Below are 49,054 nucleotides of genomic sequence, written 5' to 3' on the forward strand. Positions count from 1 at the left end.
AATGAAATTACCCCCCAGGATGTGGGTGTTTTGCCCGCGAAGCGGCCAAAACACCAACATCCTGGGTAAATTCTTATGCAGAAACCTCCTAAGAGCTTGTGCTAGTGGTTTGCAGCCACCAGTCAAGCAGCAACGCTCGGCATTGCAGGCATAGCAGGTCTGTCAACAAGTTTTGGACTCCCTGATGGTTGACCGTGTAGGTGCTACCAATTTGAGATTCAGGGATGGGGACATCTGGGGTCAAATGGGCCACGAAACCGAAAAGCTGTTGGTTGGAGAAGGAACTGTTGACGATCCAGCCGTTGGGATTAATGGGGGTGAGTTGGGCGATCGCCCCTTCCTTCACGCCCAACTCGCGTCCCAAAATCCGTACCGCCACTTCGTCGGCTGGGACTCCTTCCAGTAATCGACCTCCCGGAAAATCCAAAGTTGCGTGTTTGACGCCGGGGCGAAACTGCGCAGGTGGCAGGAGGAATTGCCCAGCCTGGATGGGGATGATAACGACAGAATGTGCCCGTTCGACTCGCCAGTATTCCAGCGGAGTGCCTTGATGGTCATGCCAGTGTTCGCCGATCAGAGTGAACCAGCGGCTCCGCATCTCAAGGAAGCGATCGTCGAATTGCCAATCGGGATGTGTTGAACCCATCACACACAAGGAGAATGAATATCTGCCTTTTACCTCTTGAAACCTTTATCCATCAAGCTTTCGAGAGGTAAAAGCTAAATCAGAGTATGGCATGTTTCGGGCAGGTGATGATAACTGCCATGCTACAGAGGGGATATTCCTACAGAAAGGTAGACGCCATCCCGCATTTGAGTCTTTACCGTGAGGGTATGACCTAGCCTCCAAAGTAGACTCCACCATGAATAACAAATTGCAAGACTTTTTGATGGATGTGACCCAGGAGGCGCTCATCGCCGCGATGAGTGTGCCTCGGGCGATCGCTACCAACATGCAGAAGACCACTCAATCGATGGCACCCAACACGGATGCGATTCACACCTGGGCTGAGCAGACAACCGAAACCATTGGCAAAGTTGTCACCCCCTTTGCCGAAAATCCCCTCATCAAAATGGGCACGAAGGTGCCTGGTATTAGCTGGTTGATGGCTGCCTTGGGCCAGGTGGATGTAGAAAAAGTCAATCAGGAAGTGGCAGAATTGCGTCGCCAGCATCCCACGGACTCCACCGATCAATTGGTTCGTCGCGTGATTGCCGATTCTTCCATGCGGGCTGCTCAGATTGGTTTGGTGACCAACTTTATTCCTCCTGCTGCCCTGCTACTGTCAGCATTAGACCTGGGTGCGGTAGCCGCATTGCAGGCGAACATGGTCTACCGCATTGCCACGCTCTATGGCTTTTCCCCCACAGACTCCGCACGTCGGGGTGAAGTAATTGCCATCTGGGGCTTGTTCTCTGGCGGTTCTGGCTTGTTGAAATCGGGCTTGAGTTTCGTGGAGCTCATCCCAGGCTTAGGTGCAGCCGTCGGGGTAACAAGCGATGCGGCTCTGTTGTATGGGATGGGGCAAATTGCGATGCAGTTCTACGAGCAGAAGCGGGCTAAGCAAAATCAGCAGGACACGATTTCTGTGTAAGGTCTACCTATATTCAAAAGAAAAAGGACGGTCCTTTGTGCCGCCCTTTTTCTTTTGAATATGAATGAGTACAACTCATCTCCAAAAACTGTTTAAAGAGGTTCTGAGAAGGTTGATTTTTCGTACGCGTAGCGCACGAAAAATCAACCTTTCAAACGGCTTCTAAGAGCGAGGTTTTGCTACCGCAGGATCTTCGGTTGCCTTAAAGCCGGTATAACCATCTCCACCTGACTTATAAGGATTATTGTTCCCGCCCATTTGCACGGGAGGATTGTCGGGGCGCGCACCTCGCACATCACCCGTGTTGCAAGCCGTGGTCGTGATGAGTAGCATCCCGATTAAGGCAACCAGCAAAACACGGGCCAGGGATAGCCGCTGAAATAACTCGCGCAAACGTTGCATAGCTAACTCCTTATAGAGCAGATGTCAAAAGCCTTTATAAAGCTCTGTCCAAAGCTTAGAGATTGCGGTTTCAGGCTTCATCTGTCAGCTGGAACATTAAATGCTATAGCTATAGGCGAATAGTGCTGAAACAAGTAGAATCTGAACGCTCCGATCCCAGCTTTTCCAATCTGGCGATCGCAGTCCTTCAGCCAGGTCTCCTCAAGATGCCAGTACAACAAGTTGCAGCCCTCCTTTCTGCTTTGAGTCCTTTCGCTGGAGGTTGCTGCCCGGCTTCACGCTTGCTTATGGCTAGTAGGCTGCGGCCTAAGTTCGCAACCTATGTTTTTGTGTAGGGTGCGAAGCACCCTACACAAAAACATAGGTGATGGATTTCCGCCTCAGCGTACTAGTATCGCGTTATCTAACCGCAGTTCGAGATAAGCTGAAGTGCCCATTTTGGTGGGCGCAAAACACCCTTACCCGACCTTGGGTTACTTAAAGGTGTGAAGCGCTTTGCACTCCATATCTCTAAACGAAGGCAGCCTGGCTATCAATTATCGAGAGCTATCGCATTGGTGCTTAAATGCCATCGAAAAGCCTTTGAAGGGCAAATATTAAATGTAGGGGTAGAGGCTAGTTTGAGCCTGTTTGTAGCGGCTTCCACTGTTATAGACATAAATTTTATCCATCAAATTGTAAGCGCCATAACAAATACTTATGAGTATATTAAAAATAGCTGATTATTCTATCTATATTGCTGAATGAAATCACTCTACTAGCATAACTGAGCAATAATTTTAGATTGCTATGATCAAATCTCTTAGAGACTAATGAAGGGTTCGCTCAAAGTTAATAAAGTAGCGATTGTAACCGTTAGAAAATTTAGCCGAAAAAGTGTTTTCAGCTAACATTTCAATCCCTTTCGAAAGACGAGTCAAACTTTTTCCCAACCCACTACTATTGATAGACCATAAATCGAAAGGGAATTCGTTACATTTGTTCATGTAAAGCACAAGCACAGGGCGCCGCTACCACATGAGCGGTTTAACCCGAACCAACATTAAGGAGATGAATCCATGACTTCCGGACCTCAGAATCCCCCCACCGGTTACGAAAATCAGTTTCAGCGCAAGTATGGCGAATTCGGCACCAAGTTTGAATTCGGTTCTAACCCCACTGCTGAACTGTGGAATGGCCGTCTAGCGATGCTCGGCTTCCTGGCCGCCATCCTGGTTGAATTGACCACTGGTCAAGGTTTCATGCACTGGCTGGGTCTGATCTAATAGATAGTTAATACCTTGATTTTCGTACGCTCAGCGTACGAAAATCAAACCCTTCTTGACCTTGCCAAAATTGCAAGCATCCTCAAGCCAAAAACTAAAAAGCTGAGCTGAACAATTAAAATTCAGCTCAGCTTTTCTATGGAGGTTATATAGCAGTAAACAGTTATTTGTTTTTCCGTGATGAGTTTCAAATAGGTGCTACTTCACGAATTGAATTTATCGATTGAGTTTCGGTATCAGAACCCGCAAAACTAACAAAAAACTATTGATAAAAACGATTGCTTAAACATCCTATCCGGTAGATTTCTTCGCATGCCTAAAAAGATAGGTTGATAGTGTTGATACTCGTATCGAATTATGCCTTGGAATTCTAAAGATTACCCCGCCTCCATGAAGAATTTGACCTCTGAAGTGCGGGGTAAAGCCATTGATATTGCCAATGCTCTATTAGATGAGGGCTACGAGGAAGGGCGGGCGATTGCCATTGCCACTGCCCAAGCTGAAAAATGGGCTGAACGCCGTCATAAACCCGTAAAGCAGGGCGAAGAGCAATAGTTCATGCTTGTCTATATGAGGCTGGGCAGCTCTCAGTCCGCAAACTGCACAAGTGAGAGAACTGCCCAACGTTGAGTAGAGACAGTTTGGCTGTGGCCTGCACTCCACAACCAAACTAAACATTATTGACCGTACCAATCCTTCTTCCACTGGTTCATCTGGTCAATTTCCTGCTGCTGGCTGGAAAGGATATTGCGAGCGAGCTCTTGCATCTCAGGGCGATCGCTCCGCTCTAAAGCTTGCTCGGCCATCTCCAATGCACCCTCATGGTGAGGAATCATGGCATTTAGGAAGCGTAGATCAAACTCCTCGTCTGCGGCTCCCAGATCCACGTTCATCATCATGGCAGCTTTCATCTCCTCAGACATTTCCATCATGTGCCCCATCTGAGCGTGGTACATCATGGGTTCTGGGCCAGCGTCGGGATACCAGGCCTGCCGCCACTGTTGCATTTGCTCAATTTCAGTTTGTTGGACTGCTGCGATCGCCTGGGCAAGCTGGCGAATTTCGTCACGGTTGGAATGTTCGAGCGCATCTTCGGCCATCGCAACTGCCCCTTGATGGTGCAAAATCATGCCGTCGATGAACCGTAGATCAAAGGTTTCATCTTTAGGTCCCAAGTCCATGTCGCCCATATCGTGACTCATAGCAGTCGAGGATTCTGCGCTGCCGGAGCTTCCGTGGTCCGTTGTCGTTGGGGATTCTGTCGTACCCATGCCGCTGCCATGATCCATCTGCTTTGCGCAAGCTGTCAGAGTGGGAGATATGGCAGACAAAGACATCAAGAGCGCGAAGGCGCCAAAGATTGATTTAGAGCGCATAGGAACCGTCAATCAAAGGGTTAGCTGAAAAACATACCTGCTTTACTATGCCGTAAAAAAATGAATTCGGGATGAAATCGAAATGCCTAGAGAATTTCTCCCAACCTCAAGTATTCGTACCTGAGATAGTTTTATTGAGAACCCCTTTCATACCAATCTTTCCGAGCTGATGAGGTACGAGAGATGGATGTGAGACGAAGTCTCACATCCATCTCTCGTACCTCATTGGCCTAGGGATGCTGCAAGCCCGGTGCACGCGTCACGTTCATACCAAAAGGGCTTTAGAGCATTCCAACCGAGCGGGTGTTGAATTTGTGTCTGAATCCGGGTCCCTATGCCGGAAGTAGGAGATTGTCTGGTAGAAACTCTTTTCATTTCCAGCCAATACTGGTCATGATGGAGCTATTCCCGTGTTGCCAAAGGGCTAACCCATGAGAGAACGTATTGAACCGCTGATTCAGAACCTCGGCCAAACTATTGTGGGAAAATCGGAGGCAATCCGCCTGGTTTTGGTGGCTCTGTTTTCAGGGGGGCACGCCCTACTAGAAGATGTGCCCGGTGTGGGAAAAACTTTGCTGGCGAAAACTCTAGCCCGTTCCATTGATGGCGAGTTTCACCGCATTCAATGTACCCCTGACCTGCTACCCACGGACATCACGGGGACGAATATCTGGAATCCCAGCAGCGGCAATTTCGAGTTTATGCCTGGGCCCGTGTTCACTAACGTGTTGCTGGCTGATGAGATTAACCGGGCGACGCCTCGCACCCAGTCGGCTTTGCTCGAGGTGATGGAGGAACAGCAGGTCACCGTAGACCGTAATTCTCGCCTCGTACCGACGCCCTTTTTCGTGATTGCAACCCAGAACCCGGTGGAATATCAGGGCACGTTCCCCCTGCCGGAAGCGCAGATGGATCGCTTTGCCCTCTCCCTCAGTTTGGGTTACCCCACGGAAGTTGAGGAACTCCAAATGCTCAATCGATTAGAAGATCAGAGCCCCACCATAAGAGAATTAAAACCGTGCATTAGTCTTGAGGAAGTACAAGCACTTCAGCGACTTTGTGCCACAGTTCGCGTTGAAACATCGCTACAGCACTATATTCTTGATCTAGTAAGGGCCACTCGCCAGGATGAGGATGTGGTGCTGGGCGCGAGCCCACGGGGTACGGTTGCGCTATATCGGGCGACCCAAGCACTGGCTTTCCTGGAAGGACGAGACTACGCCATCCCCGATGACGTGAAGTTTCTGGCTCCCTACGTTCTAGCGCACCGGATTATTCCTTCGGGAGGCAACCGGGCCAAGGCGGTGGTTGAACGCTTACTTCGGTCAGTCCCTATTCCCTAAATGCACACGTTTCTGTTTGTCACCCATTCTCAGAAAAAGCTGGCGGAAGCTGAACGGTATCTGGGACGAAAACTCCAGCATTACGGTCTGGATCTCCCTGAACTACAATCCGTTGATGTGGAAGAGGTTGCCGTCCACAAGGTGAAGTACGCCTATGGAGTACTCCGCCGCCCGGTGATGGTAGACGACACCGGGCTTTATATTGATGCCTGGAACGGTCTGCCAGGTGCCTTGGTGAAGTGGTTTATGCAACGGTCGGGCGATCGCGGCATCTGTGAAATGATGCACGGCTTTGAAGAACGCACCGCCCGCGCGAAAACCGTCCTTGCCACTTATAACGGCGAAATGAACATTTACGTCGGCACGGTCGAGGGCACGATCGCCACGGAACCGCGTGGTAACAATGGCTATAGTTGGGAAACGATTTTTATCCCGAATGGGAGCAATCGTACCCTGGCCGAAATGGAACTGGAAGAAAAAGACAATTACTCCGTGCGTCACCTGGCCTTTGAAGCTTTGGTACGCAAGGAATATTCGCTGGTTCCGGTGCTGGGGACGTGGGATGGGCGGTTTTAGACCTTATGCGTATCCTTCTCGTCGATGACGAAGCCGAGCTAACCGACCCCCTGAGCCGCATTTTGCAGCGGGAGGGGTATGTGGTGGATGTGGTGCATGAGGGAACGACAGGAAGCCAGTTAGCGGAAGAAAATGGTTATGCCCTGCTGATTCTCGACTGGATGTTGCCGGGGATGAGTGGCCTGGAAATTTGCCAGCAGTTGCGACAACGGGGCGATCGCACCCCTGTCCTCTTCCTCACCGCGAAGGACACTGTTGACGATCGGGTTCTGGGGCTGGATGCCGGAGCGGACGACTATATCGTGAAGCCGTTTGAGCTACGGGAATTGTTAGCGCGAGTGCGGGCACTGCTGCGGCGACCCCCTACTCTGGAACCTAGCGTTCCTGTTGATGCTCGCCTGCGAGTGGAAGACCTGGAATTAGACGTCGATAATCAACTGGCTTACCGCGCCGGCCGTTCTATCGAGCTATCCGATAAGGAGTCCAGTTTACTGGCGTATTTCATGCGCCATCCCAACCAGTTGTTGACCCATGACCAGATTTCAGAGTACCTCTGGCAGCCTGAAGAAAAACCCAGCAGTAATGCATTAGCGGCCCAGATTCGTCTCCTCCGGCGAAAAATCGAAGCAGCAGGAGAGCCACCGTTGATCCATACGGTGTATGGGAAGGGCTATCGATTGGGGAGCGATCGCTAAGGAGATTTCTGAGAAACAATATCCCCATTATTTGGAAAAAAGGCGCGGCGAAGCCGCGCCTTTTTTCCAAATAATGGGGAAGTTCTTATCTGGAAATCTCCTAAGGATCACAAATAAAACAACTTGCCATTCTTTTTGTGGTGTTGGCAAGGCGACCATCACAAAAAAAATGGCAGGTTATGAGATGCCCGATCGCTAAGGATCCGTCTGATGAACCGTGCCGATCAGAGAAAAGGGATGCTTTTAAACCAAAAGCATCCCGGCGCACGCTTAGCTATGGCGTCTAGCTTCAGGGATTGTTTGAAGGGGGCCAGTAGAAGCACGGTTCAAACAATCGGGGGGCGATCGCCATCAAATTTGAATTGGTTTTGAAATGTTGGTTTCTCGCGCCACGCGGGCACGAAAAACCAATACGACAGATACTCTCTAGACCGTATGGTCAGAGGAGTAAAGAGATGCGCTGCGTTTCATGTTGATGCTTTTAACGTGCTTCTTCACCGTATTTACGGTGATGTGAAGCTGCTGTGCAATGGACTCATAGGTGCATTGCACCTGACGAAGCAATTGCACTTCCATTTCACGTTCTGTTAGACCGTACTTGCGCTTCTCTGCGTTAACGAGGCTACGGGCATTTTGCAAGGTGTCCTCGAGGGTGACAATAATGCAGGGATTCGTAGCATCTGGAATGAACCATTGAGCGCGCACGCGCACATAACCGACGGGCAGAAGGTCAATCCGATCCTCGATAATAATAGGAAGATCGCCGAACTCGTCGCGGTTCTCAAACAGGGAGCGGCAAATACGCCAGATGGATGGGGGAACCTGGCTCTCGGGCAGTCCGTCAGAATCCAAATGCTTGCAAATCTGACGAGCACTTTGATTGACGGCAACCACTAAGCCATGATTGTTGACAATCAAAATTCCATCGGGGTAAGACTCGACAATGGCCTGTAAGAAGAAGTTCTCACTCATTTTTAGGGGGCCTCTAATGACCAAGATTGATGCGAGAACCACCGAGTGCTATTGACTCTTATGCAGTCGGCAGCCCAAGCTGAAAACCAATGGGGAATGTGTTCATGATTCGTAATCGCCTGGGATTCGATAACGCCTGGGATATATAGATAAAACCATCACCCGAATGGGTTCGTCCTAGTGAACTATGCCACTCCTACAATTGGATTACAAGATAGTAGTATACTGGCATATGTGACAGGAAGGTTGGTTTGCGATCGCTTCTCAGCTCCTATAGGCAATAGATCTGGCACTTAACTGCATCTTGCTGGGGGAAAGTTTTTATTCTTATCGGTGGTTTATGGGTGTCTAAAATTCGTGGTTCTAAAGGCACTCTTCGAGACAATCGACTGACTGGCATATAGAGTGTGTTAAATACCCTTCAATAGAAGTGTTTTTCTGTGCCATACGACACCAAAAAATAACATTCAAGCACCCTTTAGTCCTGGCTTCAGTAGAAATAGAGGTAAGTAATCTTTTTCTATCATTTGCTTACCTTGCATCTGGAAGCCAGGAAAAGATTTATTCAAAAGTTCATAGTTGTTTCAATCGAATAATTTTCGAGTCCGGAAAGTCTTGAGAACCTATTACGAAACTTAAAAATCGCTCTACTTCAGGTGCTAAATAACAGCATAAAGTGAGTTCTGATACCAATACAAGTTGAACAGCTTCAACAGATATCGATCCCCCTAAATCCCCTATGGAAAGAGGGCCTTTGAGCCAGAAAACCCTCTTTCCATAGGGGATTTAGGGGAGCTAAGGCATTTTGCTACGTAGTAGATAACCTCAATTCAAGATGAGCTGAAGTGCCCATTTTGACATGCACTGCATGCACTCAAAAACGATACTTCAACGTATCCCAAAGTGAGGTTGATTGAGTTATTTATTGAATCTTCTGAAATGCTTGCTCCAAATCAGCAATCAGATCGCTGGGATGTTCCAAGCCCACAGAGACGCGGAGCAGATCATCAGGGGTAGTGGTGTCGGGGCCTTCCGTTGTAGCACGATGTTCAATTAGACTTTCCACACCTCCCAAGCTGGTAGCTCGCTGGAAGATTTGTAGATGATCCAGTAGCTTTAAGGATTGCTCACGCCCTCCCCGAATTTGGACGGATAGCATGCCACCAAAGTCGGTCATTTGCTTGCGGGCGATCGCATACCCCGCATTCCCCTCCAACCCTGGATAGTGCACCGCAGACACCCCCGGATGCTGGCCCAACCACGTTGCCAACTTCATAGCATTCTCGCAATGACCCCGCATTCGGTAGGGCAAGGACTGGATACCCCGCAGTAGCAGCCAGCAATCAAACGGCGAGGGAACAGCTCCCGCTGTGACCTGAATTTGCCGAATTTGCTGAACGGTATCTGAATCTACCCTGGCAATAACTGCGCCTCCCAGTACATCACTGTGGCCGCCTAAATACTTAGTGGTGGAATGGACAACCAGATCGACCCCCAGCTCAAACGGACGTTGCAATAGTGGGGTAGCCCAGGTGTTATCGCAGACACAAAGAGCGTTAGCATGATGAGCGATCGCCGCTACCGCTGCAATATCCACCACCTTTAACATTGGGTTGGATGGTGTTTCAATCCAGATTAGTCGGGTATTGTCCTGTACCGCTGACTGCACCGCTTCCAGATCCGTCATATCCAGAAAACTAACGGCTAGCCCCCAGGGTTGCAGAAGCGATCGCAAGATTGCTGTTGTGCCCGTGTAGGCATCATTGGGAGCAATCACATGGTCACCGGGACGGAGAGCCTGGAACACACTGGCGGTGGCGGCACTGCCTGAGGAGAAGGCGATCGCCACTTCGCCACCTTCCAGAGCCCCCAGGCACTCCTCCAACATGGTGCGGTTGGGGTTGTTATTGCGGGTGTATAAGAGGCCCCGATTGGGTTCCTGCTCGAAGGTGGTGGAGAGGTAGAGAGGAGGGGCGATCGCTCCAGTTGTGGGGTCAGCTTGTCGTCCGGCATGGATAGCGAGCGTTTCAATGTGCATGGGAATCTCTGGAATAGACGCAGTTCTCGCTTTAGCTTAGGCGAAACAATGATGATGTTGTTGCAGGAGCATGCCCATGCAAAACCAACGTTATGTTTGAAACCCATGCTGCCATACCGACCATTAGCGAATCAGGTTGGCTAGCAGGGCGTAACTCTGAGCTCAGGCAAACGTTGGTTCTACGCCCAGGTGATGGAAGATGAAGGCGTAGATGTCTGAGGTTTCCTCCAGGGCTTTGGTGAGGTTGCTGGCCCCGTGGCCTGATTTAGTGCCAATGCGAATCAAGACGGGGGCATACCCAGACTGTTGCGCTTGAAGAGTAGCGGCGTACTTAAAAGAGTGGGCAGGCACGACGCGATCGTCATGATCAGCGGTCACGATCAGCGTAGCCGGGTAGGGCACATCCGAGCGGATGTTGTGCAGGGGCGAGTAGCTGTAGAGGTAGGGGAAATCCGCTTCGTTGTCGCTGGAGCCATACTCGGCAATCCAGTTCCAACCGATGGTGAATTTGTGGAAGCGCAACATATCCATCACGCCTACCCCCGGCAGCACCACCTTAAACAGGTCGGGCCGTTGGTTCATCACAGCACCCATTAGTAAGCCACCGTTAGAGCGACCTTCGATCGCCAACTTATCGGGATTCGTGTAATTTTCAGCTATCAAATACTCAGCGGCGGCGATGAAGTCTTGAAAAGCGATGGGGCGCTTCTCGCGAATGGCAGCTTCGTGCCAAGTGCGACCGTATTCGCCACCCCCTCGAATATTGGCGATCGCCACCATCACCCCCTGTTCCAACAAGGCAATCCGGTTCGCACTGAAGCTCGGCAAAATCTCCACATTAAATCCGCCATAGGCGTACAAATAGGTAGGAATTTTCCCGTTCCGCTCAATCCCCTTCCTAGAGATCAAAAATAGCGGGATTCGAGTTCCATCAGGGCTGGGGTAGAACACCTGTTGGGTTTCAAATTGGCTGGGGTCAAAGGTGAGTTCAGGGGCACGAAAAACAGTGGAGTGTTGGGTTGTAATGTCGTAACGATAGATGGTGCCGGGTGTTGTGAAGGAGGTGAAAGTGTAGAACACAAAGTCATCATCTTTCTGCCCACCAAAGCCACCCGCTGTTCCCAGTTCTGGAAGAAGAATTTCGTTTTCCAGTTCCCCAGTCAGGCTATGAACATAGACTCGGGTTGAGACATCTTGCAGATAGGAGGCAAATATTTTGCCGCCAGCAGTATCCACATCTCGCAGGGGTTCCGGTCGTTCTGGCAGAATAGTTTGCCAGTGCTCCTCCGTGGGCTTTTGGGGGTCTACTAGAATGAGTCGACCATTGGGTGCATCTTTATTCGTAGAGATGAGAAGAGAGTCGCCTACATTATCAACAACACCGTAGGTTTCATCGGTGATGCTATCTACAATAGGGGTAAATTCTGTATCTCCCGTCGCTAAGTTCTTGACGTAGATAGCGTTTCCTAACTTCGCTTGACCGCGATCGGAGATGTAAAGAATGACATATTGTTCATCCTCGGTGGTACGGGCCATGTGAAACCTTAGAGGATGCTCAGGGTCTTCGTAGATTAATTGATCTTCTGATTGTGGCGTCCCTAAACGGTGATAGAAAACCTTATGAAATTCATTGCGAGATGATAGCTCTGTACCTGCTTCGGGTGCATCGTAGCGACCATAATAAAAACCATCTCCGCACCAGGCAGGAGAAGAGACTTTGACCCATTCAATAACTTCGGGTAAGGTTTCCCGAGTATCAATGTTGAGGATGCGATAGGTTTGCCAATCGGAACTCCCTTCGGATAAACCATATACGGCGTATTTCCCATTCCGTGATGGTGAAAAGGCCGTTAGAACCAGGGTCTTGTCTTCTGAAAAGGTGTTGGGGTCGAGCAGAATCTCGGGCTCGCCATCTAAGCCTTGTTGAACGTAGACAACGCTTTGATCTTGCAGGCCGTCATTCTTGAAAAAGAAGACGCGATCGCCTCGTCGATAGGGTGCCGAGTAACGGGGATAGTTATAAAGCTCCTGCAATCGGGCTTTGAGTGAAGCACGATAGGAAATATTATCCAAATAGCCGAAGGTTAGCTCATTTTGGGCAGCAACCCAGGCGGCGGTTTCATCAGAGTGGTCATCTTCAAGCCAGCGATAGGGATCAGCAACAGACGTGCCAAAGTAGTCATCGATCTGATCAACAGTACGCGTTTGAGGATAAGTTAATTTGCCGGGACGTGTCATAACAGAAATCTGTGGGGGCTAATGGTTCTGGTTTATAGAGGGGAGGTGGATGCTCAGCACACACCTCTCCTTACCATAGCCAAACTTCTGCTCCACGGAAGCGTGGTGCTCACGTCTTGCTTGGTATGGTCTGACGCAATCGGGTTCGGTCATACGATTAAAAAGCCGCGCATCGCGCGGCTTTTTAATCGTGTTCCGGTTTGGAGTTTTTACAAGTACTGATTACGTCGTAGATATAGCGTGGATATGGACACTAATGCCAGAGATTCAATCGTTAACTGAATCCCAACGGGAGCCGCAGTCAGGCCGTAAAGCCCAACCATGCTTCCCACTCCCGCTCCTGTCAGACGGAGCACTTCTTCTCTAGAACGAAACCCGAATGCAAAGCATAGGAATGCGATCGCCCACCAGACTAAATAATGCATCAGGCACCTTCCTTACAGCATGAATGGTGCATTAACCGATTAAAGCGAATGCTATGGACTATAAACTTGAAGATGGAAGAGATAAGAACTCAGGGGTTTAGTTCAACGTCGCGGAACAGGAACGGAGAGGGTGGGATTCGAACCCACGGTACCTTTCGGTACACTCGATTTCAAGTCGAGCGCATTCGACCACTCTGCCACCTCTCCAGGTGTTCCTTCATCTTATACCAACTTCTAACCAAACCAAACCCTACTCCCGTTTTGAGACGTGTTTTCAGCGCCCTGTTTAGACATCCTAAAAAGTGGCAGAAACCTCTCAAAATCTTGAGTTTAATTTTTGGATGGGATCGAAGCCCGCACACAAAAATTGACATGGCTCAAGAGGGGCGTTTCAAAAGGTTACTGAAATTTCAGCCTTGAGGAAGTTGGTAATAGGTTTATCTACTTATACTAACCTGCAATGGCCGGGGCGTCAGCAAAGTACAATACCTGTTTTGACTTAATTCCTAGGTCTTGATTAATCCACACCATAGAAGCGTGGCTTACCACCCCGTCTTTCAGGGTGACCAGGGAGAAGTTACGGAAACAGTCGTCCTCGGCCTCAATGATGCGAGGGACGGCGGCAGCATTCAAATAAAAGGTGCCGTCTTGAAGATGGGTAGGACGGCGCAATCGATCGCGCCGATGCCGCAGGTTATGATGCATGTGCCCAAAGGTGACTAGGGGGATGTGCTTGCCCAGGCTGCGGGTGTGGGCGATCGCCTCTGCCAAATCGGGATCGCCAAAGTCGCCGCCCAGGGGGTTCCAGTCACGACCACAGGGGTCTTCGGGGGCATCACCCAAGCCAAAGGGGCCGCAATGGCCAATGAAAATAAGGTTTTCCTGGGTGGCTTGAGCGGCAGCGGCAATGATACGCTCCGTCGACTCAGCCATGCTGTGCACCTGGTAGCGCTGACGGTAAAACGCCTCATATTTCCACTCTGAACCGCCCCAGCTAAAGGGCCGACCACCCACCACCGAAATCCCTAACTCAGGAAAATCTAGAACGCCATAGCCGACGTGGGTTGGGCCTAACAAATCTAACTGGCGTTGAACGCGGTCTTCTTTAGTGCGATCGTAGGGGCACTTTTGTCGGCCCCATTCTGTAGCGGTGTACCAGGCGTCGTGATTGCCGAGGATGACGGCTTTGGGAATGGACATGTGGGCGATCGCCTCCACCACCTCCACTGACTCGTTGCCAAAGTCCCCCACCAGTAAAACCAGATCAACTCCCAGATGCTTCAAGGCCCGCTCATCCTGGGCCTCCCATTGATCATGGACATCTCCGACAACAGCAAGGGTGAGAGATTTGGATGGGGACGACAGCTCAGGAGTATTCATGCCGAAAAGCTTTTATAACACAGGTCTTTTAGAGGATGGTTGAAAGATGCAAAATTCTAGTTCTGATGAAAGCACTCAGAAAACCTGCTTCAAGCATCCTCATTACAGGATAAAGGGTTTCGGAATTGAGCAACTCTAGAATTTGTCGTAGGTTATCCGAGTTCGAGCCTCAAACCCCCCCTTAGCTCGAACTGATGGTATTGCGAGTGTCGCGTTAGTTAGAGCGCTTTTCAAGCATTCAAAATCGTGATTCTGGTTACCTTTTTGACAAACTGTTCGGTTCTGCCTGGAAAACAGCGTAATAACAATGTGTAGATTCTGGAATTTTAGGCGTCGGTTCTACCTCCGTTTTGCCCTGTCATAGCCCCTGGCAAGCAGCGGAGCCAAAAGACCCTCAGCCTGAGATCAGTCGTGAATGGGGCAGCTATGCCAGTCGAATCCGATTCAACGTCTTTTGACAAGAATGGTCATGTTCCGAGAAGCAGCTACCTTCCCACAGGCAGCACTCCAGTGAACTTGAAGGAAGAAAATGAACTGGCAGAGTGGTTCCAGATTATTCGTCGGCGTCGCTATTTATTTGGTGGGGTCGCGATCGCCGTCACCCTTACGATGGCTGCCTGGACGCTGACCCGTACACCCATTTATCGGGGGGAGTTTCGTGTCCTTGTAGAGCCAGTGGCTCTGGATGATCCATCCCGCGAGCTGTTGCAAGGGGAAATGCCTATTTCCCCAGCCTTTGACTATTCCACTCAGATTGAGGTACTGCGCAGTCCGGCTCTGTTAAAGCCAATCGCGGAGAAGCTAGAGCGCGAGGATCCTGGGCTCAGCTACGGTATGTTGCTGCAGGATCTGCAGATTACCCGATTACGGGATACGAAAGTGCTATCTGTGAGCTTCCTGAACTCCGACCCAGAGCGGATTCAGGTAGTCCTGGATGCACTTTCTCAAGAGTTTTTAGATTACAGCTTTGAACAGCGGCAGAGTAGCCTGCGCCAGGGGATTCAGTTTGTCGATGGGCAGTTGCCTGAGTTGCGCGATCGCGTCGATAGCTTACAATCGCGCCTGGAACGCTTCCGTCAGGAATATAGCCTGATTGACCCGGAGAAGCGGGGAGATGAACTGTCCGACTTCATTAGCGAGGTGGAGAAACAGCGGCAGCAAACCCAAACAGCTTTGACCGAGGCGCGATCGCTCTACAACAGCTTGCAAAACCAACTGGGGTTTAATGATCAGCAAGCTCTGGCCGCCTCCAGCCTCAGCGAGTCGCCCCGTTATCAGGCGCTTCTCACCCAACTGCGCGAGCTGGAAGCCAAAATCGCTACCGAGTCAGCTCGTTTTCAACCGGATAGCCCCAATGTGATGGTACTGGAAGACGAACGGGCCAGCCTCTTGCCGTTGCTTGACCAGGAAGCCGATCGCGTCATTCAAACCTTTTCTGATAGTAGCGGTGCCACTGGCAACCTTACCCCCACCTCGCTAGAACTGACGCGCCAACTGATCAAAACTGCGAATGAAGTGCGCCAACTGGAAGCCCGTAGTGATGCGCTGACTCAGGTTGACACGGGCTTGAAGCAAGAGTTCGCTATTGTTCCTGCGCTGGCACGGCAATACACTGAGCTGCAACGGGAGCTAGCTGTAGCAACCGATAGCCTCAACCGTTTTCTGACGACCCGCGAGACCCTACAGATTGATGCTGCCCAAAAGTCGGTGCCGTGGGAACTGATTGCCGCACCATCCGTGGCGGGCCAGCCGGTGTCGCCCAATGTGCCGCGTAGTTTGATGATGGGGGCGATCGCAGGCTTCATTCTGGGAGGCATTGCTGCGCTCGTTGCTGACAAATTAGATCGAGTCGTGCACTCCACCGATGACATCAAGGCACTGACCCGTCTACCTATTCTGGGCAGCGTGCCTTTGGCAAGGGCTGAGGAAGAACTTGAGGTCGTCACGGTTCCCCAGGCGGCTTCTGAGTCTGTTCCAACTCAAGCCCAGGGCGATAGCAACCACTATCCTCGTGACTACTACATTGCCTCACCCTTTGCAGAAGCTTTCCGATCCCTTTACGCTAACTTACGGTTTCTCGGTTCCGATAGCCCAATTCGTTCAGTGGTGATCAGTTCCCCCTCACCAACAGAGGGCAAATCGACCGTCGCAACCCACCTGGCAAAAGCAGCGGCGGCAATGGGGCAACGGGTGTTGCTCGTGGATGCCGATTTGCGTTGTCCTCAGGTTCATGAACGGCTAAACCTGGCTAACCTGCGTGGCTTGAGTGATGTTCTGAGCAATAATGCCGAACTGGGTAGCCTGATCCGGGGGGTTGAAGGGGAGCCCTATCTGCATGTTCTGACGGCTGGTTCAAATCCTCCAGATCCAACGAAGCTGCTTTCCTCCCGCCGTATGCGAGCCCTAATGGAGCGATTACAAGGTATTTACAGCCTGGTAATTTACGATATGCCACCCATTCTGGGCTTTGCCGATACTCCCCTGCTAGCCGCCCATGCCGATGGCATGATGCTTGTCACAGCTATCGGCAAAACCCGGCGCACTGACTTGGCGCAGACCATTGAAACGCTCAACCTTTCTCCTGTGAATCTCCTGGGTATCATTGCCAATGGTGTGCAGCCCCCACCCGCCAACCACTACAACACCTACAACTATCACTACTACCGTCGCAAAAGTAGCGCAGGAAAAGGAAGTAGCTCTTTTGGGGACGCTAAAGCTGAACGCCTTGGTCGCCTGGGCCAACCTCGGACTTCTACCTTCCGTTTTTCTGGATTGAAGGACCTCTGGCAGAATCCCAAAGAAGCCCTATCTCAGGCTCGCCTACCCCAACAAGCTCAAACTTTTTCCCCTCAGCTTCTCGTTTTATCAGGAGTTGGGCTTTTGATTTCGGTTCTGTGGATGACTCAAATTATTCTTCAATGGCGCAAGGAACCCCAACCGTCAACACCCGAAACAACACCAACAGCACCGTCACCAGTTCCTTCGAAGAAACCGGATAATTTGTTGGATCCGTTTTTGTCACCCAAACAGAATTGATAGGGTCGTGTTGAAAAGCTGTCGTTTCTATGGCTTTTCAACACTAACAATACTCTGGACAGTTTTTCTGAAACCCTTGATTTTGCGTGCGCTTCGCGCACGCAAAATCAAGGGTTTCAGAAAAACTGTCCGAACTAATGCACTAAGGATCAAAATTTTTTTGTGAAAGTAGAAACCCCACCGCTACTTCTACAAAAAGAATGGCAGACCAGAAACCCTGTTACCGCTGATTAAGTACGGTGGTGTGGAGCCTTTTGTGCCCCACGCCACCGTTGCTGTACTTAACGCACTTGCACATTGCTATACACAGTGGAGTCACTATGAACTCTGGTAAAGCGAAGATTTTGAGAGAAGTGGGACAAAATTATCCTGATGAAGGTGCTCTCTTTAGGAAAAGTGGAGTGGTAGATGCACCCTGATTCAAACCTCTGGTTTCGCGGCCAGGGGTTTTATTTTTTTAAACTGGTTTAATGCCGAGCTTTTGCAACGTTTCTAGCAGGTGCTCCGGCTCCACCCAGACATCCTCCTGGCGAGAATCGGGATATAGCATTTGGTGTAGGAAAAGACCTTCTGGAACTTGGCCCAGTAGGTAGTGATATTTTAGATGTCTCCAGTTAGCGACGAGCCAGTAACAGGGATAGACATACTCCGGCGAAAACAGTTCAATTACAGTGGTCGCTGGCTGACAGAAGACAAGATTGGTCAAACCGCTGCCATGCAGAGTAACAATGACCTCTGCTTGGGCAAACAAGCACGCTTGTTCCTGAACAGAAAAATTTTCCAGGTGAATTGTTTCAAAACCCCAGGGCTTTAGAGCACTCAAAACTTGGGGTTCATTGATGAGCCGTCGCACACTGGCCTGGGCACGGCTAATGTAGAGCCGGCGGCCTGAGCCGGGCTGATTAGTAGCGTCTCCTAGAAAAGCCTGGCGCAGGAAGTCGCAGGCCCACTCGGGCATCCAGGAGATACTGGCAGGAAAGGAGGGCAGGATGAGCGATCGCGCTTCCAAATGCGGTACCAGTTCCGGAGAAATGGCTTTCTCCAAAGGAATGCCCAATTGCTCCAGGGTTTCTTTCTGGAAGGGATGCTTCGTGTCCACCAGATAGTAATCCACTTGCTCGGGCGTAATGCCTGCCTGACGCAATAGCTCGAAGCGTGGCAGTAGATCTAACATCCAGTGGAAATAGACGGAGTTGGAGAGGCCTGAGAGAATGGCGACACGCCCATCGATTTTTTGAGGTGCGGGCAAAGTGGCACGACGCAGGAGGGGATGACGGCTGGGGTGGGCGTCGGGATGGCCAGGGCTGAGAATTGGAGAAAAGGGCGACACGTCCCCCAGGATGTGGTTATCGGCGGCGATCGCTGCCACCTGGTGATTCTCCTCAATCCAGTAACGGCCTTCTGGAACTATTACGACGAAGGCTCCTGGCAGGGGAACCTGGCTGCCGAAGCGAAAGCTGGGATGGATTTCGGCTTCTTCTGCATGGGGTGGGCACAACGGCATGAGCGAAGGCGGCTGTAGTGGCTGATAGCTCGCTTCGGGATGAGTCTGCGCCCATTCTGCGGTGGTTTCGTAGAACCCTGTAGGAGCGTTGACCTCACCACTTGTAGAGGTTATAGAATCCGGCTGTTGCAAGCTGGATTCTGGCTTGGCTAAGGTTTGCAAAGGTAACGTTGTGATGCTATTGGAAACCAGTTCCAGGGCTGGTGTAATGCCTGCATTCCACCCCATGCGTTGCAGCAGTTGGTTCAAAGCTACGGTGGCATCCGCCGTATTACCCGTTACCAACGCTTGCAGGAAAGCCCTGTTTAACCGCAGGTGAGCTGTACTGCGATCGCCCTCCTGAAGCTGAGTTTCCCATGCCAGGTAATCAGTGATGAAGCGAGCAAGTTGAGGGGAGATGTGCTGCCAGTACTGCATCGCTGTTGCTGGATTTCCCCACCGTAACCAGGCCCATCCCAGGTCGCCAGAGAGAGTGCTAGGGTTCGGCGAGTGCTGGATGGCCTGTTCTAAATGGGCGATCGCCCTCTCGGCTTCCCCTATTCGTAACAAACATTGTCCTAACCGATGGTGAATATCACTATGGTCTGGCTTGTGCGTCAATAATGCTTGATAGGCAGCGATCGCCGCAGGCCATTCCCTTAAAGCCTGATAGGTTTGCCCTAACGCAACATAGGCCGGAATAAAAGAGGGCTCCAGAGCCGTCACTGTACTCCATGCCTCACAGGCGCTTTCATAGAGCCCCTGTTGGGCCAGTGCGCTACCCAACCCCATCAGGGCTTGCGTTGATTCGGGCTCCAATTCCAACGCTTGCCGAAAGGCTCGTTCCGCTGGCTCAAAGCGTCGCTGCTGAAGCTGACGTTCTGCTTCGGTTACCAGACAGGAGAACAGGGCTGCTAACGTTTTGCCCACAGTATCGGGATCTAGAGAGGCGATCGCCTCCATCCATACAGCTTGGGCAGTTTCTTCATCCCCATTGAGCACGTAGGCTACCCCTAGGGGCCAGATGCAGCCTTCATCGGATGGGATGCAGTCTTGGTAGTAGGCAATTGCGGCTTCAAAGTTGCCCTGGGCGATCGCCAATTCGCCCTGATCTAAAATCGTTGTTGCGTCCATCCGATCTGGTTTCCAACGGGTGTTAGTAGAATACCCGCTTTACACAAGCTGCTATGCATGTTTGGTTTTTACAGCACTACGTGCCGAGAACCAAACACGTTATTTTTTGAGAAGCCATACGGAGTATGGCTTCTCAAAAAATAACGTGTCCTAACTAATCGGGCCAGGGCTATAGGCGCAAGATGTGACCCTAGCAAAAAGACGGCCCCTATTAGGGGCCGTCTTGCATTCAGCTTAATGCACAGCTTTAGGTTTCAAAGAATCCTATGTGCAAGCCTTAGCCGTTGATGCTGGGAGCCGTCAGAGCAACAGGCATCTCATCGCCAGAGGCCAGGTCGAGAGGGAAGTTGTGAGCGTTGCGCTCGTGCATCACTTCCATACCCAGGTTCGCGCGGTTCAGAACGTCCGCCCAAGTTGCAACAACGCGACCTTGAGAATCCAGAATCGACTGGTTGAAGTTGAACCCGTTCAGGTTGAATGCCATCGTGCTGATACCCAGCGCGGTGAACCAGATACATACTACAGGCCATGCACCCAAGAAGAAGTGCAGTGCGCGAGAGTTGTTGAAAGAGGCGTATTGGAAAATCAGACGACCGAAGTAACCGTGGGCTGCCACGATGTTGTAGGTCTCTTCTTCTTGTCCAAACTTGTAACCGTAGTTCTGAGACTCGGTCTCGGTGGTCTCACGCACCAGAGAAGAAGTCACCAAAGAACCGTGCATCGCAGAGAACAGAGAACCACCGAACACACCCGCTACGCCCAGCATGTGGAAGGGGTGCATCAGAATGTTGTGCTCTGCCTGGAACACGAACATGAAGTTGAAGGTACCGGAAATACCCAGGGGCATCCCGTCAGAGAAGGAACCCTGACCAATGGGGTAGATCAAGAAAACTGAAGTAGCGGCAGCCAGAGGTGCGCTGTAAGCAACGCAGATCCAGGGACGCATACCGAGGCGGTAGCTCAGTTCCCACTGACGACCCATGTAAGCAAAGATCCCAATCAGGAAGTGGAACACAACCAGTTGGTAAGGACCACCGTTGTAGAGCCACTCATCGAGGGAAGCAGCTTCCCAGATGGGGTAGAAGTGCAGACCAATGGCGTTGGAAGAAGGAACAACCGCGCCAGTGATGATGTTGTTGCCGTAGAGCAGAGAACCTGCAACAGGCTCACGGATACCGTCGATGTCCACAGGAGGAGCCGCGACGAAAGCGATGATGTAGCAGATGGTTGCAGTGAGCAGGCAAGGGATCATCAGAACGCCAAACCAACCGATATAAATCCGGTTGTTAACGCTGGTGACCCAATTGCAAAATCGCTCCCACGCGCTGGCGCTATCGCGCCGTTGAAGGGTAGTCGTCATAATTAGGAATAAATGCAGTGTAGGAAAAGAATGAATCGAAGATGTTAAAAATCTTCAATTTGATAGTAGTTATAGATGCACAAACATTTCTAGTAGTCTTCACAAAATTTCGTAAAGAAAGGACTGATATCCTTCTTCCATAATCCTTAATAATTATCTCAATAGCTTGCTCTAGAACCATTCCAGTTTTTGTCGAAGCTATCAAACCGTTCTAAACCTTATTCGAGCTTTGTAACTAATTCTAAAGATTGGTAACTGAAATGATATTTATGCGAATAGAAACTCGCTTTTAGAGCCTGCCCAAATGATTGATTTGCGGGTACTTTAGGATAATCGAGCTCAATCCTTGCTGAGCATACAACTCCTGCCCTGCAATCGTTTCACTGTATTTAGTGCCCTGTTCGCTGACGTATGGGATTAAATGAGGCAATGATACAAACAGACTCTAGAGTTTGTTAACTTTAACGCTGTTTTGAAAGAAGTATAGGGCGATCGCCACGACTCCTTCAAATCAACTGCGGAGAGTGCTTAGAACCTTACACAGCTCCCTTTTCCCTCTGCAAATAAGGTGATCCATAGATGCCTGAACACTTCAACGGCCTTTACTAAAGCGCTAGTAATTTTGCACGGATTTTGCACATGTAAAAATGACGCAAAATGAGCGCGATCGTGTTGCTATAAAACTCATCCATGGTCCTAGTTCTGCACTTTGTGCAGAATGTGTGCAAAAGTTTTACTAACAGAAACCAAGTTTGGCTTTAAACCTGCTCAGAACTAACCCCATTTTGTTGGGAGTTAGTGAATCACACACACTCAGTAACCTCAGTTCGAGATAAGCCCTTGGCCCCAACTCAGAATACTCAGCTTGGTTAAACAAATGGTGTGCCGCCTGCTTCGTGGGCGTGCACACCATTGTTTGGTCTTAGGAGATTTCTGAGAAACAATATCCCCATTATTTGGAAAAAAGGCGCGGCGAAGCCGCGCCTTTTTTCCAAATAATGGGTAAGTTCTTATCTGGAAATCTCCTTATGCTTGATCAGGCTGAGCTACTTATTCGACCGTTTAGAAGTCGAAATAGATGTATGGCGGGCTTTCGTTGGGAGCCATCAGCCAGGCCAGCAGCAAGCAGGATGGAATTAACAACAACTTCAGCGGCAAACTTAGCTTTAGCTTGAAGCCTCGATGGAACAGGTAGGCAATGCCCATACCCACAAAGAGAGCGACCAGGAGAGCTGCGATTTGAAGACGATCGCTCCCCAACGCTTCCACATAAATCTTCTGGGCAAATTGTGCATCTGCCGGGTGGCCCCAGAGCCGTTGGATGACCATGCCCGATTCACTTAAGTTGGGCAATCGGAAAAAGATCCAGGCAAAGAAGACGGAGGCCTGTGTGACCCCCCAACCCAGCACAACACCCACCGGATGCTGCCAAAATTTAGCCAGCGCGGGCGCTTCTTTCGTGATGACATCGGTCAGACGATGAATCACCAAAAATAGGCCGTGTAAGGCTCCCCACACCACAAAGCCCCAGGCGGCCCCGTGCCAGATGCCTGCAATGATCATCACGATTATCAGGTTCAAGCAAGTACGAGCAACACCTTGCCGGGAGCCTCCCAGGGGGAAGTAGAGATAGTTGCGCAGCCAATCTCCCAGGGTCATGTGCCAGCGACGCCAAAAGTCGGCAATGCTGGTACAGAAGTAGGGGAAGTTGAAGTTTTGCGGCAGCTCAATGCCTAACAAAATGGCGGAGCCTCGGGCCATGTCCACGTAGCCGCTAAAGTCGAGGTAGAGCTGGAACCCGTAGGCAGCGATCGCCAACCACAAATCTCCACTTCCAGCCCGCTCCAGGCTCTCAAAGCTCAGATTAACCAGGGTCGCCAGGTGATCAGCCAGCAGTAGCTTTTTAATGGCTCCACAGGCAATCAGCCAGAGCCCTTCGACAATCTGTGAAACCTGGGGAAACTGTACTTCTTGCAGTTGGGCGGCCCAGGGATGGAAGCGAGTGATGGGACCCGAAATAAGTTTTGGGAAGAACAGCTTGTAGGAGGCGAATTTCAGCAGACTGTAAGTTGGAGGTGCGCCCCGATAGACATCAATCAGGTAGGCAATACACTCGAAGCAGAAGAAGCTGATTCCGAGAGGTGCTAGCAAGTTCTGGCTAAACCATGCCGCTCCTGTTTCGGCGGCGGGCAGGTTTAATACAGCATGAACTGACGACAGCAAGAAGGGCACATACTTAAAGCCCAGCAGCAGCAGAACGTTGAGGACAATCCCAACGATTAACATGCTGAGACGGCGACGGTTCCAGTCATGCTGTGCAAATTGCCAGCGCTCATCCTCGACCCGCCAGTCCATTGGCGTTCCGAGGGCCAGCCCGATCTGATAGGTTAGCCACATCATGACCAGCAACAGCGGCACGTACTGGATTTGTAAGGAGCTGTAGAAGACGAGGCTAGCCATCAAGAGCACGACTAGCTTGAGCGATCGCCCCTCCACAGACCAGAACAACCCCATCACGCTGAGGAGGAATAAACCATAAAGGATTGAGAGAAATCGCATAGGGCTGTCGGAGGTACTACGCTGTGTCGCTACGTCGAATAACTGTATCTCATCCTTCTTAACTTGCTACCCCCAACCCGACCAGATTTGCCAGTTTTTTCCAATAGACTTCCTGCGTGAATGGTTGCGTGGTTTTGCCGCGCAACCATCTACGTCCTCAAAAAACGATTCATGCACCTCGGAAGCATAGTTGAGTGAGTGGAGGGATACTTCGTGCCCTTTCACTCCACTCAACTACGCCTGTAGAGTACGGTCCTCTGAGGTGTATGGTGGAAATTACAGCGCTTTGCACTTGAATTAACCACGGTTGTTTTTGTGAGAGCCGCGCGGAGCAAGGCTCTCACAAAAACAACCAGAAGTTTGAATCCTGGGCTATGGAAGTTCGAGCTGAGAAACCAGAAGATGTTGAAGCAATTCGCCAGATCAATATGGCGGCATTTGGGCGAGAGGATGAGGCAAATTTAGTCGATCAATTGCGAGGTGTTTCCTCTACGCTTTCTTTTGTGGCTGTTGAATCGGGGCACGTTGTTGGGCATGTTTTCTTTAGTCCAGTGGCGATCGCCGGGAAATGCCCAGATAATTTACTGGTTTTGGGACTGGCACCCGTGGCTGTATTACCGGGTTACCAGCGACAAGGAATTGGGGCGTTGCTGATTCAACAGAGTTTAGAAGAATGCTCTCGTCTAGGGTGTAAAGCCGTCGTAGTGCTAGGCCATCCAGAGTACTACCCCCGATTTGGCTTTATTTCAGCTAAGGAAAAGAGGTTGAAATGTGAATACCCCATTCCAAATGAAGCGTTTATGGTGTTGGAACTGGAACCGGATGCCTTAGAAAATTGTGTTGGAACAGTAAAATATCGCTCGGAGTTCGACCAACTGGAGTAGCGATCGCCCCTATAGGAACCTTCAAACCCATGCGACTCTTTCAAAAAGTTCTAGCCGGATTCCTCTTCGCTATCGGCGCACCCATGCTAATTGGGGCTATATGCCTCCTACCAAATCCGAATGCTACGAAGGAGGATAAGGAAGCTGGCTTAGGTCTCCTTGTTTTAGGTGTACCACCACTAGTTGGAGCAGGGTTACTGGTATGGAATTTACGACATACAGCTGGGCAGGCTGAAGAGAGTAAAGAACAGAAACTAGAACAATCATTCCTGCGAGTTTTACAGGCAAACGGAGGCGTCATTACGCCCCTGCGATTAGCAGCGGAGACGGGAATGCCTATTTCGGATGCTAAAACCTACCTGGATGAAAAGGCTCAGGAACTCAATGCAACCTTTGATGTTTCTGAGGAAGGCGGGATTACCTATCGTTTCCACTTCTAAAATGTTAGAAGCTGTTGGAAAAGCTGATTTTTTGTGCGCGTAGCCCGCAAAAAATCAACTTTTCCAACAGCTCTAATGAAGTGTCTTCGTCATTAAATGTTAGAAACCCGGTGTTTCTAAAAACACCGGGTTTCTCCGTCTTTTCTAACTCAACGAATTAGCTTGAAGCAGACTAATTCTGTTGGCAATTACACACGGGTTAACCGGGTTAGCACCTGATTCGATCGCTCTACAAACGCTTTCATACCCTCGGCATCGAAGGCTTTTTGGGCCATCAGTGCCAGGTCATAAATGTGCTGGCAGAGGAGGTTAGACAGTTCTCCAGAGGGAGAGGTACCTTCTGTTTGGACAATGCTGCCCTTGTTCAGGTCGAGCAGGTTTTGCACCAGGGGGTGAGAGGTGTTGACCAGCAGAGTGTGCTCGTTCGGGAAGTCAACCGCTTGCTGTTGTAGCAGAGCGGTCATCTCCCGCATCCGGCGCAGGTTTTCGGGTAACAGCACCATCGCCGGAGGCGCATTCTCGCCATCGGTCTTGAGGGCTTCCGTGCGGATGGTGACGGAGGGTTTGTTCAGAGCTTTTTCGAACAGTTCCTTCACCAATTCGCTGCGGGTCTTGTTGCTGTTAGGGTCGACGATTTCGGATTGTTCCTTCTCTTTGTCGATCAGGGTGTCATCCAGGTCGGCATCCACACGGGAGAACTTGGCATCGGGATATTCCCGCTCCAGGAAGCTGATGAAGTGGCTGTCAATAAAGGAATCCATGAACAGCACTTCTAAGCCCTGACCCTTGAATAGGTCGATGTAGGTGGCCTGAGCGGCTTCATCGGTGGCGTAGAAGACCCGGTTTTGCTGCTTCTCCTGGGTGCGCTCCAGGTATTCCTTCAACGTGGTGTAGGGGAGGCCGGGACCAGCTTGCGGTGTGGAAACATCCTGCCAGGCATCGCCTTCTTCCGTCTGCACCTGCACTTCAGCGGCTTCAGTTTTCGGTGCTTCGTAGGTGGTACGGAAGATCAGAATATCCTCTACCTGCTTCTTGAACTTGTCGTCGTTCATGGAGCCGAACTTGACGAAGGTGCCCAGATCTTGCCAGCTCCGGACGTAGGCTTCGCGGTCGTCGCGGTAGAGTTCCTTAAGGCGATCGCCCACTTTCTTCGCAATGTAATCCGCAATCTTACGAACGGTGCGATCGTTCTGCAAGAAGCTACGCGACACGTTCAGCGGAATGTCGCTGCTGTCGATCACACCCCGCAGGGGCATCAAGAAGCGGGGAATTACCTCCTCGCAGTTGTCGCTGACGAACACCTGATTACAGAACAGCTTGATTTGCCCCTTGGTAACATCTACATCGGGCCGTAGCTTGGGGAAGTAGAGGATACCGTTAACCACGAAGGGGTAGTCGGTGTTCAGGTGAACCCACAGCAGAGGCTCTTCCTGGAACGGGTAGAGGTAACGGTAGAATTCCAGGTAATCTTCGCGGCTGAGGGAGCTGGGCGATTCTTTCCAGGGAGCCTTCTGGCGGTTGATTTGTTCGTCGCCCAGTTTGATGGAGACGGGCAGGAAGTCGCAATACTTCCGCACCAGTTCCTTAATGCGGTAAGGTTCGGCGTACTCGACCTCCTCATCCTGCAAGGTGAGGGTGATGGTGGTTCCAACTGTCGTGCGGTTACCCTCCGAAATTTTGAACTCGGTGGAACCGTCACAGCTCCAGTTCACAGGAGCCGACCCTTCTTTGTAGGAGAGGGTTTCAATCTCGACGTGCTTAGCCACCATGAAGGAGGAGTAGAAACCAAGCCCGAAGTGGCCGATGATTTGCTGGTCACCAGCACCCTTATATTTTTCAATAAATTCTTCAGCGCTGGAGAACGCCACCTGGTTAATGTATTTCTTCACCTCATCGGCGGTCATGCCGATGCCGTTGTCAGAAATAGCCAGGGTTTTGTTTTCCTTGTCCAGGGTGATTTCGACCAGGGGCTCAGGTAGGTCGCCTGCAAACTCGCCAGAGCGAGCGACCATGTTGAGCTTCTGAATCGCATCAACTGCGTTAGAAACGAGCTCTCGTAAGAAGATTTCGTGATCGGAATAGAGCCACTTTTTGATGATGGGGAAAATATTCTCGGTATGGATCGAGATGTTGCCCTGTTCCAGAATCGTCGCCATAGGTCTCCGTCGGTGGTGATTCAGTGGATATGGTTAACTGTCGTCCTACTCAAGTGTGAGGGCGATCGCTTTTCATTATTGATCCATTAGCTCCACAGACGCAGATGCGGATTTCCCTACCTACTCAAACCGTGTGATGGTGGGGTGTACACACCCACCATCACGCAAGGTTGAACAAGAGTTAAGCAGATTCTTGGTTTTCTGCGGCCAGGCTGAAGGCGCGGAAGTAGCGGGCCTGTTGCTCAATGCGGGTGGCGAGGCGATCGCACACCAAATTACATAGCTCAAAGATCAGCCCATCTTCCACCCGGTAAAAGGCAGACGTTCCCTCCGTGCGGCGACTGAGGATACCGGCTTGCACCATCACCTTTAAGTGCTTAGAAACGTTGGCCTGGCTGGTGGCAGTGACTTCAACTAAATCCTGTACACACCGCTCCCCATCCCGTAGCACATTCAAGATGCGGAGGCGCGTCGGTTCACTCAAGACACCGAAATACTCGGCAACCTGCTGCACAACCTCGGGCGGGACAGAATCAGATGATTGCATATTAGTTTATGCTTCCATAACCTTGAAGCGATGATTTTATCAGATTACCGTGGAATGGTGCTTGGGGATCGCCCTGAGAGAACTATTTTCCGCCGCTTCCCTGGTAGGGATAGAACGGAAGGTAGAAACCCTGGTTTTACCTTCCGTCCTATCCCTTGCAAACCAGTACTCTTTGTCGAAAAAATTAGTAATTCCTGAATGTTTTTTAGAGCGGAATATTCTTCTTGTACGCCCAATTCGCTCTGAAATGCGCCTGATGTTTTATGTTCTACTTGACAATACCTTCGTCATTTATCTTAAACCCTTGATTTTGTACGCACGACCCGCACACAAAATCAAGGGCTCAAAAAAGCCCATTTTGGTGTGCGCGACCCGGACACCAAAATGGGCACTTGGGTTTATTTCGAATTGGGGTTCAACTATGGAGGCTATATAGCCTTGGAACAAGGCGTAAACTTAATTTTTTGCAATAAAAAGCGACCCATATGGATCGCCTGATCACTTGCAGTTTATGCACTCATTTAGACTGTTTTAGTCTTTCCCCTTACCCCTGCCTTCGTCAAGGAAAAGATACAGGGCTTAAGTTAAGAATCGTGGCAAATACATGGAGTGCCGATTGATATTAGGGAATCTATCAAACTCAGAAAGCTTTCCAAGTTTCCAAATATCCATATAAAGAATATCTAGAAGCTCGGAAAGCAACACTTGGCAAGGTTGCCTTTCATCCAATAAATGCATGAAAGGCAACGTCTTAGCCAGAAGACTTAGAACAGGAAGGTTGTCCGGAGTGCGCCGACAAAGATGGTGTCGTTGTCAGAGTTATGACCCGGATTAAAGATGACAATGAAGCCGGGAGTTAGAACGATGTTGTCGCTCAAACGCCAGCGGAAGAAGCCTTCCAGATGAGTTGCTGCATCAGGTTGCCCGCCAGAACCAGCTTCCACTTCGCCCTCATTGATAAAGGAAGGCACGTTCCGGCCTCCGGGGAAGTCACTGCTAACAATACGCGGTGGTTGACCCACATACAGTCCAGCCAGGTTGCCATCGCCCAGCACATCAGCAACGTTCAAGAACACCATCCAGTTGATGGTCTCTGCATTTCCCCTATCCCCCTGTAAATCTGAGTTGGTATATCCAAACCATCCGCCCAGAGAGAAGGTATTGGAAATTTGCCAGGCGAGAGAGGTCCCCAACGCATCGGTGTTAATGGGAGCCCGGAAGTTTCCGCCCAAAACCGCAATTTGGTCATCGCCAACTCCGGTACCCAGTCGACCGAAGGGGGAATAGGAGTTGATGTACTGGAACGAAACGTCCAGGTTATCGATGGGAGTGACAACCAGTTGTGCTCCGATCGCCGTTTCTCCTTGATCGCCACCAAACAAACCGCCCAGGTTTGTATCACTCGGCAGGCTGGAGGAGTAAACCCCCTGCAGGCTAATGCGATCGGCAATTTGCCAGTCAAACCCAAGGCCACCCTCACCGTTACCCATGCCAATGATGGGGTTACGTTGAGCAAACAACGAGAGAGGGCCTAATCCTGCTCCCTCGACCCGGTTCGTACCCCGGAAAACGTTGACGGCGTTCAGTCCTTCTGCTCCAACAATGATGGCAAAGTCATCACCAATCAGATGGCGCAGGCTCAGGTCGCTGAGCCGGAAGTCATTGTCCGTATCCCCTTCATAACCCAACCGGAAGAAGTTGCTGAGAGCGGGACCATCTTCTACGGTGCCGCCATCACCGGCCTGTAGCCCGGTTAGCAGGATGGTGCGCTCATCAAACTGGGTTAGTAAGCTGAGCTGAAGGTTGGTAATGAGGTTGACGCTGGTTTCGTCGTCGGTCAGTTCATCCACAAAAAACGTGAAGTCGTTTTCGTTGCGACCCTGCACACCCACGACCGCCTGACCAAACAGCCGGGTGGTCGTAGAGAACTGATTGGCTTCTAGTTCGTCTACCTGGGCTTCCAGGGTATCGACGCGACCGCGCAGGGCTGTCAATTCAGCGGAGAACTCACGTTGGAGCGCTTCAACGCGGGTAATTTGTTCTGCATCTAAATTTGTGCCCGCGATCGCATCCAAACAAGCGGCTAATCCGGCTGCAAATTCAAAACGGCTCAGGGTTCGGTTCCCCCGGTAGCTGCCGTCGGGGTACCCTTCCAGGCAATCCAATCCCCCCTGGTCTTCGGAGTTGGCAAGAAAGGAAAGAGCTTCATAGGCCCAATCTCCCGGCTGCACATCAGAGAATTGGGTGACAGAGGTGACCTGAGCCATATTCATCGTGGCCTGTACCGCACTCAGGGTAGAAGCGGTATCACGGGTCGTTGCGGTTTGGGTAGTGCGCCAATCCTGCAGGGCAACTCCGTTGCCAGGTGCTTGCTCGGTCTCCGCGACGGGCTCTGTGGCGATCGCGTCGGATGCCATCGGGGCTTCTGAGCCGGGGGCACTGACCTCGGAAACCGTCGTTAGATCGGAGGACGGTTCTGTGGTTAAGGCGATCGCAGAACCATCAGAAGCAGGTTCTACCTTTAATGCGTCGTATCGAGACGGTTCGGATTCAACGGCTTGAGCTTGCATGGATGGCATGGCGACTGCCAATCCACTCACCAAAGCCAGCCACAGGACCGCAGAAAAATTCGCACGTTTCATCCACAAGAGTTGCATCAATTTATCCTCACACCAAAAAACGGCATACAAACTTTAGGTCCGCTACCCGTTGCGTTGAACTACACCAAAAACGGTATACAAATCTCGGGTGCGCTACCCGTTGCGCTGAGTTACGCCAGAAACGAGATAGGCATCATGAGCGCATCACGCATTGCGCTGAGCTTCGCCTGTTACATCTGCTACCCTATTCTCCACGGAAGGTACTCTGAAAAACTCGACGATGTCAATAAACAGCATTCGGTTAAGACACACTTTTTCACCTCCCTTCATATGAATCACTCCTGCGTTAAGATTGCCTCGGGCTAGGGATTATTGGGGGCACAGCATGGATAGCCAGGAGCAGCAGAATTGGTTACAAGCGCAGACGGTTCTGGGAATGTTGCCACCAGAAGTTTTGGCGGCGATCGCCCTTCTCCTTGAACCCATAATTCTTCCCGCAAATCACAAATTAGTAACAGAGCAAACCCATCCCGATGGTCTTTATATCCTCAAACAGGGCCACGTGGAAGTACACCGGGAGGGCAATGCTCCTCTGGATGTCGGTCTGCTGCCGGGTTCGGTGTTGTACCTCAAAGAGGTGTTGCTAGAGCAGCCTACGGAGCAAACCATCGTTACGTTGGATGAGTCTGAGCTATGGCGGGTACAGGGCGATCGCCTGCGGGCTCTGGCTCTCCAGTATCCGGTGATCAATCAGGTACTTTCTCGGCAGCTGGCCGACGAGCTGAATCAAATGTCAGCTCAACTGACTTTTGAACAGGAACGGCAGATAGCCCTGCGCCCCTACCTGCTGCCGAAGGTAAAACGGGGGATTATTGGTTCCAGCCGGTATGCCGTGCGGTTGCGCAACGACATTACCAAGGCCTCGAAAGACCGGCGACCTGTGCTGATTTTTGGGGAGCCTGGGTTAGGGAAGGACAACGCAGCGGCATTGGTTCATTTTGGCGGGGACGATCGCAAACAACCCCTTATTCGTGTGGACTGCGACAAGATCCAGGCCAACGGTGCCGAGCTTTTCGGTCGAGCTGGGGGCAAGGCGGGGTTGTTAGATTGGTTGGGCCGTGGCACTTTACTCCTCAACAACATTCAGGAGTTACCCAAAGAACTCCGTCCCAAAATTCGCCACTTAGTGAAAACGGGTGAATATACTCCGATTACCCGTGATGGCGAGGAGGCTTCACCCCGTCAAAGTCAGGCGCGGTTTATCTTCACCTCAGAACGCACTCTGCCAGAGCTGGAACGGCAACAAAGTATAGGGCACATCATTAAAGTGCCGCCACTGCGGGTACGAAAGGCTGACCTGGAACCCCAGGTGAACTACTACATCGGGCTCTACTGCAAAGCCAAGGGGCTTAACAAGCCGACTGTGGCCCCCGAAGCATTGCGGCGGCTTCAGGGGTATGACTTTCCGGGCAATTTGTCAGAGCTGGAAAGCATGGTAGAGCGGGCTGTTATTCAATCTAACTGTGCACCTGTGCTGACCGAAGAAGTCTTTTGGGCGGTGGGGAGCAAAACCCGACGATTCCGAATTAATTTGTTAAACAGCTACCCTCGGCTGCGGCAGTTTTTGCGAAGTCCGTGGTGGCCCGATCGCATCAACTATGGCATCACTTTTACCCTATTTGCGGTCGTCGTGGCGATTCTCTGGTTTGGGCCGCAGAGTCGCGATCGCAATATTGCCCTAAATTTGTTTTGGGCCTGGTGGTGGCCCCTGGTGCTGCTCATTTTTCCCTTCCTGGGGCGTATCTGGTGCTCGGTTTGTCCCTTCATGATCTACGGGGAGATCGCCCAAAAGATCACTAACCGATTTTTCCCCGGCTCCCTGCGCTCCTGGCCCCGCACCCAGGCTGAGCGGTGGGGTGGATGGTTCGTGTTTGGGATGTTCGCCCTGATTTTGCTCTGGGAAGAGTTGTGGAACCTGGAGAACACAGCGTATTTGTCGGGCTGTCTCCTGATGCTGATTACCGCAGGTGCTGTGGTCTTTTCTGTGCTGTTTGAGCGGCGGTTTTGGTGCCGTTACCTCTGCCCCATTGGTGGGATGAATGGCCTGTTTGCCAAGTTGTCGATGACTGAGTTGCGGGCTCAGCAGGGCATTTGCTCTGCTACTTGCACCACTTACCAGTGTTATCGGGGTGGCCCTGAAAAGGGAGAAGGCCAGGAGACAGGGGGCTGCCCCCTCTACTCGCACCCGGCTCAGTTGCAGGATAACCGTGACTGCGTACTATGCATGACCTGCCTGAAAGCCTGTCCCCACCGGTCTGTGGAATTCAATCTACGACCACCCGGTATTGAATTATGGACGACGCACAAACCGACTCTGCATGAGGTTTATCTGCTGTTTTTACTGTTTGGAGCCGTATTCCTGCATCATCTGCCCGAAAGTCTGATCCGGCTTGGCATTTCTCAACCTACCCAAATTTTGGGGAACGTTTGGGGACATTTGGGGATATCAGGGGTCGCACTACTGGTACCAGGGGCGATCGCCCTCCTCGCCTACGGAGCGATGCACCTGTTCAACCACAATCCTCATCCCAGGCCCTTTGTGGAACTGGCTTATGGCTATCTGCCTTTGGTGTTGGCGGCTAATCTAGCCCACTATCTGCATTTGGGGCTGACAGAAGTGGGCCGAGTGATTCCCGTAAGCCTTGCCACGGTTGGTCTAAGTGGTGGCGAAGCCCTGGTACTAACCGTTCATCCGGCCGTTATTGCATTTCTGCAAGGGTCTACGCTCATGGCAGGGGTTTTGCTCAGCATTGTGGTGGCCCAAAAAATTGCTCGGCAGCCGTTCCGCTGCTTGCTACCCCAGCATATTGCAAGCGGGGCGATCGCCCTTCTTCTCTGGCCACTTATTCTTGGCTAAACCCGCGTTAAGGACGTTTCACTGAACTCCCTTGAGGTAGGCACGATGGCCATGGGCTAAATCTGCGTTGAGAACGTTCTATTGAACGTTCTCAACGCAAAAATTACACACTATGGCAAAGGCCGTTCTTCAAAGTGGGAGCATTCGTCGCAGGGGCCGCTGGGGTTGATAGCACAGCGGATGTAGGGCGATCGCGCATTATACTGACAGCGAATATTCCCAACTACCAGCCCTAATCCCTCTACATATTGCTGATCCGGCCGCTGGGTCGGCGTGGCAAACCGTCTGTAGCTCATGGATTCCATTGCATGTTGAAAGCGCGCCTGAGACTCTGCTCTGGAATGTCGCAGGCACCACAATGAGATCACCGAGGGAGTCAGACCAAAACACAGAATGAGTAACGAAGTCAACATACTGGGTGACTGAGTTACAAGAGTTTGGATCTGGATTGTAGCGTTTTTTCTCAGTAGGGTGTAGGCGAGCTGAATCTCTTAATAGGCGTGGGTGTCGCGTACGCCAATTAGAGATTCAGCGAAACTCTCCAGGTGTTGTTTTATAGCCTCAAAATTAAGCGGGCAAAGTTGAGGTAAATGAGTACACCCAGTACATCCACAAAAGTCGTAATAAAGGGGGCCGACATCAACGCGGGGTCAAAGCCGATCGCCATAAACAGGAACGGCAACGCTGAACCTGCTACGGACGCCAGAACCGAGATCGCCACCAGGCTGCACCCTACGGCGATCGCCACTGCCAGATTTCCCTGCAAAAAGTAAGCCCATACCGTTACCACAGTTCCCAACATGAGGCCGAGGAAGGCACCTGCGATCGCCTCTCGCCGAATCACATTAAAAGACTCTTTGATGCCAATTTCGTTCGTGTTCAAACCGCGAATAACGACCGTGGAGGATTGTGCCCCCACGTTGCCTCCGGTGCCAATTAGGAGGGGAATAAAGGCTGCCAGGGAAACAACCTGTTGCAAAATGTCTTGTTGGCTGCGGATGACGGCACTGGTGCCCGTATTGGTAATCAGCAGAACGAACAGCCAGACGACCCGACGGCGAGCTACTCGCATCAAATCCGTTTCAAAGTAGCTGTCATCGCCAGATTGAACGCCGCCTAACTGGTAGATGTCCTCGGTGGTTTCCTCCTGTACCACGTCAAGCACATCGTCCACTGTGACGATTCCCACCAGCCGTTGTTCTGTGTCGACTACGGGTACGGCCAGGAAGTCATAACGCTGAATCAAGTTGGCGACTTCTTCCTGGTCGGTGTCGGTTTGGACGTAGACGACGTCGCGTACCATGATCTCGCCAATTAACTGATCAGGTTGAGCGGTAACCAGGCCTCGTAGAGAAATAATGCCCACTAACTGTCGGGCGCGATCGGTGACGTAGAGGTAATAAATGGTTTCGCTCATGTCCGCCAGCTTGCGGATTTCTTCCAGGGCGCGAGTGACGGTCCAGTTTTCCTTCAGGGCAACGTACTCGGGCGTCATGATACGCCCGGCGGTGTCCGGTTGGTAGCCCAGCAGTAGGGCTGTGGCCTCTCGATCCTCTGGGCTCAGTTGCGATAGCAGACGCGTGACGACTTTCGCTGGCAACTCATCAAACAACCGCGCCCGGTCGTCGGGAGACATCTCCCCGACAATGTCCTGCACATCCTGGCGGCGGAAGTCTTCGATCAGGGTTTGTTGAACGGAGGAGTCGAGGTATTCGTACACTTCGATCGCCTCGTCTTTCGAAAGGAGACGGAAGGCGATCGCCTGCATCGTATTGGGCAAGGCTTCAATTGCTTCTGCAATGTCGGCAGGCTGCACGGGAACGAGCAATGCCTTTGCTCCCTGCAAGTTACTTTGCTCTAGCAGGGTTTGTAGTTGTGCCCGCACCAGCTCTTGCAGTTCCTTGCGCGAGAAGGAGGGAATGGGGGTATCGTCTTCGATGAAAGTCAACCTTCTGCCAGCCTGAACTACGCCTCTGCACTTAGTCTATAGCACTGTGCAAGTGCGGGGCGTGTTTCAAACGTGGGGTTATATCAAATCCGGTTGAAGGCTTAAGCTTGCCATGCACATGCTAAGGGTGCATCCACTTTTGTAAGTGAAGCGGGCGAAGCCCGCTTCACTTACAAAAGTGGGTTTCCAAATTTGCAAAAGTGGGATGCACCCCATGCCAATCCAACACGGCGGAAGTCGAAAGAGAACTAGCGAATCTCTGGCTGGAATGCCGATCGCGCGTAAACTCCCTTAGGATCATCCAGGTTTTGCAGGAAAGATAGCTCGCGCTGGGCTCTCTGAATCGCCTGATTGAGAGGATCATTGGCAGCGCTATGGGAACTGACTCGGCTCAAGATGGAGGTAAGGGCTTGGAGTTGGAAGGGTTGTGCATCCGGATATTCCACCAGTTTCCAGTTGTCTCCGAGGTCTGCTTGCTTCGCGGCAGCTTGAATGGCGGTTTCCAGCCCACCCAGTTCATCCACGAGGCCAACTCCTTTCGCATCAATGCCTGACCAGACGCGACCCTCGGCGACTTTTCGCACATCTGCCACGGGGAGCGATCGCGATTGAGACACCATGTTCAGGAAGTCAGTATAGGTTTGATCCACCATGCCTTGTAGCATGGCTAGCTCCTGAGGCGTGCGGGGGCGGGAGATGCTATACAGATCAGCGCTGGGGTTGGTTTGGACACTATCCCAGGTGATGCCGTTGTCGTTGGCGAGCTTTTGTACGTTAGGCACCATGCCAAACACCCCGATGGAGCCTGTAATGGTGGCGGGGGAGGCGTAGATTTTGTGGGCGTAGGTGGCCAGCTGATAACCGCCTGAGGCCGCCACGTTACCCATGGATGCAATGGTGGGCTTCGTATCATGCAGCAGCTTGATTTCCCGTGCAACCAGCTCAGAGGCAAAGGCACTGCCGCCAGGGCTATTGATGCGGAGGACAACGGCTTTCACGTCATCATCAAGGCGTAACTTCTTGAGGAGGGCAGCGGTGCGATCGCCCGCAATCTGCTCGGAGCTATCACTGCTGCTCACAATGTCACCATTCAGGTACACCAGGGCGACCTGTTTGTTGCCACTGGCGTTCGTTGTTCCCACATCTGCTACTTCGGCATATTCCATCACACTGATGTCGTGGATGTCTTCTGCTTTCTCCGCACCCGTTAACTTCTGGAGTTCGGCTTCCATTTCATCCGGGTAGGCTAGCCTATCTACCAGCCCGGCGTTTTTGGCCGCTTCGGCGGAGAGCAGCCCCTGTTGGTTGGCGATCGCCTCAATTTTGGCAGGAGTTAGCTTGCGGCTTGCGGCTACCTGGGTCACAAATTCTTGCCAGAGGTCGTCGAGTAAGGCCTGAGTTTGCTGGGCCGCCGCTGGGCTGTTATCGGTGCGGATGAAAGGCTCCACGGCAGCTTTGTACTGTCCAGCTCGAATGACCTGAACTCCAACACCGTATTTATTCAGGGCCCCAGCAAAGAACATCATTTCGGCGCGTAAGCCATTCAACTCCATCAAGGCGTTGGGGGTGAGGATGATGTGGTCGGCCGCAGACACTAGTAGATAATCACGTTCATCCCAACCGCCCCCATAGGCGTAAATGGATTTTCCTGAAGCACGGAAATCGACTAGAGCCTGGCGCAATTCTTCTAGTGTGGCGTAGCCCGAGACGGAACTCAGGGTGCCCGTAATGTAGAGCGCTTTGATCTGATCATCCTTGGCGGCAGCGTCGATCGCGTCAATGGCAACCCGCAGGGGGACAGCCCGACTTTTGTTCTCTAAACCCAGGGCTGTTTCCACTAATCCCAGAGGCGGATCAATATTAGCATCGGTAATTCCGTGGCTCAAATCCAGGGTGAGAATGGTGTCGTCTTTGACGCTAGCGGATGGGCCTTCTGTGACTACAGCGGCGATCGCTGCTAACAATAACAGTCCTCCTAACCCCAGCGTTACGAATAAAATCAACCCGATCACGGTCGCCAGGATTTGTTGAATAAACTTGCCCATTTTGGTTGCTCTAAAGCTTAGAAATAATAAAGATTCCGCCCTGGTAGAAATTGACTCAAATTGATAATTTGTCGGGAATGCCGACAAATTATCAATTGTGTCTTCATTGTTTTAGAGAGCGGTGGTTGGCAACACCCGTACCAGTAGTGAAAATACCCCAAACCCTACTAATAACACTCCACTGGCGGGCGTAATCCACCCTGACCAGCGGCGCAACTCCAGCAGCTTCTTCAACGAGGCCGTAAAGGTGCCTGCTAAGATGAGCGGCGTGACATATCCAGCCGTATAGGCCAGCAGCAGACTACTTCCCAGCACTGGGTTTTGCGTGGTAGAAACCCAGGCGAGAAGCGTTGCCAAGACAGGAGTGCTGCAAGGAGAGGCCACGAGCCCAAAGGTTAACCCTAAAACGTAGGAGCGAATGCCCTCGGGCCAATCTTCTGAAATCCAATCCATGCCTGTGAAGGAGGGAAGTCTTAGGGGTAATGCTTCCAGCAGATTGAGCCCCATCAAAATGGCAATCAAGCTGACAACGATGGGAAGCCCAATGCCAATTTTGCCGTAGACTTGACCGGCGATCGCCGCCAACACCCCCATGATAGCCAGGGTTGTTGCCAATCCCAGGGCAAACCAGGTAGATTGTGCGGCTGCCCACAACCGTCCCCGAGCTTCGTACCCGCCAATGTAGCCCACCGTAATGGGCAGCATAGATAACATGCAGGGCGTCAGGCTGGTGAGTAACCCTGCCAGAAAAATCACCCCAATACTCAAGGGGGTGAGATGAGCCAGTTGACTGGATACCAGATTATCGGCAAACTGGGCCAGATAATAAAGCTGGGTTTGAAGGTACTCCACCATAAAATGCCAGGGTTAAACCGTTTGAAGAGCGTAAGTTTACTGCTATTCTACCCAACAATACTGCTGGGTAGGTTTTCCAAGTCTGCTTCAAATGAGTTCCAGGAGCCTTGTCAAATTCAACGGTTAATTTCTATCTCCTTAAAGCACGGAAAATCACTTCTTTGAAGCTTCTCAAACAGCTTATTAAGAGATGATTTCGCAACTACATCGAGTTGAGGGAATAGACAGCATTGTGATCAGTACGTAATTTTTAAGAAATGATGCTTTTTAGCATGCAGTATTTCCCTGTCTGGTGATGTGTGGATGTAGAACTTTGCCCTGCATCTATATAGCACTAGGTTGAAAAGATTTATATGTCAGTGTATGAAATGCCTAATGAATTAGTGATGAATTTGTCATAGGTACACTTGCCAGTTGGAGTAGGATAACGAATAACCCGAGAAATGGTATGGATGCTGTCACCATTCGACCCGCTCGCCTAGAGGATTTGCCCCATCTATCTCAGATTGAGAAGGCAGGGTCCGAGCTGTTTAGAGGAACGGATTATGAAGCGATCGCCAACTCAGAACCCAACACCTGGGTTTTAGATCCCCCCCGGCTCCTGATCTGGATTGCTGCGGATGTAATGGATCAACCTATTGCTTTTGCTGTTGTTCGTGTACTGACATCGGGACCGCATCTTCAGGAGATTGATGTTGATCCCCGGTACGCTCGTCAGGGTATCGGGCGTCGGCTGATTGAGGCGATCGCTCAGTGGGCCAAAGCCCAAGGCCACAGCACCCTCACCCTCACCACCTTTCGCACCATCCCCTGGAATGCTCCCTATTACAGCCGGTTAGGATTTGAAATTATCCCTGACGAAGACATCAGCCCTGCTTTACGAGCGATTCGCAGTGCTGAAGCAGAGTGGGGGTTGCCGATGAGCGATCGCTGCTGTATGCAATTAAAACTGCACGACACCGATGAATAATAGGATCTCTGGCTGAAGAGTCATAATATGGTCCTTCAGCCGGAGATCCTATTGTTGTAAACGACTCGGCTCAATTAACCTCTACCGACTGATTTCTTGCAGCTTGTTGTTGGTTTGCAATCGCAAAATTTCAGCTTCTTTATAAGCGGTTGTGCCGGGTTTAATGCTGTTCAACTCAGTCAGAATGCCTTGCAAGCGTGCAGCAACTTGATTGGCGTTCATATAGTTCAATTGCGCCAGTAGCGATTGAATTTCTTGCTGTGTCCTTTTTAATGAGTCGATCGCCTCACTCTCCGCCTGCTTCCGAATGCTAATATCCAGCCTATTTGACTGATAAGTTGCCATCAGCTTTTGGGCTTCAGCAAATCCCGTTGGATCCGTAGTGGCAGAAACTTGGCTGAGTAGATAAATGGCTTTTTCCCAAAGCTGTTCGATCGCCGCCCATTCTTCTACCGAGTGGGGTGGGTTTTGTGCTCGCTTTGCGGCTTCCCACGCAAAGCTTCGGGCTGATTCAATCAGCACAGCGGTCTCACGACTTGTCGCCGATTCACCTACGATCGCCTGAAACTCATCCTTCTCTGGCTCCAATTTCTGTCGTGCTATATCCCCTGCCAGTGTTTGTGCAGGAACTATCTCCATCTGATTCAGAGCAACGCGCCAGGCTGTAATGGCGGCCTGCTTCGATACCAGATCGGGTGCAGCCTGATAGTTTTGCTTGGCCTTGTTGAGCGCTTGCTCAACATCTGTCAGCACCGTATGGGCATTCTGCTCCTGAAAGACTTTGGCTTGCAGCCGTCCCACCTCTGCCCGGGCTCCATTAAAGGCGACGGGGCTGAAGCGCCAGTCGTACCAGTAGTAATAGCGATTGGGCCAGTAGCTCACCAGATCCAGGGGTAGCGCATCCAGCTTGGCCTGAGCTTCTGTCACCTTCTGAGCGCCCATCTGGATATCGGCAAAACTGGTGGCATTGTCGATGAGTTGCTTGGATTGTTCGGTGAGGGCGATCGCATCCCGAAAATCCCGGTCTACATGCATGTAGCTGGGCAACAGCAGAATGGGCATGTTGCGAGCGATCGGACGGCGGATAGGTGCATAGGGTAGGTTGGCAGCCCAGACAACCGCTGCCGGAATCCCTAGCAATAGCAGCAGGAAAAAGAATTTGCCACCAAAGCCAGAGCGACGACGGGCAGGCTGAGGCTCCATCCGATAAGGCTTCATTACAGGCTGAGCCGCATTAATTTCCTGCTCCAAATCGGCCAGGGTTTTGGGCCGATTTGCCGGGGGAGCAGCGGGAGCCGCAGCAGAATTGGGTTTTCGAGAAGGAAATTTGAACAGAGCCATGCTAGATGCACTCAATGCATTGTTCCTAGTATTCCCACTGAGCGGTAGAAATTGATGATGTTTAGCCGAGCAACTTTCTAATATGCCTGTTTGCAAGTGTTAGCGTGGTGTTGTCCATCGCGCTAACACTTTTTCGGCTTTGCTAGAAGTTTAATCAAGTGCGCCTTGGCGGAGGGCGATCGCCAACCCCCCAAACACAATTAACATCACCACCAGGGCAAAAGCTGCACCCAACGGCCAGTTATACGCCACCCCAAACTGAGACGAAATCAAATTACCCAGCATAATTCCGTTGGGGCTGCCTACCAGGCTGGGGGTGATAAAATCGCCCATTGTCAGCGAAAACACATTAATGGAACCTGCCAACACTCCCGGCATCACCAGAGGTAGGATCACCCGTCGAAAGGTAACCAATGGCGACGCATTCAAATCTGCAGAGGCTTCCAGCAAATTGCGCGGGAGTTTTTCAAAGGCGGTGATGACGGGCAAAATCATAAAGGGTAACCACACGTGCACAAAGGTCAGCATGGTGGAGAACTGATTATAAAGAAAGACCGAGCTGGGTTCTTGCAGAATGCCCAGACCCATCAGTGCGGTATTCAAAATGCCGTTGTAGCCGAGAATAATTTTCCAGGCAAACACACGAACTAAGTAGCTTGACCACAGCGGCAGGATAACCAGCGTGGTGAGAATGCCACGATAGCGCTGCCCATAGTTGGCAATAAAATACCCCACAGGCAGCGCGATCAAAATGTCAATCAACGTGACCCCAAGCGCTGTACCTACCGTTCGTAAAATGACTGTACGGTAGGATGGATTGGTGAAAATCGCGTGAAAATTTGAGAGATTGAACTGCCGGACAATATCAAACGACTCCAGCTTCCAAACGCTATAGGACATCAAAATTGCCAGCGGTACGAAGTACAGCAGCGTCATCCACAGTAAAGGTGGAATGAGTGATGCATACAGACCTGTGGGGAAGATGGAGCGCGATCGCCTAAAGGAAGCATCCATAGCGAAAAGTTGACGGTGGTTTACAAAATCCGAGAGATAAACGGATAGGAAGCAGGAGTATTGGGGTGATTCAAAACCGAGATGATCGCGAAGATGGGTAGAATGATGCTCGCAATTCCTAACAGAATGAGAAGAGGTATACCAATGCCAACAAGTACAAGAAGGCCAAAGACAAGCCCATAGAACAACAAATTAATTTGAAGATTCAAAACTTCCTTAGCATTGGCTTTCACTACCGGATCCTGGCTCACAAACAGGATGACCAGGGGAACACCAATGACCGCAACGGTGGAAGTGAAGAACACGGAAGCGTGACAAATAACCGATAGAATTTTGCGAGTGTTAGAGTCTGCCATCGTTAAACTTGGGGAGCCAGAGATCGTCATCTAAGAGGTACCAATGTGGTTCTACCCAAGATTTCAAACCCGCGTCAAGGTTTTGAAACTAGACTTGACTTAATTTCATCTGCCAAAGCATAAAATGTTTTTTCTGGGAATTTAGGTGCATCCCACTTTTGTGAGTGAAGCGGGCTTCGCCCGCTTCACTCACAAAAGTGGGTTTCCAAATTTGCAGACGTGGGATGCACCCGGGAATCTTTTACAGCTTTAAAGATTAGAACAGGCGGAAGATAAAGGGATAACGATAGGGAATGTCAGGCCGCTCGAGCACTTTTACGATGGCAATGATAGGCATTACAATGCTGGCAACACCCAACAACACTAGCAACGGAATGCCAATAACAAACAGAATTAAGACAAAAAAGAGAATTGCATAAGCATAAAGATTGATATGGAAGTTTAAGGATTCCTTCGCGTTTTCCTTCACGACGGGGTCATTTGAAACATAGAGAACAATAATGGGAATCGAAATGGCAATGATCGTCGAGCTCAGAAAAACAGCCGCATGACAAAGCACTGAAAGCGCTTTGCGATTGTTGGGGTCTTCCATATTGGTAATCCTAAAGGGCGATCGCCTATACTCTGCTGTTTTACCGGGTGGGGCGATCGCCGTCAAGCTTGCGTAACACATGGCAGCAATTCTCATTGTGAGCTTCAAATCCGAGAGTTCGTGCCCTACGGGCACGAACTCTCGGATTTGAAGCCGGAAAACGGCTCGTCCCGGGCGAGCAGTTTTCCGGCTGGATTCCAAAACGAGAATTACTGAACATATGGCAAGAAACTGTTTGAAAAGTCCGCCAAGGGTTAATTTTTCGTGCGCGTAGCGCACGAAAAATTAACTTTTAAAGCAGATTCTTAGAAGAAAGCATTAGCTACGGATTTCATTCCACACCTGAACCCACTGGTCGTAATTTTTCACACTCTGCCACATGTTGATCTGGGAGTGCAGCGACAGGTCATCCATAAACAGCTCGTGGGCCTTTTCAGCGCCAACGGCTTTAGCGCCCAGGGTGGTTGCGCCCGAGTATCCGGTCACATCCATCACGCCTTTTTGGCCCTCGCCGCTCAAAATATAATCAATCCACTGATAAGCGGCATCTTCATGGCGGGAGTTTTTGGAGATCATCCAGGAATCCGTCCATCCGGTCAGTTTCCCTTTAGGGCTGGCGGAGGCTACCGGAAACCCTTCGTTGCTGAGCTGGGTATAAGTCAGCGGCCAAGCATGGGCCATTACAATTTCACCCGACTGGAATAGATTGGCCAACTCCCCGGCAGTCGTCCAGAATTTGCGGATGTTGGGTCGCAGGGCCAGTAGGGTCTCCTTCACCTCTGCCAGATCCTCATCACTTAAATCATAGGGATCGGGCTTCCCTAACCACAGCGCTACGTCTGCGATAGTCATGGGGTTGTCTGGTAGAGAAATTTTCCCGGCATATTGCGGATCTGACAACACATCCCAGGAGGTGGGTGCTTTTTTCACGTCTTCTGTGTTGTAAACCAGCACATTCGGTCCCCAGGCGAAAGTCACACCATAAGGCTTGCCATCAAACGTGTTCCATCTACCACCCTGAAAGGATTTGAACACACTGCTGTAATTTTGCAGCTTGCTGGTATCGATAGGCTCCACCAATCCAGCTTTGTAAAGTCTTTCTGTGATATCACCCGAAGCCGAAATCAAATCATAGTTACGACCGCCACCCGTGCGGAACTTTGCGAACATTTCGTCACTCGAGCCGGCATAGGTCGCTTTAACGGTACAACCCGTCTGTTCTTCAAATGCTTGAGTAAAGGATGGATCGGTGTATCCCTCCCAGACGATCGCCGTGAGGGTACAGCTCGCAGCCTGGGCTGAAGATGCAGGCAGCACCAGTGATGCCAGACTTAACAGGCCAATCAACACGGTGCTCAGCACACGATTTAGCATAAATTTCACTCGCTTATCAGAGGCTATCAAAAGGTGTTTGAAATATTGATTCTTTTGGCCTTACAGCACCGAAAGAATCAGCCCTTTCCAGGAGATTTCAAACCTCTTAGTTGGGATGAGCGGCCTAAAAGGCAATTGGGGACAACTCAACCCTCTGAAGAGAATCGCCTTTCAGTCTAACGAGAGTACCTGTTGAGTGAGTGTTCGTCAGCAGCATTCTGTAATATTTCAAATTGACAGCGCTTGAAAAGCGCTGTAAGGCAGAAGGCAGAGGGCAGAAGGAAAGGCGAAGGATTGAGGATTAGAAAAGAAGGTAAGCAAGTCCTTCTCTTGTTCTATTACCGATTCCCCACGACCTTCCCTCTTCTGCCTTCTGCCTTTCAAAAAACATTCACAAAAATAAAGTGCCATGCACAAGACATGACACCACAGACCAACACTATTCAGTATCAAGGAGATTCAGTTTGCATCCATGAAGCCCACGTGCTAACCCGGAGGTGCAGGAGACATCTCATAGAAACTTCAAACTATACCCAGTCTATCAGTAGACATCCGGAACAACCACCTATTTGTCGATAGTAAGTAAGGAAGTCTTAACCTGGATCTCAGGGAGATTACGCGATATTCAGGCCCCTGAGGCATTTCACGCGTATCAGCCCATAGGCGTAGTGCCCGACGAAACAGGGGGTGAGACCACTCGGGGGGGAGTAGAACGAAGCGATCGCCCCATCCCCTGTCGCATCCCCTGAGGAATTCCCATGCCATAGGTGAGCCCATAACTACGAGACAACAGCCAGAACCATAGGCCAGGATTGCGGGGTTCCAACCAGGGCTGCACCCACTGAGTAAAGCCAGGAAGCCATTGAAATAACCAGCTCACCAGAGCCATCAACGTAAAGTTGAGGTAACTACCGACCCACCATATCAGGTCGCGTGGGCCGGCTAATTCCCAAATCCACAGCAGCAATCGCGGGTTTCTCCAGGCCGCTTTAATGGCCATATAGTTAAAAGTTTTCCAACCAGCTCGATCCTTAATAAAGCGATCAGCCACTTCAGGGGGTTCTGCAGCTAATATTCCGAAGAAAGTATTCAGCATGGAGTTCACCCGCTCGGGCGAAATGTTTTTACCCGTGGGTACCATCATCCCCTTGGAGAACAGCCAGGTCACAGCAATGTTGCTCTGGAAGGCGCGAATCTGATTTAAGTATTGGGCCTGAAGCAGATCATGGCGTAAAGCTACATCCAGCAGCACTGTTAATCGAGGCAGGTTTCTCACGAGAGAGCCGAAGCCCGTGAATACCAGGGGAGATTGCAGAGATGCGGCATCACCGATCGCAACTAGGCGATCGCCTGCGACGGTGCGATCGCCCCCACCCACACTAAAGAATCCCGGAATGTAGCCGAAGGTGGCCTTCTTCCAGCGCAGCTTGTCCATATCACAGCGGCGATACTCCGGCAGGATCGTGAAAAAGTCTTCGTACAGATCCAGCAGGGAGCCGGGGTTCTTGGGGTGAACCTGATGGTAATGGAACAGGTAGAAGGTGAGTTCGTCACCCCGACCGGGGAATAGTTCCCAGATTAACTGCCGCCCTCGCGACACGTCTCCGTGGCTATTCAGTACATCCCCGTAGTCAGAATCCCAGACGCCCGGTTCGAAGCCACCGTCGATAACGGCTCCGACCGTTGGGCAAACGCTATCAAAGGCACGACCGCCATTTAATTGCCAGGCGATCGGGGAAGCCGTCCCCATGGCATCGACCAGAAGCCGACCTATGGCGCATCGGGGAACTTGAGTAGCCAGGTTTCGCACCTGTAGCACGACCCCGTCCTGGGCCATGTCGGCCCGCTCGAATTCGGTTTCGTCCCAAATATCGCCGCCTGCAGCCCGCAGTTTTTCGCCACACAGCCCCAACAGCCTTTCGGCATCCATCGCGATATTCAACACCGTGGGGGTGTGGAGGATAGGGGCTTTGGCGATCGCCGGGTTGTTGGCATCAAAAAACTTGTTGAATCCATCCCGGTACTCCCGGGCAATCATGGACTCAAACTCCTCCTGGGTAAATAGGCCCAGGTCGATCAAGCCCTGAAACTCCTGCCGAGAAATATTCCACTCCCGATTCATTCGCCCAAAGGGTAGGCGCTCTAGCAGCAGCACTCGGTAACCCAACTGCGCCATCACTGCGGCATGAATAGCACCCAATGCCCCACCAACATAGATCAGGTCATAGGTTGGAGGTGGGGTGCCCTGGCCCTGTTGAGCCAGAAGTTCCTGGACAGTCTTATTGGATTGGGGAAAGACAACGGGGCGGGGCTGCTGGGGATGATTCACCCCATCTCGCCACCGTCGCTCCCACCAGTACACCCGCGTCAGGTCGTACTCCCCATTCGGAATCTGCTGGAAGTACTGGACGGTTTTGGGATAGTGGGAGGCCAATGCCTCAAAGATGCTTTGTTGTGTCAGGTCAATGTCGGGTGGAGCGGGATATTCGTTTGGAAACTGTTGACGGATGGCCTGAGTCAACTGCTTTAGAAGTTGAGATTCTTCGTAGGTAGAACGATCGCACCAGCGGAATACCTTTAAATAAGTACTGCGGTTCAGCGACCACACAAAAGTCACCCATTGGGCCGATGACCCTGTTTCAGATTCTGTGGCGATATGAGAGCTATCATGTAGCACCAAGCGAAAGCCATCTGGGGTAACGAGCTTCTGCCCCACGCCAGGGTTAAAGGAGTTTTGGAGCCACTGCCGTACGGCTTCCGTATCGGGAGTTGGAATTTCCAGGTATAGGATCTCTCTCATCAGCGTTTTAGTTCGGGAATTTCCCAGAATTCCTGTGTTGATTTGATCAGGAGTGCGCTAAACTTCGCTATACGCGAACCTTAAGGATCTTTACAAATCTCTCATATTTTTGGTTTTATCCCCATCCTTATCTTAGAACCGGACCGGCAGCGGCCATCTCCAGCTATGAATTATCCCATCCCAACGAACCCTGAGGAAATTGTGGCACTGCGCCATCGCCCTGTTGATGAAACTGTTGTAGCGGCGGCGATCGCCGGGGTTATTCGGCTGGCTCGCCAAGAAGGGCGGTCCCTGGAAGACCTCACGGCTGAAGTAATGGCGGATGATCGTCTACTCGAACCGGCTGCCCGCCAACAGCTTAGCGAGTTGGTGGCCCACGCCTGGGCTAGCCTACCTGATTAATCTTCTGAATAAATGCGACAAAAGGGAAGACTGGGACTGGTTCCAGCCTTCCCTTTTGTCACATTAACTAGGGAACGGCGCAAAACAAGTGATGTTCTGCAACAGTCCCGTACTTTTCTAAAAATTTTGGGATATTGTGAATGTCTGAACTTCTCAAACAGGAGATTCGCCATAGATACCCATAGTCCTAACCAGACCCTGGATGTTTGAAAAGTTGATTTTTAGCGCACCCAGCGCTCTAAAGATCAATCCGTCCCAAAGCTTTTCAAACCCTCTTTCTGGAGATACCATTCAAAAACTTTCCTTTTTAAATGGGATTGTAGAGGTTTACGGCTCTCTCCCCCGATAAGCTGAGGATAGTGGGGGAAGCTTACGAAAACTTAAGCACTTCCCAGTCTCTGGCCTGAAAAGAAGTCACAGACTTGCGATAGGCTTAGGGTGTCACGGATGCTTCATCCCAAGGATCCGTCATAATAGCGTATACATTCCTCAAAGCTCGGTCTGTTGTGCTGTCTCGGTGTCTACCTTGATTAAAAGCTGCTCAAAGGTAGGTCGAGTCAGTCAAAATAATAAATAGACAGGGCTATAGAGTACGGTGATAAAAGAAACTGGAAACGCGATCGCGACCTGAATGAACGATATTGACCATAGCTATAGAGTATTAGGTCTTGAGCCTGGAGCATCCATGGAAGAGGTGAACCAGGCTTATAAAGATCTGGTCTTTATCTGGCATCCGGATCGGATTCCCCAGGACAATCAGCGGTTGCTAGAAAAGGCTCAGGAGAAGTTGAAGGAGCTGAACCAGGCGCGCGATCGCCTACGTAGCTCTATGCGAGAAGCGAAGCGCGCGACTCATACCCACTCCACTCCGCCTTCCTCTGGTTCAACCTCTTCATCTTCCTCCAACCGCAGCTATTCGAATGCTTCTCGGGGTTCTCGGTCCTATTACCAACCGCCCCCCCGTCCGCACTATTACTATCAGTCCTACTCTCAGCCTCATCAGCCGAACAACGGCTCACGCTCACCTTATGGGGCTTCTAATAGCAATGGCTATACACCGCCAGGGCACTCCTCTAGCCCCAATGGTGCTAGCTCAACAAATCATTCATCTAGCCATTCTTCGAGTTCTTCAAGCAGCCACTCCTCTAATCACTCAAACAACCCTTCCTCTTCTTCAAGCAGCCACTCCTCTAATCACTCAAGCAACCCTTCCTCCAGCCAGAATGGGTCGGATAGCCATAGCTCGGGGTCCTACAGTTACCGCTCCAATCCCTATAACTACGCTAAGTACGAATCAACGAATAACCAGTCCTATACTCCTCCTCCCCAGTCACCGCCTCCCCCTCGCCCTCAAGCCCCTGACCTCAGTGGTGCAGATTTGAGTGGCCAAAACTTGAAGGAGAAAGACCTTTCAGGGCGCAACTTGAGCCGGGCGAACCTTAGTAATGCGAATCTGAGTGATTGCTTTTTACACAAAGTGAACCTCAGTGATGCCAACCTACAACGAGCCAACCTCTTCCGGGCCAATTTGTTGCAAGCAAATCTCCGCAACGCTAATTTGCGTGAGGCCAACTTGATTGGAGCTGATCTAAGTGGAGCCGACCTGACTGGAGCCGATCTCAGCAATGCTCAGGTAGGTGTACGAGACAAGTTAATGGTGAAGTTGACTGGGGCGATTTTGACCGGGGCAATTATGCCGGATGGCACAACCCATGCTTAATTCTTCGGGTCTGTTTTAAGGAGTATCTTTCCGTATGCTTTGCGCACAAAAAGATAGTCCTTAAAACAGACCCTAGTAGGCAACGAACTTAGGCCGTAGCCTACTAGTGGGTCATCTGGCGTGAGTATTGCCATTTCAGGTGGAGCATTTCAGGCCACCAAGGACTGGGTTACAGCCCCAGACCCTCCTAATCGATGCTTAGGTCGTTTAGATCGC

36 protein-coding genes, 1 tRNA gene and 1 pseudogene are annotated in these 49,054 nt (G+C 51.1%); 13 read left to right on the forward strand and 25 right to left on the reverse strand.

What is annotated here, in order from left to right:
- Nucleotides 1-88: 88 nt before the first annotated feature.
- The gene (locus NDI52_RS25930; RefSeq protein ID WP_190775710.1) at nt 89-646 is read right to left on the reverse strand and encodes an NUDIX hydrolase; all 558 of its coding nucleotides are present in this window, start codon (nt 644-646) and stop codon (nt 89-91) included.
- A gap of 217 nt (nt 647-863) precedes the next feature.
- Here NDI52_RS25930 and NDI52_RS25935 point away from each other — a divergent pair, with 217 nt between their 5' ends.
- Nucleotides 864-1,595: a hypothetical protein gene (locus NDI52_RS25935; protein ID WP_190775709.1), complete on the forward strand. Its 732-nt coding sequence runs from the start codon at nt 864-866 to the stop codon at nt 1,593-1,595.
- Between the two features lie 162 nt (nt 1,596-1,757).
- On the opposite strand, the gene NDI52_RS25940 is transcribed toward NDI52_RS25935, so the two are convergent.
- Nucleotides 1,758-1,997, reverse strand: coding sequence for a DUF6658 family protein (locus tag NDI52_RS25940; RefSeq protein WP_190775708.1), 240 nt, complete (start codon nt 1,995-1,997; stop codon nt 1,758-1,760).
- 1,058 nt (nt 1,998-3,055) lie between these two features.
- Between NDI52_RS25940 and NDI52_RS25945 the strand changes: the two genes are divergently transcribed.
- Both NDI52_RS25945 and NDI52_RS25950 read left to right on the forward strand, forming a co-directional pair.
- A complete protein-coding gene (locus tag NDI52_RS25945; protein WP_190775707.1) occupies nt 3,056-3,262 on the forward strand; it encodes a chlorophyll a/b-binding protein in 207 nt (68 codons plus the stop codon).
- 357 nt (nt 3,263-3,619) lie between these two features.
- Nucleotides 3,620-3,778: pseudogene (locus NDI52_RS25950) on the forward strand (DUF2188 domain-containing protein); the annotation flags it as partial.
- 161 nt (nt 3,779-3,939) lie between these two features.
- Here NDI52_RS25950 and NDI52_RS25955 read toward each other — a convergent pair.
- Nucleotides 3,940-4,599, reverse strand: coding sequence for a DUF305 domain-containing protein (locus NDI52_RS25955; RefSeq protein WP_242035711.1), 660 nt, complete (start codon nt 4,597-4,599; stop codon nt 3,940-3,942).
- Nucleotides 4,600-5,069: 470 nt separating this feature from the next.
- Here NDI52_RS25955 and NDI52_RS25960 point away from each other — a divergent pair, with 470 nt between their 5' ends.
- The 3 genes from NDI52_RS25960 to rppA are packed head-to-tail and all read left to right on the forward strand — an operon-like array spanning nt 5,070 to nt 7,252.
- Nucleotides 5,070-5,981: a MoxR family ATPase gene (locus NDI52_RS25960; RefSeq protein WP_190775704.1), complete on the forward strand. Its 912-nt coding sequence runs from the start codon at nt 5,070-5,072 to the stop codon at nt 5,979-5,981.
- Entirely contained in the window at nt 5,982-6,557 is a 576-nt protein-coding gene (locus NDI52_RS25965; protein ID WP_190775703.1) for a non-canonical purine NTP pyrophosphatase, read from the forward strand.
- A 5-nt stretch (nt 6,558-6,562) separates the two neighbouring features.
- On the forward strand, nt 6,563-7,252 hold the full coding sequence (gene rppA, locus NDI52_RS25970; protein WP_190775702.1) for a two-component system response regulator RppA: 690 nt from the start codon (nt 6,563-6,565) through the stop codon (nt 7,250-7,252).
- 426 nt (nt 7,253-7,678) lie between these two features.
- Here the strand turns inward: rppA and NDI52_RS25975 are convergent, their stop codons facing one another.
- The 6 genes from NDI52_RS25975 to NDI52_RS26000 all read right to left on the reverse strand — a co-directional run bounded on the left by NDI52_RS25975 (nt 7,679) and on the right by NDI52_RS26000 (nt 14,305).
- Nucleotides 7,679-8,224 (reverse strand): helix-turn-helix transcriptional regulator, encoded by a 546-nt coding sequence (locus NDI52_RS25975; RefSeq protein WP_190775701.1) that lies wholly within the window; start codon nt 8,222-8,224, stop codon nt 7,679-7,681.
- Between the two features lie 922 nt (nt 8,225-9,146).
- Nucleotides 9,147-10,262, reverse strand: a complete 1,116-nt coding sequence (locus tag NDI52_RS25980) for an aminotransferase class V-fold PLP-dependent enzyme (RefSeq protein ID WP_190775700.1) — start codon at nt 10,260-10,262, stop codon at nt 9,147-9,149.
- Between the two features lie 162 nt (nt 10,263-10,424).
- Nucleotides 10,425-12,500 (reverse strand): prolyl oligopeptidase family serine peptidase, encoded by a 2,076-nt coding sequence (locus NDI52_RS25985; RefSeq protein WP_190775699.1) that lies wholly within the window; start codon nt 12,498-12,500, stop codon nt 10,425-10,427.
- A 209-nt stretch (nt 12,501-12,709) separates the two neighbouring features.
- Nucleotides 12,710-12,925, reverse strand: a complete 216-nt coding sequence (locus NDI52_RS25990) for a hypothetical protein (RefSeq protein WP_190775698.1) — start codon at nt 12,923-12,925, stop codon at nt 12,710-12,712.
- Between the two features lie 122 nt (nt 12,926-13,047).
- Nucleotides 13,048-13,132: transfer RNA gene (locus NDI52_RS25995), tRNA-Ser, on the reverse strand.
- Between the two features lie 243 nt (nt 13,133-13,375).
- On the reverse strand, nt 13,376-14,305 hold the full coding sequence (locus NDI52_RS26000; protein WP_190775697.1) for a TIGR04168 family protein: 930 nt from the start codon (nt 14,303-14,305) through the stop codon (nt 13,376-13,378).
- Between the two features lie 426 nt (nt 14,306-14,731).
- Between NDI52_RS26000 and NDI52_RS26005 the strand changes: the two genes are divergently transcribed.
- The gene (locus NDI52_RS26005; RefSeq protein WP_190775696.1) at nt 14,732-17,341 is read left to right on the forward strand and encodes a polysaccharide biosynthesis tyrosine autokinase; all 2,610 of its coding nucleotides are present in this window, start codon (nt 14,732-14,734) and stop codon (nt 17,339-17,341) included.
- 457 nt (nt 17,342-17,798) lie between these two features.
- Here NDI52_RS26005 and NDI52_RS26010 read toward each other — a convergent pair whose 3' ends face one another.
- The 3 genes from NDI52_RS26010 to NDI52_RS26020 form a co-directional block, all read right to left on the reverse strand.
- Nucleotides 17,799-19,958, reverse strand: a complete 2,160-nt coding sequence (locus tag NDI52_RS26010; protein ID WP_190775695.1) for a glycosyltransferase 61 family protein — start codon at nt 19,956-19,958, stop codon at nt 17,799-17,801.
- A 277-nt stretch (nt 19,959-20,235) separates the two neighbouring features.
- The gene (gene psbA / locus NDI52_RS26015; protein WP_190775694.1) at nt 20,236-21,318 is read right to left on the reverse strand and encodes a photosystem II q(b) protein; all 1,083 of its coding nucleotides are present in this window, start codon (nt 21,316-21,318) and stop codon (nt 20,236-20,238) included.
- A 1,062-nt stretch (nt 21,319-22,380) separates the two neighbouring features.
- On the reverse strand, nt 22,381-23,877 hold the full coding sequence (locus NDI52_RS26020; protein ID WP_190775693.1) for an MBOAT family protein: 1,497 nt from the start codon (nt 23,875-23,877) through the stop codon (nt 22,381-22,383).
- A 374-nt stretch (nt 23,878-24,251) separates the two neighbouring features.
- Here NDI52_RS26020 and NDI52_RS26025 point away from each other — a divergent pair, with 374 nt between their 5' ends.
- Both NDI52_RS26025 and NDI52_RS26030 read left to right on the forward strand, forming a co-directional pair.
- Nucleotides 24,252-24,761 carry an N-acetyltransferase gene (locus NDI52_RS26025; RefSeq protein WP_190775692.1) on the forward strand — a complete coding sequence of 170 codons (510 nt, stop codon included), beginning with the start codon at nt 24,252-24,254 and terminating at the stop codon, nt 24,759-24,761.
- 29 nt (nt 24,762-24,790) lie between these two features.
- Entirely contained in the window at nt 24,791-25,201 is a 411-nt protein-coding gene (locus tag NDI52_RS26030) for a hypothetical protein (RefSeq protein WP_190775691.1), read from the forward strand.
- Between the two features lie 188 nt (nt 25,202-25,389).
- On the opposite strand, the gene htpG is transcribed toward NDI52_RS26030, so the two are convergent.
- The 3 genes from htpG to NDI52_RS26045 form a co-directional block, all read right to left on the reverse strand.
- Complete coding sequence (htpG, locus tag NDI52_RS26035; RefSeq protein WP_190775690.1) at nt 25,390-27,357, reverse strand: molecular chaperone HtpG; 1,968 nt, start codon at nt 27,355-27,357, stop codon at nt 25,390-25,392.
- A 181-nt stretch (nt 27,358-27,538) separates the two neighbouring features.
- Nucleotides 27,539-27,904, reverse strand: a complete 366-nt coding sequence (locus NDI52_RS26040; protein WP_190775689.1) for a metalloregulator ArsR/SmtB family transcription factor — start codon at nt 27,902-27,904, stop codon at nt 27,539-27,541.
- Nucleotides 27,905-28,668: 764 nt separating this feature from the next.
- Nucleotides 28,669-30,546, reverse strand: coding sequence for an iron uptake porin (locus tag NDI52_RS26045; protein ID WP_190775688.1), 1,878 nt, complete (start codon nt 30,544-30,546; stop codon nt 28,669-28,671).
- Nucleotides 30,547-30,889: 343 nt separating this feature from the next.
- Here NDI52_RS26045 and NDI52_RS26050 point away from each other — a divergent pair, with 343 nt between their 5' ends.
- Nucleotides 30,890-33,421, forward strand: a complete 2,532-nt coding sequence (locus NDI52_RS26050; protein ID WP_190775687.1) for a sigma 54-interacting transcriptional regulator — start codon at nt 30,890-30,892, stop codon at nt 33,419-33,421.
- Between the two features lie 110 nt (nt 33,422-33,531).
- Here NDI52_RS26050 and NDI52_RS26055 read toward each other — a convergent pair whose 3' ends face one another.
- The 4 genes from NDI52_RS26055 to NDI52_RS26070 form a co-directional block, all read right to left on the reverse strand.
- On the reverse strand, nt 33,532-33,834 hold the full coding sequence (locus NDI52_RS26055) for a DUF6464 family protein (RefSeq protein WP_190775686.1): 303 nt from the start codon (nt 33,832-33,834) through the stop codon (nt 33,532-33,534).
- Between the two features lie 140 nt (nt 33,835-33,974).
- Nucleotides 33,975-35,369 carry a magnesium transporter gene (gene mgtE / locus NDI52_RS26060; RefSeq protein ID WP_242035710.1) on the reverse strand — a complete coding sequence of 465 codons (1,395 nt, stop codon included), beginning with the start codon at nt 35,367-35,369 and terminating at the stop codon, nt 33,975-33,977.
- 248 nt (nt 35,370-35,617) lie between these two features.
- On the reverse strand, nt 35,618-37,414 hold the full coding sequence (gene sppA / locus NDI52_RS26065) for a signal peptide peptidase SppA (protein WP_190775685.1): 1,797 nt from the start codon (nt 37,412-37,414) through the stop codon (nt 35,618-35,620).
- Nucleotides 37,415-37,525: 111 nt separating this feature from the next.
- A complete protein-coding gene (locus NDI52_RS26070; protein ID WP_190775684.1) occupies nt 37,526-38,269 on the reverse strand; it encodes a cytochrome c biogenesis protein CcdA in 744 nt (247 codons plus the stop codon).
- A 448-nt stretch (nt 38,270-38,717) separates the two neighbouring features.
- On the opposite strand from NDI52_RS26070, the gene NDI52_RS26075 reads away from it, so the two are divergent.
- Entirely contained in the window at nt 38,718-39,239 is a 522-nt protein-coding gene (locus NDI52_RS26075) for a GNAT family N-acetyltransferase (RefSeq protein ID WP_190775683.1), read from the forward strand.
- 81 nt (nt 39,240-39,320) lie between these two features.
- Here NDI52_RS26075 and NDI52_RS26080 read toward each other — a convergent pair whose 3' ends face one another.
- From NDI52_RS26080 to NDI52_RS26105, 6 genes are all read right to left on the reverse strand, one after another.
- Nucleotides 39,321-40,580 carry a hypothetical protein gene (locus NDI52_RS26080; RefSeq protein ID WP_348256559.1) on the reverse strand — a complete coding sequence of 420 codons (1,260 nt, stop codon included), beginning with the start codon at nt 40,578-40,580 and terminating at the stop codon, nt 39,321-39,323.
- A 150-nt stretch (nt 40,581-40,730) separates the two neighbouring features.
- A complete protein-coding gene (locus NDI52_RS26085) occupies nt 40,731-41,594 on the reverse strand; it encodes an ABC transporter permease (protein WP_190771279.1) in 864 nt (287 codons plus the stop codon).
- 20 nt (nt 41,595-41,614) lie between these two features.
- Entirely contained in the window at nt 41,615-41,950 is a 336-nt protein-coding gene (locus NDI52_RS26090; RefSeq protein ID WP_190771280.1) for a DUF4870 domain-containing protein, read from the reverse strand.
- Between the two features lie 256 nt (nt 41,951-42,206).
- Nucleotides 42,207-42,542 carry a DUF4870 domain-containing protein gene (locus NDI52_RS26095; protein WP_190771345.1) on the reverse strand — a complete coding sequence of 112 codons (336 nt, stop codon included), beginning with the start codon at nt 42,540-42,542 and terminating at the stop codon, nt 42,207-42,209.
- Nucleotides 42,543-42,860: 318 nt separating this feature from the next.
- Nucleotides 42,861-43,916, reverse strand: a complete 1,056-nt coding sequence (locus NDI52_RS26100; protein WP_190771281.1) for an ABC transporter substrate-binding protein — start codon at nt 43,914-43,916, stop codon at nt 42,861-42,863.
- 652 nt (nt 43,917-44,568) lie between these two features.
- Nucleotides 44,569-46,716 carry a flavin-dependent dehydrogenase gene (locus tag NDI52_RS26105; RefSeq protein WP_348256560.1) on the reverse strand — a complete coding sequence of 716 codons (2,148 nt, stop codon included), beginning with the start codon at nt 46,714-46,716 and terminating at the stop codon, nt 44,569-44,571.
- A 165-nt stretch (nt 46,717-46,881) separates the two neighbouring features.
- On the opposite strand from NDI52_RS26105, the gene NDI52_RS26110 reads away from it, so the two are divergent.
- The gene (locus NDI52_RS26110; RefSeq protein ID WP_190771282.1) at nt 46,882-47,118 is read left to right on the forward strand and encodes a hypothetical protein; all 237 of its coding nucleotides are present in this window, start codon (nt 46,882-46,884) and stop codon (nt 47,116-47,118) included.
- A 631-nt stretch (nt 47,119-47,749) separates the two neighbouring features.
- Nucleotides 47,750-48,838 carry a pentapeptide repeat-containing protein gene (locus tag NDI52_RS26115; protein WP_190771283.1) on the forward strand — a complete coding sequence of 363 codons (1,089 nt, stop codon included), beginning with the start codon at nt 47,750-47,752 and terminating at the stop codon, nt 48,836-48,838.
- Nucleotides 48,839-49,054: the final 216 nt, after the last annotated feature.

Origin of the sequence: Leptolyngbya sp. PL-A3 (assembly GCF_039962325.1) — a bacterium.
In the GTDB taxonomy this organism is placed as follows: domain Bacteria; phylum Cyanobacteriota; class Cyanobacteriia; order Elainellales; family Elainellaceae; genus Vacuolonema.

Bases quoted from the DNA above. Each gene is read 5' to 3' on its own strand.
- NDI52_RS25930 (WP_190775710.1), bottom strand. From the start codon at position 646: ATGGGTTCAACACATCCCGATTGGCAATTCGACGATCGCTTCCTTGAG.
- NDI52_RS25935 (WP_190775709.1), top strand. From the start codon at position 864: ATGAATAACAAATTGCAAGACTTTTTGATGGATGTGACCCAGGAGGCG.
- NDI52_RS25940 (WP_190775708.1), bottom strand. From the start codon at position 1,997: ATGCAACGTTTGCGCGAGTTATTTCAGCGGCTATCCCTGGCCCGTGTT.
- NDI52_RS25945 (WP_190775707.1), top strand. From the start codon at position 3,056: ATGACTTCCGGACCTCAGAATCCCCCCACCGGTTACGAAAATCAGTTT.
- NDI52_RS25955 (WP_242035711.1), bottom strand. From the start codon at position 4,599: ATGTCTTTGTCTGCCATATCTCCCACTCTGACAGCTTGCGCAAAGCAG.
- NDI52_RS25960 (WP_190775704.1), top strand. From the start codon at position 5,070: ATGAGAGAACGTATTGAACCGCTGATTCAGAACCTCGGCCAAACTATT.
- NDI52_RS25965 (WP_190775703.1), top strand. From the start codon at position 5,982: ATGCACACGTTTCTGTTTGTCACCCATTCTCAGAAAAAGCTGGCGGAA.
- rppA (WP_190775702.1), top strand. From the start codon at position 6,563: ATGCGTATCCTTCTCGTCGATGACGAAGCCGAGCTAACCGACCCCCTG.
- NDI52_RS25975 (WP_190775701.1), bottom strand. From the start codon at position 8,224: ATGAGTGAGAACTTCTTCTTACAGGCCATTGTCGAGTCTTACCCCGAT.
- NDI52_RS25980 (WP_190775700.1), bottom strand. From the start codon at position 10,262: ATGCACATTGAAACGCTCGCTATCCATGCCGGACGACAAGCTGACCCC.
- NDI52_RS25985 (WP_190775699.1), bottom strand. From the start codon at position 12,500: ATGACACGTCCCGGCAAATTAACTTATCCTCAAACGCGTACTGTTGAT.
- NDI52_RS25990 (WP_190775698.1), bottom strand. From the start codon at position 12,925: ATGCATTATTTAGTCTGGTGGGCGATCGCATTCCTATGCTTTGCATTC.
- NDI52_RS26000 (WP_190775697.1), bottom strand. From the start codon at position 14,305: ATGAATACTCCTGAGCTGTCGTCCCCATCCAAATCTCTCACCCTTGCT.
- NDI52_RS26005 (WP_190775696.1), top strand. From the start codon at position 14,732: ATGCCAGTCGAATCCGATTCAACGTCTTTTGACAAGAATGGTCATGTT.
- NDI52_RS26010 (WP_190775695.1), bottom strand. From the start codon at position 19,958: ATGGACGCAACAACGATTTTAGATCAGGGCGAATTGGCGATCGCCCAG.
- psbA (WP_190775694.1), bottom strand. From the start codon at position 21,318: ATGACGACTACCCTTCAACGGCGCGATAGCGCCAGCGCGTGGGAGCGA.
- NDI52_RS26020 (WP_190775693.1), bottom strand. From the start codon at position 23,877: ATGCGATTTCTCTCAATCCTTTATGGTTTATTCCTCCTCAGCGTGATG.
- NDI52_RS26025 (WP_190775692.1), top strand. From the start codon at position 24,252: ATGGAAGTTCGAGCTGAGAAACCAGAAGATGTTGAAGCAATTCGCCAG.
- NDI52_RS26030 (WP_190775691.1), top strand. From the start codon at position 24,791: ATGCGACTCTTTCAAAAAGTTCTAGCCGGATTCCTCTTCGCTATCGGC.
- htpG (WP_190775690.1), bottom strand. From the start codon at position 27,357: ATGGCGACGATTCTGGAACAGGGCAACATCTCGATCCATACCGAGAAT.
- NDI52_RS26040 (WP_190775689.1), bottom strand. From the start codon at position 27,904: ATGCAATCATCTGATTCTGTCCCGCCCGAGGTTGTGCAGCAGGTTGCC.
- NDI52_RS26045 (WP_190775688.1), bottom strand. From the start codon at position 30,546: ATGAAACGTGCGAATTTTTCTGCGGTCCTGTGGCTGGCTTTGGTGAGT.
- NDI52_RS26050 (WP_190775687.1), top strand. From the start codon at position 30,890: ATGGATAGCCAGGAGCAGCAGAATTGGTTACAAGCGCAGACGGTTCTG.
- NDI52_RS26055 (WP_190775686.1), bottom strand. From the start codon at position 33,834: ATGTTGACTTCGTTACTCATTCTGTGTTTTGGTCTGACTCCCTCGGTG.
- sppA (WP_190775685.1), bottom strand. From the start codon at position 37,414: ATGGGCAAGTTTATTCAACAAATCCTGGCGACCGTGATCGGGTTGATT.
- NDI52_RS26070 (WP_190775684.1), bottom strand. From the start codon at position 38,269: ATGGTGGAGTACCTTCAAACCCAGCTTTATTATCTGGCCCAGTTTGCC.
- NDI52_RS26075 (WP_190775683.1), top strand. From the start codon at position 38,718: ATGGATGCTGTCACCATTCGACCCGCTCGCCTAGAGGATTTGCCCCAT.
- NDI52_RS26080 (WP_348256559.1), bottom strand. From the start codon at position 40,580: ATGGCTCTGTTCAAATTTCCTTCTCGAAAACCCAATTCTGCTGCGGCT.
- NDI52_RS26085 (WP_190771279.1), bottom strand. From the start codon at position 41,594: ATGGATGCTTCCTTTAGGCGATCGCGCTCCATCTTCCCCACAGGTCTG.
- NDI52_RS26090 (WP_190771280.1), bottom strand. From the start codon at position 41,950: ATGGCAGACTCTAACACTCGCAAAATTCTATCGGTTATTTGTCACGCT.
- NDI52_RS26095 (WP_190771345.1), bottom strand. From the start codon at position 42,542: ATGGAAGACCCCAACAATCGCAAAGCGCTTTCAGTGCTTTGTCATGCG.
- NDI52_RS26100 (WP_190771281.1), bottom strand. From the start codon at position 43,916: ATGCTAAATCGTGTGCTGAGCACCGTGTTGATTGGCCTGTTAAGTCTG.
- NDI52_RS26105 (WP_348256560.1), bottom strand. From the start codon at position 46,716: ATGAGAGAGATCCTATACCTGGAAATTCCAACTCCCGATACGGAAGCC.
- NDI52_RS26110 (WP_190771282.1), top strand. From the start codon at position 46,882: ATGAATTATCCCATCCCAACGAACCCTGAGGAAATTGTGGCACTGCGC.
- NDI52_RS26115 (WP_190771283.1), top strand. From the start codon at position 47,750: ATGAACGATATTGACCATAGCTATAGAGTATTAGGTCTTGAGCCTGGA.